Here is a 57,671-nt window from a genome sequence, read left to right as displayed (position 1 = left end):
CGTCAGACGGCTATTCCAGCCTTTTCATCTCCCTGTTGAGCCTCTTGATTATCCGTTTCTCAAGCCTGGATATGTACGACTGCGATATCCCGAGGAGGTCCGCGACCTCTTTCTGGGTGCGCTCGGTGCCATCCCTGAGACCGAACCTGAGCTCCACTATCGCCCTCTCGCGGCCGGACAACTTCGTCAGCGCTTTCCTGAGGAGCGCTCTGTTGACCTCCTCCTCCAGGTCGCGGTAGGTGACGTCGTCGTCGGTCCCCATAACGTCCGAAAGGAGGAGTTCATTCCCATCCCAATCGACATTGAGCGGCTCGTCGAACGATATCTCGTACCTCGTCTTGCTGGTCCTCCTGAGGTACATCAGGATCTCGTTCTCTATGCACTTGGAGGCGTACGTCGCGAGTTTTATCCTCTTATCGGGGTCGAACGTGCTCACCGCTTTTATCAGGCCGATCGTTCCTATCGATACCAGGTCCTCGATATTAATGCCCGTGTTCTCGAACTTCCTTGCTATATACACCACGAGCCGCAGGTTCCTCTCGATAAGGACCGCCTTGACATCCGAATCCCCGCCCCTCAACCTCCCGATCAGGAAGCTCTCCTCGTCGAGGCTCAGGGGCGGCGGTAGCGCCTCGCTCGAGCCTACGTACTGGATCGACGGCCCCAAGGCGAGTCCCAGGACCCGCAACGCCTTGACCAGGGCAAGCCGCCATGCCAGGCGTGCCCTGGCCACCGTGTTCAGCAATTCGAATCACCTCACCCGGGCTCCAAGATCCCCTCCATCATTCCGGGGTGCAGCAGCGCCTGGTACGATCCGTCAGGGGACAGCGGACCCCTGCATACCGCCACGACGGCGCCGGAGCGATCGTACCTGCGGCCACCGTGCTCTATCACCAGCGAGTCGGGTCTAAAGCCGACCATCAGGCCGCCCGCTTCCCCCAGCGCGCTGAACGGCAGCACCCTGAACCTGGACGAAAAGGCCGGCGACGGAGTCCCGGCCACCGCCGCGGCCACCGCCTCTGGGTCTCCGCTCGCCACCGCCTGACGCGCGTCCGCGGGTATGATCCCCTTGACCGCCTCGTATTCCGCTACGAGGACGGGGGCCCCGGTAATCGGATCCTCCAGGTGGTTGCCGGTGTCCAGCAACGCCGTGACGCCGGTGATCGCCCCGCATAGCCCTATCTCGACGCTCATGCAGCCGCCGCCCAGCGCGTAGCGCCTCCTGAACAGGCCCGCCACCGATCTTGCGCCCCCCGCGGCCAGCATCGCCGCGGCGCCGAGCGCCCACCACTTGACCGGATGCGCCCAGGCGCCGGGACCTGCAGTCGTAGCCCATACCGCCATGGTCGCGCCCGCAACCATGAACGAGAAACTCACGGCATAGCCGGTCAGCCTGAGGACCTGCCCCGCGCCCCGGACCTGGAACACCACGCGCACCATCACCAGGACGACCAGGACTTTCGCCCACACCGATTCCATCCACGCCGCCTGGAGCCAGACGGCGGCCAATGCGTAGGCCGCTCCGATCGCCGACGCGGACGCGATCCGCGCCGCCGGCGCCGCGGTTCCCGTGAAACGGGACGTCCCCCAAAGGATCAGCGCGTTCATGATGAAATTGACCGCGAACAGCACGTCCCCATATACGACCCTGGGCATGCGGGAAGGACCATCCCTCTTAGGAACCGCTATGCGTCCGGCCGGAATGATATGCCGCTGCAACAATTATAGGTACGACCCCCGGCCAAAACGTGTCAGCCCGTGATGGCGAAAAACATACGCCCGCGACGGAATGTCGCGGGCGTTACCTGCGGTGTCGCCTTCGCAACTCCCCCGCGGGCGTGGGGCCGGATCTATTCGTCCACGGCCTTGCGCCTCAGGAATGCCGGTATTTCGAGGTCGTCGTCCGGGAACGTCTTCAGGTCGAAGCGCGGTTCGCTCTTCTCTGCCTGATTCCGGTCGAAGCCCGTGGCGATGACTGTGACTCTGACGTCGTCCTTCATGTTCTCGTCTATGACCGCGCCGAAGATGATGTTGGCCTCGGGGTCGGCGACGGACGATATGATTTCGGCGGCCTCGTTCACCTCGAACAGGGTCAGGTCTCCGCCGCCCGTGATGTTCAGCAGCACGCCCCTCGCCCCATCGATCGACGTTTCCAGGAGCGGGCTCGACACCGCATGCCTGGCCGCCTCGACCGCGCGGTTCTCGCCGCTCGCCACGCCGATGCCCATCAAGGCTGACCCGGTATCCATCATAATCGTGCGCACGTCGGCGAAGTCCAGGTTAATAAGGCCCGGGACGGCGATCAGATCGGATATCCCCTGGACCCCCTGCCTGAGAATGTCGTCCGCAATCCTGAAAGCCTCGAGTATCGACGTGTTCTTCTCGACGACCTGGAGCAGCCTGTCGTTGGGGATGGTGATGAGCGTGTCGACACTCTGGCGAAGGCTGGATATGCCCTTGTCGGCCACGCCCATGCGGCGCCTACCCTCGAAGGTGAAGGGCTTGGTAACGACTCCCACCGTGAGCGCGCCGGCCTGCTTGGCGAGCTCAGACACCACGGGCGCCCCGCCGGTCCCCGTGCCGCCACCCATGCCAGCCGTGATGAACACCATGTCGGAGCCCTGAAGCGCCTTAGCGATCTCCTCGCGGCTTTCCTCAGCGGCCTGCCGGCCCACCTCGGGGTTGGCCCCCGCGCCGAGGCCCTTCGTGAGATTCGCCCCGATCTGGATCTTGTGCATGGCGTTAGACAGGGTGAGCGCCTGGGCGTCGGTGTTGATCGCAATGAAATCGACTCCCTTGAGCCCCGCCGCGATCATCCTGTTGACGGCGTTGTTCCCACCGCCACCCACACCGACAACCTTCAGGTTGGCGAATCGCTCCACCTCCAGGTCGAGATCAAGCACCGCGTTCCCCTCCCGCTAAAACAGATCCTTGAATGCGTTGCGTACCCGGCTGAATATCGAACCCGCCGGTTTCGTATCCCTTTTCGCCTGCAAGCGGCCCTTATCCTTGTTGGCGAACAGCACGAGCCCCACCGCTGTCGCAAAGGGGGGGCTCGATACTATGTCCTTGAGTCCTTCCACGCCCGAGGGCATCCCGAGCCTTACCGGCAGGTCCAGCGCTTCGGCGCTCAAGTCGGCGATGCCCGCCATCTGCGGCGAACCGCCTGTCAGAACCGCCCCGCCGGCGATCACGTTCGGATAGCCGGATTTCTTGATCTCCTTCTCCACCAGGCCGAATATCTCGCGCACCCTTGCCTCGATGATGGACGCCAGAACCTTCCGCGACACCTCGCGCTTGCCGGTCCCGCCCACGTTGGGTATCGAGACCATCGCGTCCGCGTCGCCGTCACCGCTCAGGACCGTCCCGTCGTCGATCTTGATCTTCTCGGCCTGCGTGACCGGGGTCCGGAGGCCGACCGCAACGTCGTTGGTAATGTGGTCGCCACCGAGAGGTATGACCCCTGCGTACCACAGGCTGCCCTGCTCGAAAATCGCCACGTCCGTGGTCCCCGCGCCCATGTCGACCACCACGACCCCGAGGTCCTTTTCGGCGGCCTGCAGCACCGCCTCGCCCGAGGCGAGCGGGGCGAGCACAACGTCTTCTACTTCGAGTCCCGCCTTGTAGATGCTCCGGAGGAGGTTCTGCACGGACGTCACGGCTCCGGTCACTATCTGCGCTTCCACCTCGAGACGAACGCCCATCATACCGACGGGGTCGCGCACCCCGTCGTAGCCGTCGACGATGAACTCCCTGGGCAGCACGTGGATGATTTCACGATCAGATGACAGGTTGAAGACGCGGGCGGCCTCGATGACACGCTGGACGTCGGCCTCGGTAATCTCCTTGTCGTCCGCCGTCACCGCGACCACCCCGCGGTTGTTGAACGACTGGATGTGCGCTCCGGAGATGGAGAGGTATACTGAACTCGCGGTGACGCCAGCCATTCGCTCGGCCCTGCCGACGGCTTCCTGGACAGATCGCGCGGTGCCCTCGATGTCGACAACCACGCCTTTCCGCATCCCGGTGCTCGGAGCGACGCCGACGCCGATGATGTTGGGAGCACCCTGTCCCACCTGAGCCACTACGGCCGCGACCTTGCCGGTGCCAACGTCCAGGCCCACAACGAAATCGCGTACCGGCAAAAGCGCCACCTCCGGAAGCGGGCTTGTCTCGCGACTACATTCAACGCCAGGGGGCGATTCCCTGCCCTACTTCTTCGCGCCGGCGTCCTGCCTGGATGGGAGGAGGTGCCACTGCTGCAGAAGGAGCCGCCGGATCGCTCCGAGGTTCTGGAACACCCTGTAGCCGAATGCGAACAGCGCGGCGTAATACAGTTCGACGCCCAGCCTGTCGCCGATGTAAGTCAGGAGCGCGGCGAGGAGGGAGTTCGCGGCGAAACCCGTGATGAACACGGTCAGGTCGTACGTCCCCTCAAGGCTCGCGCGAATCCCGCCGAAGACCGAGTCGAGCCCGGCGAGCACGGCGATCGACATGTACCGCGCGTAGAACAGCGGTATCTTGACCGGTACGTTGTATCCCAGTATGAGGCCGATTGCCAGGCTGGCGATTATAACCCACATAGAATGTCACCCTTTTTTCTTCGGCTGCGCGTATTTGAACGACGTGCTGCCCGCGTACGCGGGGATCTCCACTGTCTGCAGTTGTCTTACGGTGACCTCGATCCCCCACAGCCCAAGGTTGTCGATAATGCCGCCGCGAGTCTTGAGACCGGCCTCGAGCGTCTGGGCGTCGCCGATCGCGTGGATGACTATCGGCGGGGCAACGCGGACGCCGTTAATGGATATCGTGGGCCCCGTGCAACGCACCTCGGTGGTGGCTATCACCCTCTGGCCGTTGATCGACACCGCTTCGGCGCCGGCCGCGAACACCTCGTTGACCACGCTGAGAATGTCGTCGTCGTGTATGATATATGCGTTCGGGTCCTCGTTGGGCTTGCTCGGCCTCTTGGAGTCGTTCATGGTGACGACGATTCCGGGCCCTTGCACCGGCAATATGCCCGCCAGCATCTGGGCCGCCTGGAGTTCCGCGGTCAGGCTCGCGATCACGTTCCTGCCTTCCGCGAGCTCCCCCACTCTGGTGCGCAGCGCAGCGACCTCTTTCTGCAGCTCGTCCCTGTCCTTCTCGGCGTCGCGCAGGCGCCGCGCCACTTCCTCCTGGCGCTGGAACGCGGGGTTTGCCGTAATGGACTGCTGCACCTTGAACTGCATCGACAGCATGACCCCGAGTATCACGCAGACGAGCGCTATTGCAGCCTGGCTGTGTTTCTGTCTTACCTGCATAACCTCAGCCCTCTCAACCCGGACGGGATTTCTGTCTGGGCTTGACCACCGGTTTCTCGTACCTGAGGTCGACGTATTCGACCTCCAGACCACTCTGTTTCACATCATTGATGATACCCAGCAGGACACCGACTTTCCTCTCGATGGTCGAGTCGGCTTGTCCGAGCAATCCGCGCAGTCCACCAGTCATATACACTGTAATCTGGTTCTTCGAGTCACAGTGGACCTCGGCCACGTCCCCCACCCGCGGCCCAAAAGCCGCGGCGCACTGTATCGCCCACCGCAAGGCCTGCGAGTCGGCCTGCTGCCCGACGACCATCTTCGACACCGGATCCGCGGTCACGAGCGGGAGGCCGCCGGGCGCCTGGCGCACCTCCATCGCCCAGCCGTCTTCGTCCAGCACGACGAACGAGTTGTGGTGCGGCGTCACCGCCGCCGCCTTCCGCTCCGTCACGACGATCTCGATGGTGTCCGGAAAGCGACGCCTGCAGGTGACCGACTTGACCAGCGGAATCCCGGCCACCCTCTCCGCGGCTTCGCCGAGCGGCGCCTTCAATATGTTGACGCCCTCAGGGAGCGCCGCCGCCGCCACGATCTCCTCGGTCTTGACGCGGGCGTTGCCAAGGACTTGTACACTCTTGACCCAGAAAAACGAGGAGTTCAGAAAAACGCAGGCTGCGCCGGCCACGGCGGCTACCCACGCCATCAGCAGCACAACCCGTAGTCTACGAGACATCGGGCACCGCCTTCGCTCCAGCACATTGTAGCACTACGCGGGTGCAATGTTTAGTGGTCTTCTTTGACTCTTCTGATGTTCGCGCCGAGCCGGGTCAGATTCTCCTCGAAGCCGTCGTAACCGCGTTCAATGTGTTGGATACCCTCAATCGTCGTGACGCCCTCCGCGACGAGGCCGGCGAGCGTGAGCGACGCACCCCCACGCAGGTCGAACGCCTCCACGTGCGCACCGTAGAGCGTCTCCCTGCCCTTGATTACCGCGCTTCGCCCTTCGGTCTTTATGATGGCGCCCATCCTCTTGAGCTCCTCCGCCTGCTTGAATCTGCTCTCGAATATCGTCTCCGTTATGACGCTGGTCCCCTCGCTCACGCACATCAGCGCCATCGCCTGGGGCTGCATGTCGGTTGGGAAACCCGGATAGGGCAGCGTCTTGAAATCAACTGCCCTCGGACGCGCCGGGCCGCGCACGAACATCCTGTCCTTCTCTTCCCGGATATCGGCGCCCGTCTCGCGCAGCTTCGCCGTGATCGACTCCACGTGCTCGGGTATGCAGTTCTCTATGCAGATTTCGCCGCCCGTGATGCAGGCGGCGGCCATGAACGTGCCCGTCTCGATCCTGTCGGGAATTACGGGGTAGTCCACCCCGCTCAGGCTGTCGACCCCGTCAATTCGTATGACGTCCATCCCGGCGCCGCGGATCCGCGCGCCCATCCCGTTCAGGAAGTTCTGCAGGTCGACGATCTCGGGTTCCTTTGCGGCGTTGCGGATGACGGTCGGCCCCTTCGCCATGACGGCGGCCATCATTATGTTCTCAGTCGCCCCGACACTGGGGAAATCGAGGTGCACCTCCGCCCCCTTGAGGTTGGATACCTCGGCGTAGATGTACCCGTGCCGTTCCCGAATGATGGCGCCCAGCGCCTGGAGCCCCCTCAAGTGGAGGTCGATCGGCCTCGGCCCGATGGCGCAGCCGCCGGGGTACGAAACCCTTACCCTCCTCAGCCTGCCCAGGAGCGGCCCCATCAGGAATATGGACGAGCGCATCTCGCGCATTAAATCCTCGGGAACCTCGTGGTCGCCCAGGCCGGAGCCGTCCACGAGGAGACAAGGCCTGCCGTCCGGCGTCGTTTGCCTCGAGACCGAGGCCCCGAGCCGGCGGAGTATTCCGGACATCACCTGGACGTCTTTCAAATTGGGGGCGTCGATTATCTTGCACGGTCCGCCGCAGAGGACCGTCGCAGCCATTATCGGCAGGACGGCGTTCTTGGCGCCGCTCATCCTCACCCGTCCCGACAACCGCTGCCTTCCCTCAATAACGTAGCGCTCCATGCTCCCCGCCTCCGGCGACGACCCGGTCAGGGCGTCTTTCTACGTTGGATGAGCATGTCCATGACCCGCGGCGGCTCGGTCTCTGAGGATTGTTGCTATCCTGGGGGCCAGCGTCCAAACGTCGCCCGCCCCAACGGTGATGATCACGTCTCCGGGCATGGCCATCCCGGCTGCCACTCGGACCGCTTCATCCTTTTCCCGTATGTACGCTACTTTCTTCCCATCCCGGCGGCGGATGGAGGAGGCAATCATCTCCGACGTCACGCCATCGAGCGGCTTCTCCCCGGGGCCCGGGTAGATGTCAAGCAGTATCACCTCGTCCGCGACGTGAAACGCCGTGCCGAACTCGTCCTGCAGGAGGAACGTCCTCGAAAACCTGTGCGGCTGGAACACGCAGATGATCTTGCCCTTCGTGGCCTGCCGCACGGCCTTGAGGGTCGTGGCGATCTCCGTCGGGTGGTGTCCGTAGTCGTCCAGGATGCGGATCCCACCGGCGCAGGCGATCGTCTGCAGTCTGCGCTGCACGCCGTGGAATCCCTCCAGGGCATCACGCACCGCCTCAAGACTGAGGCCCACCTCCATTCCGACCGCGATGGCGGCCAGTGAGTTAACCACGTTGTGAATTCCGGGTATCTGCAGGGTGAGCCGGCCGGCCGGCTCCCCGCGCAGCCGGACGTCGAACGACGACGTCCACGCCTCGAGGTTGACGTTGATCGCGGTGTAATCCCACGCCCCCGTTATACCATAGGTAACGTTGCGCCCCCCGATACCCGAAGCGATGGAGCGTACCCGCGGATCGTCGAAACACAGCACCCTGAAGCCATCATCGCCCACATTGCGTATGTAGTCCCCGAACGCGGCCACAATGTTGCCTATGCTGCCGTAATAGTCGAGGTGATCGTCGTCGATGTTCGTCACGACGGCGAGGTGCGGCCTCAGCTTCAGGAACGACCCGTCGCTCTCGTCCGCCTCGGCCACCAGGTACTCGCCCCGGCCCAGCTTTGCGTTTCCGCCGAAGTCGGCCACCTCTCCCCCGACCAGGACCGTCGGGTTGAGCCCGCCCTTCTCCAGCACCATCGCTATCATGGAGGTAGTTGTCGTCTTGCCGTGGGCCCCCGCCACCGAGATTCCCTTGCGCCCCTCCATCAGCTTCGCAAGCATCTCACCGCGGTGCAGGACAGGAATTGACCTGGCCTTCGCTTCGAGCAGTTCCTCGTTATCCTCGGGGACCGCCGATGACACAACTACGACGTCGGGGCGATCCAGGTTATTGGCCCTGTGACCCAGGAACACCGACGCACCCATGCTCTCGAGCCGCCTGGTGCCCTCGGTTTCCTTCAAATCTGACCCCGACACGACGTACCCCATCTCGAGCAGGACCTTGGCTATTCCGCTCATCCCTGTTCCGCCTATGGCTATGAAATGTACGTGCGGCATTATTGCGCCTCCAAACCCGCGTTGCCCATCTTCATACTATGCCTCTACCAATACCCATGTCACAGGGACCCCGTCCGCGCCATGGACAGGAGTCCCACGGCGATTTCGCGGGCCGCGCCCGGCCTGCCGGCCGCCCTGGCCGCGCGTTTCATCGACTCGAGCCTGGTGGGGTCGGCCAGCAACCCCCGCACCGTATCCTCCACCCTGTCGACAAACCGTTCCCCTTCGAGCACGACCACCGCCCCGCCCTTACGCTCCAGTGCCCTCGCGTTCCATTCCTGGTGGTTATTGGCCACGTTGGGAGAAGGAACCAGGACGGCTGGGACACCGGCGGCGGCCAGTTCCGCCACGGTCATCCCGCCCGCGCGACAGACGGCCAGGTCCGCGCACGCCAGCGCGTTCTCGACGTTATGAATGTACGGGATAAGGATAGTATTTCCAGCTCTCCCCGGCGTAATACCGGCCCCCGCCGCCCTGGCCGCGGCACCATAATAGTCGTTCCCCGTGACGAACAGCACCTGCACGTCGTCGCCGAGCCCGCCGCGCGACAGGCGCAGTCCGGCGTCCACAATGGACCGCGCTCCACGACTCCCTCCCAGTATGAACAGCGTTTTCTTCGACGGATCGAGTTCCAGTATCTTAAGTGACGAATCCCGGCCGGCGCTGGAGATCTCCCCCCTGACCGGGTTACCCGTTACCCTTACCTTATGGCGTGGAAACTCTTTCGCGGCGTCCTCAAACCCGAGGAACACCCCCTGTACGACATGCCCCAACAAGCGATTGGTAAAACCGGCGATGGCGTTCTGCTCCTGGATCGCCCTGGGTATCCCCAGCGTCGCGGCGGCGAGTACGACCGGCCCCGAGACGTATCCACCCGTCCCAAGAACGCAGGACGGCCTGATGCCCCGCAGGAGCGCCATGGCCTCGAGCACCCCGCGACCGGCCGCCATCACCCCCGCGAGCGCCGCCACCGGGGACTTGCCGAGTATACCCCTCGCGGAAATCGCCCGGAACTCGATCCCGTTCTTCGCCGCCAGTTCCCGCTCTATCCCACGGCCTGTCCCAACGTAGGTTATGGATACCGAGGGTTCGGCCGCGCGCAGCGCTTGCGCCACTGCGAGCGCGGGGTAAACGTGGCCCCCCGTGCCACCCCCCGTCAACACGATCCTCAAGCCCATCACTCCTGGCAGTACCTCGAGATGTTGAGCAGCACACCCACACCCGCCATCGTCGGCACGAGCGACGACCCGCCGAAGCTGATGAACGGCAACGGTATTCCCGTGATCGGCATCGACGCCGTTACGACGCCGATGTTGATGACCGCCTGCAGGGTCACAATCGTGGTGACGCCCGTGGCCAGCAGGCAGCTCATGGTGTCCGGTGCGGTCATGGCCACGCGGTAGCCCCTCCACGCGAACAGGAAGAACAGCGCCAGAACGGTGGCTGCGCCGATGAATCCCAGTTCCTCGCCAAGGATCGCGAATATGAAGTCGGTATGCGCTTCAGGCAGGTAGAGCATCTTCTGACGCCCGGCGCCCAGCCCCATGCCGAACAACCCACCCGAGCCGAGCGCGTACAGCGCCTGGATGATGTGGTACCCCGAATCCGACGGGTCGGACCACGGGTCGAGGAACGCGAACAGGCGCCTGCGCCTGTATTCCTCGGCCAGCGCCGCCCACAGGAACGCGGGCACGGCCGCAACCGCAAGGCCGAACAGGTGGGCAAGCCTGGCCCCCGCCGCGAACAGGACCACGAATGTCGTCCCGGCTATGCTGAGAGCTGTGCCCAGATCGGGCTCCTTCAGGATGAGCCCGAATATCGCGCCCGTGGCGACGAGGTACGGGCAGAGCCCCATCAGGAACCGTTTGATCTTGTCTTTGTCCCGCGTCAGGTAAACCGACATGAACGTCACCCAGGTGAGTTTCATCAGCTCCGCGGGGTTGAAAACCAACTGTCCGACCCCTATCCACCGCCGCGCGCCGTGCGACACTTTCCCTATGCCCGGGATCAGCACGAGAACCAGCAGGATCATGTTCACCACGAACGCCGGCGCGATCAGCCTGCGGTAGTGCCAGTAGTCTATTCCCGAGACTACGCCCATGGCGAGGACGCCCAAGGCCGCCCAGATCAGCTGCTTCTTCAGAAAGTAGTACATGTCGCCGTAGTCCTGGAGCGCGCGCACGGAGCTCGAGCTGAACACCATCACGATCCCTATCGCAAGGAGCGTCGTGGCCGAGAACATTATGAGGAAATCCGCCGGCTTCTTCCTTCGCCTCGACAACGCCGTCTCTCCCCTAGAACCCCGTCACGAGTAATCCAACGAGCCCCACTACCCCGAAGAACAGCGACACGAGCCAGAACCGGCCCACCACGATTTCCTCGGGCCACCCCTTGAGCTCGAAGTGATGGTGCAACGGGCTCATCCTGAATATCCGCTTGCCCGTCAACCGGAACCAGGCGACCTGCAACACCACCGAAACGGTCTCCAGCACATATAGGCCGCCGATCAGGGGTAGCGACATCTCCGTCTTGCTGAGCACAGCCACCGACGCGAGCGCAGCGCCCAGGCCCATCGAGCCGGTGTCACCCATGAACACCTGCGCGGGGTGGGTATTGTACTTCAGGAATCCGATCAGCGACCCCATCACCGCCAGGCTGAACACCGCCATGCCGTCGTTGCCGCCGAGCGCGGAAACCACGGCGTACACGCCGAACGATATCGCGCACGAGCCCGCCGCCAGCCCGTCGAGGCCGTCCGTCAGGTTCACGGCGTTTGACTCCGCCACCCCAATGAACGCCACGAACGGCATGTAAAGCGGTCCGAGATCGATCATTATCGCCGTGAACGGGACCCTGACCGACGTCCCCAGGCCCGCCCACCTCTCAGCCGCCAGCCCGAGCAGCAGCCCCAGCAGGATCTGGCCGAACAGCTTATCCCTCGCCCGCATTCCAAGGGACCTGGAGAACACGACCTTCAGCAGGTCGTCTATAAACCCGATGCCCGCGAAACCGAGCGTCACCGCGAGCGCCACGAGCGGTGGGAGCGCATCCTGGGCAACCGGTCGCCACCCACCTTCGCCCAGGCCGGCCGCGGGTCCCAGCACCGCCAACACAGAGGCGGTCACCGCCGCCAGGAAGATGACTCCTCCCATGGTCGGCGTCCCCGCCTTGGCCAGGTGCGCCTTCGGGCCGTCCGCCCTGATCCTCTGTCCGAGCTTCAGCCTCCCCAGGAACGGTATCAGGACTGGGCCCAGGAGCAGCGCCAGCACCAGCGACACGGAGAAAGCGGCCAGGTACCGCAAAGTCTAACCCTCCAGGAGCCCGTTGACGACCTCTTCCATCCTGGCTCCCCTCGAACCCTTGACCAGCACGGTATCGCCCGGCTTCAGCATCGACTTGAGTATTGACACGGCGTCGCGGTTTGACGAGCACCAGCGAACGTCTTCGGGCGGCATCCCCGCCTCGAGCGCGCCCATCGCGGTATCGCCCGCGAGGCTACCCACGGCGACCAGGGCGTCGATCCCCATGGAGCGAACAGCCCTACCCGTCTCGCGATGCCCCTCAACCGTGTAGTCGCCCAGTTCAAGCATGTTCCCGAGTACCGCCACCCTGCGCCCCCCGGCCACGGTGGCCAGGACGGCCAGGGCCGCGCGGGTGGACACCGGACTGGCATTGTACGCGTCGTTGATCACCGTAACGCCGCGCGCCGACCTTATCTCCGTCCTCATGCCGGCCGGCTTGAACGCCGCCAGCCCTTCACGGACTTCGTCGAGCGACAGGTCCGCCCGCAGGCCGACGCACGCGGCCGCGAGCGCGTTGTACACATGGTGCTCGCCCGGGACCGGGATGAAGCACTCGGCGGCGCCCGCCGGAGACCTCAGCGTGAACCGGGTCCCCTCGATGGATACACTCACGTCCGTCGCGCTGACGTCGGACCCCGTGCCCATTCCGTAGAACACCCTGTCGCAATTCGCCCGCGCGCTGACCTTGCGTATCCACTCATTGTCGCCGTTAAGGACCGCGCAGCCATCGGGCGGCAATGCCTCGAGCAGCTCGGCCTTGGCGAGGGCGATGTTCTCCCTCGTGCCCAGGCGCTCGAGGTGGGTTTCGCTTATGTTGGTTATGACGCCGATGCGCGGCCGAACGATCCCGGCCAGCCACGCGATCTCTCCGCGCAGCCTCATGGCGAGCTCGAACACGGCCGCGTCGTATTCACCGGACAGGCGGAACGCGGTCAGAGGCACTCCGATCTCCGTATTCATGTTCCCCTCGGGCTTCAGCACGCTGAACCGGGTCGACAGGACCGACGCTATCATTTCCTTCGTGCTGGTCTTGCCCACGCTGCCGGTGACGCCCACGACCAGGCCGCCGAAGCGACTCCTGTGCTCCGCGGCCAGCATTCCAAGGGCCTTCAGCGCGTCCTCAACCTGGATGATCGCGTATGCGCCGCCGTGCGCGGCCGGGACCGTAACCGGCCTGCTCACCACGGCCCCCGCCGCCCCGGCGCGCAGCGCATCCCCCACGAACTCGTGCCCGTCGCGCCTTTCGCCCTTCAACGCGAAAAACAGGTCCCCCGGTAAGGCCTGCCTGCTGTCGGTGGCCACACCAGAGAACACGATGGCCGGGTCTCCCGACAGGAGCCTTCCCGCGCAAGCCCGTTCCACATCGCGGGCCGAAAACCTCATCGAGCGCCGGGTCCTCCGAGCGTCCTCACCCTCAACGCCTCCCTGGCGATCTCCCTGTCGTCGAAGTAAATGGTCCTGTCCCTGAATATCTGGTAAGTCTCATGCCCTTTCCCCGCGATCACGACGATGTCCCCGGGCCGCGCCATCCCCACGGCAAGTTCGATGGCGGCCTTCCTGTCCGGCTCGACAGCGTAACCGCCCGCGCCTTTACCGCCGCGCCTGACCCCCGGCTCGATCTCCGCTATTACGGCCGACGGGTCCTCGCTCCTCGGGTTGTCGGACGTGATCACGCAAAAGTCGGCCAGGCGCGCCGCGATCTCCCCCATTATGGGCCGCTTCTTCCTGTCGCGGTCGCCGCCGCACCCGAATACACATATCAGCCGGCCCCTGGTCACGCCCCGCGCCGCTTCGAGGATGTTGCGAAGGCCGTCCGGGGTATGGGCGTAGTCCACCGCCACCGCGAACTCCTGGCCCTCGTCGACCAGCTCGAACCGGCCCGCGACGCCGCGGTGACGCTGCAGCGCCTCCCGCGCGTCGAGTGGGTCGATCCCCTCGACCCAGGCGGCGGCGACGGCCGCCAGCGTATTGTACACGTTGAACCTGCCCGCAAGCCTCATCGCGAACCGGGCCGACCCACCGGGCCAAACGAGCGTGAACGAGTTGCCGCGGGCGGTCATCTCGATGTCGCGGGCCGCAAACTGCGCCCCGTCCTCGAGACCGTATGTAACCGTCTGCACCTTGACCAGCCCGCAAAGCCTCCGGCCGAACGGGTCGTCGGTGTTGATGACGGCTGCTTTCCTCCCCGCCTTGGGAGCGCCGGAGTACGCGCCCCCGAGCGACTCGAACAGTATAGACTTCGCCCTGAAGTACGCTTCCATGGTCGGGTGGAAGTCGAGGTGGTCCTGTGTAAGGTTCGTGAACACCGCCACGTCGAATTCTGTCCCGGCAACGCGGTGGAGTTCGAGGGCGTGCGAGGATACTTCCATCACGGCGTGGGTGGAGCCGCACGAGCGCATCCGCCTGAACAGGTCCTGGAGGTCGGTCGCCTCGGGGGTAGTCCTCTCGACAGGCAGCGATTTCCCGCAGACGATGTTCTCCACTGTGCCGACGAGGCCGGCTTCCCTCCCGGAATGCGCGAGAACCCACCTTATAAGGTGGGTCGTGGTGGTCTTTCCGTTAGTGCCGGTAACCCCGATGACCCTCATTTCCTTCGAGGGGTGGGAGTAGAACTGGCTCGCAACCATCGCCAGCGCCGCCCTGGAGTCGGGCACCAAGACAACGGGGACTCCGCGAGAATCGACGGGCCTTTCCGCGATCACCGCAGCCGCCCCGCGGGCCACGGCGTCAGCCACGAAATCGTGGCCGTCCAGTTTGAATCCCTTGATGCAGACGAATACAGAACCCGGGGTAACCGTGCGCGAGTCGTACGATACTCCGGTGACTGCGGACGCGCCGGCGTCCCCGTTTACAGATTTCTGGGGCAGAATCCCTATCAGCCCCGCAAGGGTCACCGCAAAGCCTCCTTACCTGCTAAAGCCCGAATTTAGTATATCTGCCTGTTGCAGTCAGTTTCAATACGCCTAATAGCCTATACAAGTCCCCGCATGGACCGCCGATCTACTCGGGCGCGCGGAACGAGACCTTCACCGCCTGGTTCTGCGGCGCCGCGCTGCCGGGGGCGGGGTCCTGCGAGACCGCGAACCCGCTGCCCTCCACCTCGATCTTCAACCCAAATTTGCCAAGGGTCGCCGTGGCTTCCTTTATGGTCTTGCCCACGACGCTCGGCACGTAGACGTAACCCGGCTGCGCGGGGTCTATCGCGGGGCGTGCCTTGACGCGGACTGTGCTGTTTGGGGGCACCTCGGTCCCCGCGGCAGGCTCCTGCTCCTCCACGATGTTCCCCGAGCCCTCCACTCTCAGGCTAAGCCCCGCCGCGGAAACAGCCTCGCGCGCGTCCTCCAGCGGCAGGTTCGCCACGTTTGGGACCCACGCCGCCGCAGCCACCGGCTTCTTCGAGGCGTTTGAGGCGGCCTGCCTGGGCTTCGGGGGCACCTCCAGGTAACGCAGTATATCCCCGATCATCCCGCCGAAGACCGGCGCGGCGATGAGCCCCCCGTAATACTCCCCCACTGGTTCATCGATCGTAATGAGTGCTATTACTCTGGGCTTCTCCACAGGACCGAAGCCGACAAACGACGAGATGTACTTGCCCTCCGCGATCCTGCCTCCGATGACCTTGTTCGCGGTCCCCGTCTTGCCGGCCAGCCTGTACCCGTCTATCCTCGCCTGGCGGCCGGTGCCCTTCTCGACTACCTGCTCCAGCGCCTGTTTCATCTCCTGGGCGGTCTTGACCGAGATCACGCGCCTCTCCACGACGGGGTCGAGGGACTGCGCGATCCCCCCGCTGGACGACCTTATCTCCCTGACGAGATGCGGCTGCATGAGCACCCCGTCGTTCGCGATGGCCGCCATGGCAGTGATGAGCTGGATCGGCGTCACCGTCAGCGTCTGCCCGAACGACATGACCGCCAGGTCCACCGGCTTTATTTCCTGCGGCTTTATGGTAAGACCTACTCCCTCACCCGGGAGGTCTACACCCGTGGGCTCCGTCAGTCCGAACGCCTCCAGGTACGAGTAAAAACGCTGGGCGCCCACACGGAGCCCCAGTGTAACGAACCCCGGGTTGCACGAATTCTGAACCACCTCGAGGAACGACTGGCTCCCGTGCCCCTCTGTCAGCCAGCACGTGATCGTGTGGCCCGGCACCTTGATGCTGCCACCGCAGTAGAAGCGGTCGTGGAGTGATGTGACCCCTTCTTCGAGCGCCGCGGACGCGGTCACCGGCTTGAATGTGGAGCCCGGCGGGTATGTATCGCTGATTGCGGGGTTGCGACGGTTCTTGTCGGGGAAGTCCCCGTAACGGTTGGGGTCGTAGTCCGGCCTCGCCGCCATGGCGAGTATCTCCCCTGTAGCGGGGTCCATAACCACTACCGTGCCGCCCTTGGCCTGCGTCCTGGCCATCGCCCGCTCGAGCTCCCGCTCGGCGATGAACTGGATGACCTCGTCAATAGTGAGGATCAGGCTGTGTCCCTCGACAGGCGGGTCGTAACGGTGGGTGGCCTGGGGCAACTCCCTTCCGAGGCCGTCCATCTCTATGATTATCCTCCCCGGCGTCCCGCGCAGCTGGGAGTCGTACGTCACCTCCAGGCCTTCGAGTCCCTGGTTGTCTATCCCCGATATCCCAAGCACGTGGCTTGCGAGGTTGGCCTTCGGGTAGTATCGCTTGCTCTCGGGGGTCAGGTCGACGCCCTTGAGCCTCGCCTCCCTGATACGCTTTGCCTGTTCCGGCTCGATCTTGCGCCTGATCCACTCGAACGAAGAAACCCTGGTCAGCCTCCCGTATACTTCCTCGTACGGCATGTTCAAGATGTCCGCCAGAGTCCTGGCCGACTTCTCGGGCTCTTTCACCTGGGCGGGAAACGCGTAGACCGATTCGACGGAAACGGAAACCGCCAGCTCGCGCCCGCGGCGGTCCAGGATGGCGCCCCGCTTGGCGGCAACGGGGATGTCCCTCATCCTCACCTCGAGCGCCTTCTTCTTGAGCTCCTCTCCCCACAGGAACTGGATGTACGCGACCCTGCCGACCAGCAGCGCAAGCAGCACCGAAGAAAAAACGAAGAGCACAACCACCCTTTTCCTGAGACTCACGCCCGCGGACGCCAGCACCTCAGGATTACCTCCCCGGTAGGCGGTCCTGCTCAAGGACCATTCGATTTGTGATCATCCGCTCGTTACCTGGCCGGCCGGGCCTGGGCAGTCCTGGCCCCCGACGCTATCCGGGTGAATACGTCCAGCCAGGAGGCGGCCTGCGTCACTTCGGCGTCCTCCCCGGACCGCACCGCCATCGCCGCCTGCCAGCCCTGGTCGACGCCCGCCACGCGGATCTCCTCCGGCGGCGCCATGCCGAGTTTGTTGCGCGCGATCTCCTCAATGCGTGACGGCGACTGTATCCTTGCGAGCTCGGCCTCGAGGAATGCGTTCTCGTTCTGAAGTGTCGCGAGTTGCTTCTTCAGGTGGACTATCCTGTATCCCGATTGCACCGCGCGCGCCGCCCGCGACGTTAGCCCGAGCCCCACCGAGATTATCACCAGGGCGACCACCAGGCAGGCCACGGGCGCCCGTACCACCGGCGCCTTTCGCCGCGCCTGCGCGGCCGCATTGGCCCTGATTTCGATGGACGATGATTGCTCAAACCCGAATCTGTCAAGAACCATAATATTCGTCCCCCTGGGGCCCTAGAACCCTTCGATCTCCACCGCCCGAAGCCTGGCGCTCCGGGACCTCGGGTTTCGCTCGATTTCTTCCCTGCCCGGCATGGCGGGCTTTCTCGTCAGGAGCCGCACCCTCTCGCGGGACATGGATGCAAAAGTCCGTTTGACAATCCTGTCTTCAAGCGAATGGAACGATATCGCGCACACCCGCCCGCCCCGCCTGGTCACACCCACCGCATCTCTCAGGGCCTTCTCGATCACCTCGAGCTCCCTGTTCGTCGCTATCCGCAGGGCCTGAAACGTACGCCTGGCGGGGTGCCCTCCCTTCCGTCTCGCCGCGGCCGGTATCGCCGCCTTGATCACGTCAACGAGTTCCGCGGTGGTACTGATGGGCCTTATCTTCCGCTTCTGCGCTATGAACTGCGCTATCCTGAAAGCCCAGCGCTCTTCGCCGTATTCCCTGATTATCCGCGCCAGTTCGCCGGGTTCCATCTCGTTGACCAGGTCGGCCGCCGTCGTCTCCTGGTCCGGGTCCATCCTCATATCCAGCGGCGCGTCCACGTTGTACGTGAATCCGCGCCCGGGCAGGTCCAGCTGCGCCGACGAAACCCCGAAGTCGAACAGCATGCCGTCTACCGTGTCCCTGCCCGCCCCCCGCACTATCTCGACCAGCCGCTCGAAATTCGACCTCACCGGTATGAAGCGGTTCCCGAATTCTCTCAAGCGTTCCTGCGCCATCGCGATCGCCGAAGGGTCCCGGTCGATCCCTATCACTACCCCGTCCGGGCCACTCATTCGCAGGATTTCGTAGCTGTGGCCGCCGTGACCCACCGTACAGTCAACGTACACGCCGCCCGCGCGGGGCCCGAGCAAGTCCATGGTTTCCTGAAGCAACACCGGCACGTGGGGCGTGCTCCGCCCGGCGTCCCCCGCACCGGTGTCCCTCTCAACCATCAGATTCCGACCAGATTCTCTGCCAGCTCTTCATAATTCGAGCCGGCTTTCTCAACGTAAGCATCCCATTCGGTCTGGCTCCAGACCTCTATCCTGTTGGAAACGCCGATGATGACGACGTCCTTCTCGATTTTCGCGTAGTCCCTGAGCCCCCCGGGGATGACGAAACGACCTTGCCGGTCGATCTCGCACTCGGACGCGCCCGCAAGGAACAGCCTGGTGAACGCCCTGGCCTCTCCCCTGGTGAACGGGAGGCTCTTGAGCTTCTCCTCTAAGCTGGCCCATTCGGCGAGAGGGTATACGAAGAGGCAGTTGTCGAGCCCACGTGTGGCCACAAACCTGTCGCCGAGCCCGTCGCGGAACCTGGCTGGCATGATGAGCCGCCCCTTCTCGTCCATGGTGTGGCGGAACTCACCCATGAACAACGGCCTCTCCCCCCTTTCCCTCGCTATCCCCTACCTGATCTATCGTGGAATCCTCCACTTTCATCCACTAGAAACCACTTTGTGCCCAATTGGTTCTACCTTTCTCCCCAAAATCCTCCTGGCACAGAAAAAATCCTCCAGAAAATGCGCCGCTTGCTGCGCCCAAGATGCGGGGCCCTTGCCGGCTGCCCGGCCAAAACGGCCCTCCCAAAAGGTCATACACTGGGGGAACGGTTGCGAACCATCTCATAGCAACCTTGCCGTGCTGGGTTTGATGAGTCGTGTCAACAATGTAACGCCGGATGTGGTGGGAGGGGGGCCCGCAATGTATGCACGATGAAGCCCCGCTTCGCGGGGCTTCGGGGTTCATATAGAAGGCGTCGCGTTACGAGACAGTCTTCCAGTCGATCAGGTCCTGGAGGCGCCTCAGCGACCATATCACGGTGTCGTCCCTCGGAATGACGTCGTCGTACCTGACGAGTTCGCCTTTCCTGACGGTCCGCTTCAGCACCGCGCCCCTGGCCAGACCGAGAGGCAGCGCCCCTTCGGCCCTCGCCGCTTCCGCGGTATCGACCGAGCCGTACACAGTGTAGCCGCCGATCCCGTCGATCTCCTCTCCGGGGGCCAGGTCCTTCTTCGCCACTGTCATGCATTCCGCCACGAGACCGGAAGACGGCGCTATCGTGGCCTCGCGGAGCAGCACGGCTTTCGCTATGGATATCGGCGTCTCTATGTTTGCGAGGTGGAACGGCCGGTAGAACAGGTAGTTCGGGCCGCTCCCCATCTTCAGGTACCCCAGGTCCTGCCTGACCTTTTCGTTCTCGATCGAGGCAATCACGAAAACCCCGGGGGCGACGTTCCCCACGGTATAGTCCACCACGCCGAACCTGTTCAGCGCCCCGCCCCTCGGCTTGAGCTCGAACACCTCCAGCAGCCTGTCCAGGTCCGCGTTGGGGCCGTGCATCGAACGTACGTCGGGGACCAGCCCCGTTGCGTTGGCTACCGCAGCCATCTCCACCATCGTCTTGGTGCCGTCCACGAACGCCGCGAGCATCTTCGCGTTCATGGCTCTAGCCCCTGCCTCATCCGCGCAGGTCGAGGGGTTGGCCGAGCGGTCGAGCGGGTTGTTCTTTCCCTTCCCGGCGACGAGCACGCTGAAACCGAGCGCCTTGAAGTGGTTGTACAGGTCCATTATGACCCCGGGCTCATCGCCGCTGGCCACCGTGTACACCACGCCTGCGGCGCGCGCCAGTCTATTCAGTACCGGCCCCACCGTCACGTCCGTCTCCACCGTCAGCAGGACCACGTGCTTCCGCGCGGTGATGGCCTCGAGGGCCACTTCGGCCCCGCTGTTGGGGTCTCCGGTGCAGTCCACGACGACGTCGAGGTTTGGGCATCCCGCCACCAGTGTCCCGCGCCTGGTCGCCACACGCTTGCCGCTGGATAGCGCCCGGGACGCCTCCTCGAGGTCGTCCGTCACGACCACGTCGCCGGGGGTCACCCCGGCCATGAGCAGAGAGTCCCGGGCGCGCTCCGCCACAATATCCGCAACGACGGCGGAGCGCATCCCCGGCATGGTCTCGAGCTGGACCACCAGGCCCGCTCCCATCTGGCCCGCGCCGATCACTCCTACCACGATGGGTGACCGCTTACTCTCGAGTTCCAGTAGCCTCTGATACATCCTCCGCTGACACCCCCCGGGGACCCACCGGTCCGCCGCTGTAACAAGAATGCCTTACAGTGATCAAATCGCCCGGGTTCAGGACGGGCAGGCTCCGCGGGACCACGTTGACCTGGCCCGGGAGCTCCACCCGGACCGAATCGCTGAACTTCAGTACCAGGTGGCCCAGTTCCCTGAAGTTCTTCAGCGCCACATCCCCGACAGCGACAACCGTGTATTCCTGGCCTGCGATGCCGAGCACGTCGCCCGGTTCCAGTCCCCCGTCATACCCCGGGTGACCGTGGAGAACCGAAATATCCCAGAGCTCGGTCGGAGCGCACGAGGCGAAGAGGACCACGAGATCCCCTCGCTCGAACAGATCGCCGACCAGCGGCCCCACCCGCTCGATCCTGCTTTCGTACAGAGAGACCACCGCCCCTGAAACCGGCGGGCCGTCACGCCCCCGGCCGGAATGAGGTGTGGACTACCCGGTGACCGTGATGTTGTTCTCCTTGGTTCCCGACACGAAGTACTCTGCCGTGATGAAGTTGGCCAGCGGTCCCGATGGTGACGTCGCATATATGTCGATCGTGGGGATCTTTTTCATCGGATACACGCCCACGCGAGCCGTCCCACCGCAATCGATGACCACACAGAGCACCTCGCTTTCCTTCGGCGGCTTACGGAAGCCGTCGACCGCCTCGCCCCCGCACATCTCGGCGATCTTCGTGGCGAGCGGGTGTATCCCGCCGCCCGTGACCGAGGATATCTTGTCCTTGCCGGGCTTAGGGGTCAGGACCAGCGGGCCTCCCCAGCCGCCGGGGCCCTTCTCGACCTTTATCGTCCTGTACGCCACACCCATCCCTCCTGGTCAGCAGCTAACCACCCGGGCGACCGGGGTCGGAACCACCCCCGCCCGCCCGGGCCGGCCGCCGTGTCTCTAATACATGCCTATGCTGAACAGATAAGCCAGGACCACGGATATCGGCCCCGTCACGAAGCGGGTGACCAGGATCGCCGGCACACCGATTTCAATGGTCTCGGGTTTGGCCTCGCCGAGCGCCAGGCCGACGGGTATGAAGTCGCAACCAACCTGCGGGTTGATGGCGAACATGGCGGGAAGCGCGAGCTGTACGGGAACGTTGCCCCTCCCGATCTCGACCCCGATCAGCGTCCCGATCACCTGGGCTATGACGGCACCCGGGCCGAGAAGCGGCGACAGAATCGGGAACCCGACGATGAGCGACAGCACTATGAGTCCCACGAGGCTCCCGGCCAGCGGCCTGAGCACCTGGGCCAGCGCGTTACCTATGCCGGTGGCCAGGATGATGCCGATCAGCGTCGCCACGAACGCCATGAACGGCAGGACGTTCTTGATCAGCTGGTCGATGGTGTCGCGTCCGGCCTGGAAGAACAGGCCGACGAATCGCCCGGCCCCGCGGCCGATCTTCTCAAGTAATCCCGTTACCCAGTTCACCGCAGGCACCCCCTATTCCAGCGTCACGCCGCGCTGGCGTGCGAAGTAAGCCGTGAGCGATTCCGTCATCAGGCCGCGCATCAGGATAACGATGACACCGACGATGAAGTACCTGATAGCAATTGGACCGAGAGACAGTCCCTTGTCCTGGAGACCCTTGGCGATGCCGAGGTAGACGAACAACTCCGCAGGGTTGGCGTGCGGGAACAGGCCCACGATCGGGTGTACGAATGAGACGGCAGCGTCGTAGAAGGCGGGTTTGTGCTTCTCGTTGAGGAAGCGGCCGAACGTGTACGCCATCGGGTTGGTGAGGAAGAACACTGCGAGAACCGGAAACAGCGTGTACCTGAGCAGGCGGTTACCGGTGAGGCGCCTGGCGAACGCCTCGACCTTCTCCTGCCCTATCGCCCTCGTGACGAAGTAGACCGCCGTCATCAGGGCGATCAGCGTCGGGACTATACCCGACAGGAGACTTATGTAGACCTCTCCTCCCTTCTTGAACACACCAATGAATGCCTCTGCGCCGTGAGCTAGGGCTCCCACTCCTACCTCCTCCTTTGTCTGGATTTGCCCTCGACTACAATTCAGGCCCGCCGGCCTGAACACGAGTCTCAAGTCTCTCCGCGCCGCCTCGAGCGCCTGTGGAGTCATCGCTTGCATGCTGGTGACTCATCGCCCTGAGGAGATTCCTGGCGGCCTCACGGAACGCGCGAGCCGATACACCTGCGGGGAGCTCGACGCCGTCGTCCGCGAGCAGCGTGACGTCTATGCCGGTGAGGCCGGGGACCGGCGTGAACCGCGCGAAAACCGACACACCCCTCATCTGTCGCGCCGCGACTATGCGGCCATCGCGACCGGCGGCGACCACCGCGACCGCCCCGGGGCTGAACCTCCCCTTGACCAGCGCGCAGCCGGTCGCTCCCATGCCGCGGAGTTCGCGGACAACCGCGAGGTAGTGCCGCGCCTGAATGAGGGTGAGCGCGTACTGCACGGCCCACAGTACGGCGAATACCAGAACACCCGGGAACCAGTTGGTCAACCAGGACACCTACCCACCGTACGGCCCGGTGCCGGTGGCTCAAACCTGGGGGCCGCACGGCCTGAACATTTATGTATACATGTGCATACTAGTATATGACTGTGTTATTCTCGCCTCGCCCTCGAAATTCCTTCTTTCCAGACCAGCGGTGCGAAAAGAGAGTCCGGCCGGCGGACCTGAACGCGGTCGCTGGACTGATGTGTGTTTGGGTAGCCTGGTACGGAGAAGTGTTACAGGGAAGAATGCCGGAGGTCTGGCTGAAAGTCCGCGCGTCGAGACCGATGGCGGGGCCCGGTCGTGGCGGCCGTCATCGCGGCGTCCCGTACCAACCCGATCAGCCCGGGTTCCGCGCGGGCACGAAGAGGAACCTGTCGCCCCTGTATATAGCCTTGCTGTACTTCACGGGTCTATCCGTGTCGTCGTAGGTTATCCCCTGCACCACGAACACAGGACTCCCTTCCCTGATCCTGAGCAGTTCGGCCTCTATGGGCCTCGCAAGGGAGATCGATAGCTCATCGCTGGACTTCAGTCTCGATGACCCCGCAAGGTCGGCAATTATCTTGAGGATCGAGTCGCGGGTAACGTCCATGTTCATGATCGCGGCATACCGGGGGTACGGCAGATAATCCCAGTTCAGTGCGACGGGATCGTCCCCGATGAACCTCACGCGGCCGATCTCGATCACGTTGGACTCGGAGTTCAGACCTAACCTCGAGCGGATGCCGGCCTCGGGCTCAACGACCCGGCGTTCTACCATTTGCGCCCTGGTCTCGTAGCCGGCCGCGGACAGGTTGGCGCTAAAACTGAATATTGTGGAAGCCCCGTGGACTATCTTGGGCTCCGCCACGAACGTCCCCTTCCCCGCCCGGCGGACTATTACCCCGTCCATCTCGAGCCTGTCGAGGGCCTTCCGGACTGTCATCCGGCTGATCCCGTGAGCGGTGGCGAGCTCGGCTTCGGAAGGGACCCTATCGCCGGGCCGGAGGCGCTTCGAGTCGATAAGCTCGCGGATGTGCTCCTCCAGCTGGAGGTATATGGGGACCTTATCCATCGGTTTGATGACCAAAGCGCATCCCTCACGGAATCGAGTGTGCCGGAGATGGCTGGCGCTCACCGATTCTCTTCAACGGCGAGGACGCAATTCCTTCACCTGTATATACCGGTGTTATTCGAGGCAGGGGAAGACGAATCGTTCCAGCGCGCAGGCGACCCCGTCACTATCGCAGTCCTCGCACACGACGTGAGCGGCCTGCCGGGCGGCGTCGCTCGCGTTGCCCATCGCCACCGCCAGGCCGGCGTTCTCGAACATGCTCACGTCGTTCTGGCTGTCGCCAAACGCCACGACTTCCTCGCGCACCACTCCGTAGGCCGCCGCCACCCAGGCGAGGGCCGCGCCCTTGGACGCGCGGGGATTCATGAACTCCAGCAGGCTGGGGCCGGTCCGGGCCACGGCCAGGGGTCCCTCGAACAGGGACCTGAGCTCGTTCTCGAGGGCTGTGCCCTCGCAGAGGACGAGCATCACCTTTAACAGACGGTCAATATAGGGCGTGACGCGGGCGACCTCGGGGATGGGATCCCCGATCCTCTCGAAGGCGGCCGACTCCTCCCTACCCTCCCACGGGGAATACGGGGTCTCCAGGGTATGGGCGGCGTACCATACGCGGTGCGCCTCCAACCAGCCGGTCAGGTCCGCGGCCGGCCCCGGGCGCATGTACTGCACGTTGAAATGGGCCGCCCTGTCGTAGTCCACGACGGCAGCCCCGTTGAAAGTGATATGGTATCCGCCGGCACCAAGCCGGCGTACCCAGCGGGCGGCGATGTACGATGCCCGGCCCGTGACTACGACTACCTTCACACCGCGCTCCTGCAGGCGCTTGATGGCGAGCAAGTTGCGTTCACTTATCTCGTGCCTCGAGTTCAGCAGCGTTCCATCGAGGTCGACGGCGACGAGCCGGTGTCGCGCGGGCCTGGGTCCGGTCACGACCCTTTCGCGAGCGAGCCGAGATATTCCCTGACCTCCGCGGTCTCGCTCATCTGCAGCACCCTGTCCGCGATCTCGCGCGCCTTCTTCATAGTCAGACCCCGCACGTTTTCCTTGACCTTTGGAACGAGCGGCATACTGGCGCTCAACTCGGTAAGCCCCAGCCCGACCAGGAGGCCGGTGGCCAGCGGGTCACCCGCGAGTTCACCGCACATTCCCGCCCATATCCCGTTTGCCTTCGCGCCGTCCGCCACCATGCCGATCAGCCGGATTACGGAAGGATGGAGCGCGTCATACAGGTGGGCTATCTTCTCGTTAGTCCTGTCCACCGCCATGGTGTACTGAGTGAGGTCGTTCGTGCCTATGCTGAAGAAGTCGACCTCGCGGCCGAGCGATCGCGCCATCACCGCCGCCGACGGGATCTCCACCATGATGCCGACCTCGACTTTCGGGTCGTACTTGATACCCTCGCGGTCAAGTTCCCCCAGGACCTCGGCGACCACGGCTTTGGCCTTGCGGACCTCCTCGACGGTGGCCACCATGGGGAACATGATCTTCGCCTTGCCGTGTACGCTGGCGCGGTAAATCGCGCGGAGCTGCGTCTTGAACAGGTCGGGGCGGTCGAGGCACATGCGAAGCGCCCTCCAACCCAGGAACGGGTTGAGTTCCTGCTTGAGGCCGAGGTACGGTATGTCCTTGTCCCCACCTATGTCGAGGGTCCTGATCACCACGGGCCTCCCCTTCATCCCCGACAGGACCTCGGCGTACGCCTTGAACTGTTCCTCCTCAGTGGGGAGCGAGTCCCGCTTCATGAAAAGGAACTCCGTCCGGAACAGCCCGACCCCTTCCGCGCCGTTCTCGATCGCGACGGGTACGTCACCGGGGAAGCCGATGTTGGCGCTGACCTCGATAGAGACCCCGTCCTGCGTCCTTGCGGGCAGGGATTTCGTCCCGGCCAGGCGCTGCTTCTCCTGCTTCTGCGCCTCAATGGCCCGCCTGTACACCTCCATCTCCTCGCCGGACGGGTCGAGGTGGACAGTCCCCGCGTCACCGTCGATCGCCACGGTGACGCCGGTTCTCGCCACCGTCGAAACTGGGGCGGCGCCGACCACGGCGGGTATCCCTTTCGCCCGCGCGAGTATGGCGGTGTGGCAGGTAGTGCTGCCCTTGTCTATCGCCATCCCGAGCACCATGTTGTCACGGAGAGCCGCCGTTTCCGAAGGCGTCAGGTCCTGCGCGATTACTATCGACGGCCGGTCGAGCGCGGGGCCGGCCTGCGCCGCGCCCAGCAGGTTCTTCACGAGTCTCCGGCCGATGTCTCGGACGTCCGCAGCCCGTTCCTTGATGTAGGCGTCGTCGACCTGCTCGAGAGTCCTGGCGTACTGCTCCGCCGCCTCCTGGACCGCCCACTCGAGGCCGGCCCTCTGGTCGCGGACCGTGGATTCGATCAATCCGGTGAGGCCGGGGTCCTCCAGCATCAGGAGCTGCGCAGACAGGATCTCGGCCGCTTCCTTCGTGCCGGCGCCGGCCTTGACCGTCTCGATCTGCCTGGCCGACTCCGACACCGCCGCCGGCAATCGCGAGAGTTCGCGCTCGACGTCCTCAGCGGCTATGGCCCTCTTCTCGACCTTGAGTTCCTCGGTCCGTAGAACGAACGCGGGTCCGATCGCTACTCCGGGGGATGCTGCTACTCCTTTGATCAACTCAGCACACCTCTCGCAATGAACGTTATTCCATCTCCGTGGTTACCATCTCCACGAGGGCCTTGACGGCCCGCTCCTCGTCATCGCCGTGCGCTTCGATTGTGAGTTCGCAGTCCTTGCCCGCGCCGAGCGTGAGGATCTCGAGGATACTCTTCGCATTGGCCTTTCTCCCGTTTGCGGAGACGGTGATATTGGATTTGAACGTGTTCGCCAGCCTCACGAAGACTGACGCGGGCCGCGCGTGCAGACCCGTTTCGTGAATTATCTTCGCCGTGGCGATCGCCACCGGCGTCACCCCCCTGCACCTTGCGTAATGACAGGAAAACGCCGACAAGCATCATACTAGCCTGAGCCGCCGGCCTGTTCGCCAGTGTATGTTCTACCCTAACGTCATAATTCCTGTCTGTGAGCAAATGTTCCGGGGTCTGTCTTCTGACAACCGCTTGTGACGAGAAAACGGGGGTAGGAAACCCACCCCCGTCTGGAAGGGTACCAGTCGAATCTTACAGCCGGACCTCTGCCAGCGCCATCTCCCCGCTGTCGGGCGCCAGTTCCCTCGACAGGGTGCTGTTCCCGCACGCGGGACAGGTCACCTGCAGGCTACGGTCCTCCGGTTCTGGAATAACCTGGGATCCCTGGGTTCCACAACCCCGACAAAGGTAAACCACCGTCTTGCGGGCCGGGTCCAACCGGTTCGCCTCCTCGGTTACCTAGTGTCGATCCGCCCTAACAAATAGTATTCTCTGCGACCGGTGGCTTTCCTCCAGGCGAGAAAGGGCCCGTCCATCGATCCGGACGAGCCCGCTGGAGCTGTCTGTCACTTGTCGCTGACGCCGCTTATCCAAGCCAGCCGCGTACGCGCATCGCCTGGGCGACCCTGTTCACCGCGTTCATGTACGCGGCATCCCTCATGGAGACGCCCTTCTTCTTGTGCAGCGCGTGGATCGCCTCGAAGGACTCGACCATCATGCGCTCGAGCCTGGCGTTGACCTCTTCCTCGGTCCAGTAGAAGTTCATCAGGTTCTGGACCCACTCAAAGTACGACACGGTAACGCCGCCTGCGCTCGCGAGGATGTCCGGTATCACCATGATACCCTTCTTGAACAGGACCTCGTCGGCCTCGGGGGTGGTTGGGCCGTTGGCAGCCTCACCGATGATCTTGGCCTTCACGCCGTTCACGTTCTTGCTGGTGATCTGGTTCTCCAGGGCCGCCGGAATAAGTATGTCGCATTCCAGGTTCAGGAGGTCGTCGTTCGACATGTCTTTCGTGCCCGGGAATCCCTTGACCGACCCTGTCTTCGACTTGTACTCGGCCAAGGCCACGGCATCGAGGCCGTTCGGGTTGTACGCGGCGCCCTTGGAGTCGTTGGCCGCGATAACCTTCGCGCCGAGGGCCTGGATCAGCTCACCCGCGTACGCTCCCGCGTTGCCGTAACCCTGGATGACCACCGTCGCGCCCTTCATGTTGATACCGAGCTTCTTGGCGGCCTCCCTGATCACGAAAACGCAGCCGCGCGCCGTCGCGGTGCCGCGACCGGCCGAACCGCCGATTATCAGGGGCTTGCCCGTGAGCACGCCGAAAGCGTTGTATCCCCTGAGCTTCGAGAACTCGTCAGTCATCCACGCCATGATCTGCGGGTTGGTGTATACGTCAGGAGCGGGGATGTCCTTCTCCGGCCCCACGATAGGCGAGATCGCGGTGATGAACTCCCTGCTCATGCGCTCGATTTCGCCCTGCGACATGTTCTTGACGTCGCACCTGATGCCGCCCTTGCCGCCGCCGTAGGGGAGTCCGACTGTCGCGCATTTGAACGTCATCCACATCGAGAGCGCCCTGACCTCGTCGGCGTGGGTGTCCGGGTGGAACCTGAGCCCACCCTTTGAGGGGCCGAGCGCATCGGTATGCTGGGACCTCCAGCCGGTGAACACCTTGATCGAGCCGTCGTCCATCTTGACAGGGAACGATACCTCGAGGAACCTCTTGGGCTGCTTCAGGATCTCGTACACCGCCGGTTCCAGGCCGAGCGCCTTGCAGGCGTCCGCAACCTGCTTCTGCGCAATCTCAAACGGATTCAGAGTCTTCTCAGCCATTTCCTCCAAACACTCCTCTCTCTCGTTCCGACAAGCATCGTAAACCCACATGGCCGCCTCGCTAATTCGAATCACCCGACAGGCTCCTCGCGACCACCTCCATGCCGGCCTTCAAGGCCTTCAGGTTCACTTCCGTTGTCCCAGCCGGTACGCGGCGCGAGACGGCATTTTCGATCGCAGCGTCCGACACGATTCCGGTTGCCCTGACCAGCGCACCAATGGCGACGATGTTCGCCGCGATGTCACGCCCCGTGACTTCCCTGGCTATCGCCGATATCGGCAGGCCGAGCGTCCTGACCCCTCTCGCGGGATCGGGCGTGACGTGCGACGAATCCACGATGAGGACGCCGTTCTCTTTCAGGTCCTTCGCGTACTTGTCGTAAGCGAGCTGGCTCATCAGCAGCATGACGTCGGGGTGGTTGACCTTCGGGTAATCTATCTCACCCTCGGACACTATGACCTCCGCCTTGGAGGCCCCGCCCCTGGACTCCGGCCCGTAGGACTGGGTTTGCACGGCGTTCAGCCCGTCGTGCACCGCGGCGGCCTCGGCCAGAATGATACCCGCCAGGATCAACCCCTGCCCACCTTCGCCGGCGAGCCTGATCTCGGCGTGTTTCATCTCCCGGCCCCCCTTCCCTGCGCCCTGTCCACTATCATCTGGTAGTGCCCCGTGTACTCCGGTTCATCCGCGACGTACATCTCCCCGATGACCACCTTATCGCGGAGGTCCTCCCTCGTCATCTGCTTCGCCTTCTGGACGGGAACCGCGTTGTCCTTGAACCAGTTCATCATCTCGATCGCGCCCCCGAGCTTGTTACGCCTGCCGTAATACGTGGGGCACTGCGACAGGACGTCCACGAACGCGAACCCCTTGTGCTCGAGCGCACGGGCGATCAGGTTGATGGTCTGGGGCACGTGGTACGTCGTGCTGCGGGCGACGTACGTCGCGCCGGCTCCCTTCAGCAGCTCGCAGAGATCGAACGCCTGGTCCACGTTGCCGTAGGGCGCCGTCGTGGCGATCCTGCCGGTGGGCGTCATTGGCGAGTACTGCCCGCTGGTCATCCCATAGATCGAGTTGTCGAAGCATATCGTCGTTATGCCGATGTTCCTCCGGGCGGCGTGGATCAGGTGGTTGCCGCCGATGGCGGCGGCGTCTCCGTCGCCTGTGATCACGATGACGTTGAGCGATGGATTCGCCACCTTCACGCCGGTGGCGAACGCGAGTGCGCGGCCGTGCGTTGTATGCAGGGTGTCGAAGTCCATGTACCCGGGGGCGCGCGACGAGCAGCCTATCCCGGACACAACGACGGTCCTGTCCTTCTCCAGCCCCACCCTGTCGATGGCGCGTATCAGCGCGCCCATCACGATGCCGTGGCCGCAGCCCGCGCACCAGATGTGGGGCATCTTGCTCTTCCTCAGGTAATCCTGAACCCGTGCCACGCCGCTACACCCCTTTTATCGCCTGGAATATCTCGTCCGGAGTGAATAGCTCCCCGCCAACGAGCGTCAGCGAATGCACCGGCGCGCGGCACCTGATGGCCCTCTCCACCTCACCGGCGATCTGCCCGAGGTTCATCTCCGGGACGAGCACCGCGCGGGCGGAGTGCGTAAGTTCGGCCACCTCGCCGGCGGGGAACGGCCAGAGCGTGATCAACCTGACCATGCCCACCTTCAGACCCGCCTCGCGAGCCATCCGTACCGCTCTCCACGCGGGCCTCGCAGTGCTACCGTAAGCCAGCACGATCACGTCGGCGCCGGAGGTCTCCCTCGCCTCAACCATGGCAAGCTCCTTGCGGCGCTTCTCAACCTTGCCGCAGACCCTCCGCAGGAGCCGTTCCGCCACCGTGGGGTCGTTGGTTGGGAACCCGCTCCTGTCGTGGAACAGGCCTGTGACGTGGAACCTGTACCCATCGCCGAACGCAGCCATAGGCGGGATGTCGCCGTCACCCGGGTCGTACGGGAGGTAGCCCGCGCCCGGCGGTGCTTCCGGCCTGCGCCTATCCACGAGGCGTACGGAACCCGGTTCGGGGAGCACGACCTTCTCTCTCATGTGCGCGACGACCTCATCCATCAGCAGGATGACGGGCGTCCTGAGTTCCTCGGCCACGTTGAAGCACTTTATGGTGAGCGAGTATGTCTCGCTGACCGACCAGGGAGTAAACGCCACCGCGGGGTGGTCGCCGTGAGTACCCCAGCGCGCCTGCATGATGTCTCCTTGAGCGGGCGAGGTCGGCATGCCGGTGCTTGGGCCGACTCGCTGGACGTTGACTACCACGCACGGCACTTCAGCCACCGCGGCGTAGCCGATGTTCTCCTGCTTGAGGGAGAAACCGGGGCCGCTCGTGGCGGTCATCGACTTGAGCCCCGCCAGCGAGGCGCCTATCACAGCCCCCATGCTGGCGATCTCGTCTTCCATCTGCAGAAATTTGCGGCCGAGCCGCGGGAGCCTCTCCGCCAGGAGTTCGGCTATCTCCGTGGACGGAGTGATCGGGTAACCGGCGAAGAACCCGAGCCCTGCGGCGATTGCGCCCTCGACGCACGCCTCATTGCCCTGCATCAGCCGTATGTTCGGTCCCACGCTCACTCCCGTCACCTCCATTCGCGGCGCCCTCAGCCGCCTCGTCGAGCGAGATCGCGAAGTCGGGGCACCTGAGCTCGCACAGCCTGCACCTGGAGCATTCTTCCGGCTTGGCCACGTAAACCTTGCCCTCGCCGTCAAGCGCCAGGGCCTTCCTGGGGCAGAACGCCACGCAGATTCCACATCCCTTGCACCATTTGCGGTTGATTGTTGGTCCCAACTGCATCACTCCACTGCCTCGGGTTTGCGTTTGGCCTCAAGGATAACGGACTTGAGCATGCTGACCGAACCCGCGTCCGGCCTGTACACGAACTCGATTATGTCGGTCCCGCGGGGCAGCAGGGGCTGCACTTCCTTCTTACGCCCGGGGGAAACAACTACGGCGTCGGCGTCTTTCAAGGCTTTCACAAGAGTCGAACGGTCTTTCGTGGTGACGGGTGTAATCACGAGGTCACCGATGCCCGCCAGATCGATCGATTTCTTCACGCGGTCGGCGAAGGTCTCGGAAATACAGACGAGCACGACTCGTTTCCCCTTTCCAAGGCGGGCGATCTTGACTATGGTGTCCATCTGCGGGTCGAGCGCGATGCCGAGCACCTCACCGGCGCGGTCGCCGACGAGCGCCTGCACCTCGCCGAGGTGGAAGAAAGTCGTCACGATCACGTCCGCGCCCGCGAGCACGTCCCTCGCGGCGCCCTGATTCGACCTGACGTGATCGAGGAGGATGGGGATGATCGAGACCCCCGCGCCGAGTTCGAGCTGGCGCGAGAAGAAGTCGAGTTGCTCGCGGTTGCACTCGACGAAAGCCACCTTGACCTTCCTGAACAGCTCCTTCTTCTCCCGCGCGCGGGATTCTGAGATCTGGAGGAACTCGTCTATGCTAAAGCCAAGGGAGAGGGTCTCTTCAAGGCACGCGTCTATCGCCCTGACGAGCCTCTCCCTGCTTCCATCCCTTTGAAGGAGCTTATCGCTTTCAGATACGAACGTCCCCCTGCCCTGGCGGGACGTTATGACACCCTCCGATTCCAGTTCCCAGTACGCAGCGCTCACCGTGTTTCTGCTTATGCCGAGTTCTCGCGCGAGCTGCCGCTCCGTGGGTAGGCGCATACCCTTCTGCCATATCCCCAGGCGGATCTTCTGTTCTATCTGGCGTTTCACCTGGAGGTAGAACGGGGCGCTGTCGGTCCTGTCGATTTGAATGCGTCCACTCGGCTCCATGTCGGCCCCCCGGGGCGTCGAGTAACCAACTGCAATGGCCCTATGGACTGGTCCACTGATTAATGGATCCTTTCCAGAGCACCCATGTAATTCTATACCCACTCGCATATTCCTTCAAGGGCCATCCTGTTATGCAGACAATAAGTCGCGCCCGAGCCGACCGGCCCGGGCGCGAGGGGGTTGAATCTATGCGCCTATTCGGTAACGACGAACCCCACGCCGCTCTTCTGCAGTTCGACCTCGACATTCTGGGCTATCCTGACGAGTAGCGTGTTGTCCTTCACCTTCGTTATCACGGCGTGGATGCCCCCCGCCGTGACTATCTTATCGCCCTCCTTGAGGGTTGAAAGCATGTCCCGGCGTTTCTTCTGCTCACGCTGCTGCGGTCTTATCAGGAAAAAGTACATCAAGGCAAAAAAGAATACGAGCGGGAGAAGGCCCCCCAGTTGCTGTTGCATCATTTTCCCTCCCTGACCATGGTGTTCCATAGGTTCGACGTCGCCGCCGCAAAACCTCTTATTACTGCAGCTCGCCGTCCCCCGCAGCCGTCGCCGTTCGAGCGTCGCCGAACAGGTCCACGACCTCCCTCCGGAGGTCGTCCAACCCGCCGTTGGCCACGGCTTTCCTTATCCTTTCCATCAGCCTGAAAAGGTATCTAAGGTTGTGGATCGTGGCGAGGGTCAGGCCGAGGATCTCCCCCGCCTTGAACAGGTGGCGGACGTACGCCCTCGAGAAATGCCTGCAGGCGTAGCAATCGCACCCCTCATCGATCGGGCGGGCGTCGCGGGCGTAAGCGGCGTTCTTGATCTGCAGCCGCCCTTCACTACTAAGCAGCGCGGCGTGCCTGGCGAGGCGCGTCGGGAGGACCGAGTCCATCATGTCGATGCCCAGTAAGACCGCCTGCACCAGATCATCGGGTGAGCCTACACCCATCAGGTACCTCGGGCGACCCACCGGCAGCAGCGGCTCCACCTCACCCACCATCTCGTAGGTGGCCTCCTTGGGCTCGCCCACGCTGAGTCCCCCGATGGCATACCCGTCGAAACCGGTCGCGACGATCTGGGTCGCGCTCCTCCCCCGGAGTCCGCGGTCGGTTCCGCCCTGCACAATACCGAACAACGCCTGGGCGGGGTTGGCGTGCGCCGACTTGCACCGCTCCGCCCACCTCGCCGTGCGTTCCACTGAGGCCTCGAGTTCACCGTGCGTTGCGGGGTAAGGTGGGCACTCGTCGAACGCCATGGCAATGTCCGAGCCGAGCGCGTTCTGTATCTGCGTGGCCTTTTCCGGCGAGAAGAAATGCTCGGAGCCGTCGAGGTGGGACCTGAACACCACACCGTCGTCGGACACCTTGCGCAGCGCCGACAGGCTGAGAACCTGGAAGCCGCCGCTGTCCGTCAGGGCCGGCCTGGGCCAGGACATGAACCGGTGGATGCCGCCGAGTTCCTGGACGACCTCGTGTCCGGGCCTCAGGTAGAGGTGGTACGTGTTCGACAGCACGATCTCCGCACCCGCCTCCTCCACCTGAGATGGAGTAACGCATTTGACCGTGGCCTGCGTACCCACTGGCATGAACACGGGGGTGCGCACGACCCCGTGCGGGGTGTCGAGCCACCCCAGTCTTGCCCTCGAGCGAGTATCGGTTCTCTCCACGGTGAATGAGAAACCGGCAGCCATTCACCCACTCCTCCGGCGCCTGGCGGGGGCGCTCAGATTACCAGCATCGCGTCGCCAAATGAGTAAAACCTGTACCGCCGGCGGACCGCCTCGGCGTAGGCGTGGAGCACGCTTTGAGTGCCCGCGAACGCGCTGACGAGCATGAGCAACGTGGACTTCGGCAGGTGGAAGTTCGTGACCAGCGCCGATACCACCTTGAACTCGTACCCGGGATAAATGAACGCGCTCGTCCAGCCGTCCCGGGCGTTCACGCGTCCCTCGCCCGGGGCGACGCTCTCCAGCGTGCGAACCACGGTAGTCCCGACCGCGATAACCCTGCCGCCCTGCGCTACAGTACCGTTTATCAGCGCCGCCGCCGGAGCGGGGACGCTGTAGTGTTCGGCGTGCATCCGGTGTTCCTCGACTTCATCCACCTGCACCGGCCTGAACGTGCCGAGCCCGACGTGTAACGTCACGTAGGCGACTCGCACCCCCATCCCCTCGACATCCTCGAGGAGCGACGGGGTGAAATGCAGACCTGCGGTCGGCGCCGCGACCGACCCGTCCTCCCGAGCGTACACGGTCTGGTAGCGTCCCGCGTCATGGACGGGCCTGTGAATGTAGGGCGGGAGCGGGACCGTCCCGACACGCTCGATCGCTTCGCGTACCCTACCGCCGGGAGTGAACAGTTTGACCAGGCGCCCGCCGAACTCCGTACGGTCAACCACCTCTGCCTGCAGGTCGCCATCCCCGAAAACGACCCTCGTCCCCAGGCCGAGCCTCTTGCCGGGCCGGACCCGCGCCTCCCACACGTCGTCCCCGGTGTCGCGCAGCAGGAACACCTCGACCAACCCACCGGTAGGCTTTCGCCCCATCAGGCGGGCGCGGATCACCTTCGTGTCATTGAGCACGAGGCAATCCCCTTTGCGCAGGTAGCGGAGGATATCGCGGAAGTTGCGGTGCTCCATTACGCCAGAATCCCTGTGTAACACGAGGAGGCGGGACGCGTCCCTCGGCTCGACGGGTTCCTGGGCTATCAGCTCGCGGGGCAGGGAATAATCGAAATCGGAAACCCTCACCGGGCGTACTCCTCCAGCCTGGTGTTCAAGTAGTAATGTTCTAGGATGTCGGGGTACTTATACCCTCGTTCGGCGAGCGTCCGCGCGCCCCACTGCGACATCCCGACCCCGTGCCCCCAGCCCCTTCCGTTGAACACGTATAGTCGCGGTATGGTGCGATAGCACAGCACGGAAACCTCCGGTGCGCGATAAGCCGGGGAGACCATCGAGACCTGACCCGAGGCCGAAAGGGCGTACAGGGCCTGCCCGGAATCGTAACGGACCACGGCAGGCTCGATCCCGGGATCCTGCTCCGAGACGCTGAACCAGGTACTCTTGAGGCCGAGCGCCCTGCGGAACTCTATTCCACGGACCACGGCGCTCCCCTTCGAGCCCATAACGGACACCTTGCTCCACCGGCCCGATACCCCTTGCTCCAGGCACCTCAACCCCCGGAACGCGCCCACGTCGATCCCCGCGCCGGAGAGAAGCCTCTCGATCTCCCCGGCCGTGGCCCTGAACTCCCAGGAGCGGTGGGGGGAACTGTCGTCGGGATCCGGGACGCCTTTGAGGTACGGGGACGCCGCCGACCACACGAATTCACTGTTCTCCGTGTGGCCCGATGACGACGAGTGAAACACAGCCCGGGCGGGCTCGCCAGCGCTCGTCAGCACGATGCCTCTTGTGGACTGCACCGCGGCGGCGGCCGCGGCGTTTTCACGCGATAATCCCCCGTATACTTGTCCGTCGGTGGTGGCGGTGAGATCGTACGGGGCACCCTTTGCGATCGCCGCCCGGGCGCAGGAAAGGGCGAACGAGCGACAGGCCACGGCCTGCGCCTTGAGCGCCTCCTCCGGCCAATCGGCGGGCATTTCGGAACCTACGACCCCGTACAGGTATTCTTCGAGAGGAACCACGTTGACCGCGAGCAGCGCGGCTGCGCCACCCGTTCCGGGCGAGCCCCCGGCCGCCGGCGCAGGACACACGCGGATCAGGCCTCTGAAACCCGCCGTACCCAGCGTGACGCACGCGGGCCCATTGTTCGGGGCATCGGGGACCAATTCGAGCACGGGGGAGAATACGGTCCTGCCGCCGATCCTGGCGGAAACGCCTGTCCCCTGCGGCTCGAAGACAGCGGTCGTACCCGGAGAAAGGCTCATAAGGGGGGCCCCGCCCCCGTCCACAATCCGCCCACCGGATGGGACGGTGGCCGTCACCGCCTGACCCGATGCTACCAGAACCCTGATTACACCCCCCGGTGGCGGTAGTGGCGCAGCAGCCGCGGGCCGGTGGCCCCCCACCCCAGGCACGCTACCAACAAGAAGAAGCGCGGCCAACGCCGCGCATCTCAGTTGGACAAACGCCCACCACAGCAGGCTATCAATTGCCCGGCTTCTCTTCCTCCATAAGTTCTTCGAGCAGTTGCTGGATCTCGGGTTCACGGGCTTCCTTCCAGTCCTTGATCCCTCGCAGCAGTTCCTCGCGCGTGACCGCGCTCTCTCTCACGCGACCGGTCCTCCCCGGATCGGGGCGGATGTCACGCTTCGAAGCGGGTTTCGATTCCGGTTCCTTCTTGTCCTGCTTGCCGTCTTCCTTGCCTTCGGGTTTCGAGGGTTTCCGCCCGTCATTGTCGCCCGGACGGCGCTCGTCGCGTTTCTCCGCGGCCTCCTTGATCTGCTTGCGCACTTCCTCCCCGAATTCCTCGAGCAGCCGCCCCCAGTCCTTTTCCTGCTTGGCCCCTTTTATGAGCTCGAGCAGGCGGCTCTGCGATTTCGCCCCCTGTTCGGGCTGCGCTGGCTGGGGCGCGCCGGGCTTCACCGGCTCTGGCTTCACAGGCTGTGGCTTGCTGCCCGCCTCGTGCCCCTTGCCGGGACCCTGCGATGGTGGTTCTGGCGGCCGTTCGCCGTCCGGATGCCCCACTTGTGGCTGCTCGGCCGGAACCTGGTGATCGGGTTGCCGCCCTCCTGGCTGCGGTGAGGCCGGCGACTGGCCGGGCTGGTGCTTGCCCGGCGCCTGCTGCTCGCCACCCGGACTGTGTCCTCCACCCGGCTGCTGCTCCGGGGTTGTGCCCTCCGCATCCTGACGTTCACCGGGCGGCTGCGCCTGCTGGCCCTTCCTGGAGTCCCCGGCGGACGGTTTCTTCGTGAACAGGTCCGGCCCGATGTCGATCCCATTCTCCTGGGCCTTCAACAACACGGCGAGACGCCCGGGCGACACGTTTATCTGCCTCGCCTTCTCCCGGACCTCGGGCGCTGCCTGGATTACCTCCACTGTTCCCTTTACCTGCTTCGATTCGAGGTGTTTGGACACCGCCTGGCTGGCCTTTTCGACGCGCCGGGCGATCTCGGGCTTTACCTCGGGGCCCCTGGCCGGAGTGACCGTTATGAGTACCGTCTGTTCGTCTCCCGGCCTGACGTAACCGTGCGCCTCGGCGGCCGTCGCTATCTCCTGCACCGCAGTCTCCAGGTCCATCCGCGTGAGGTCGATTCCGGAAAGCATCTCGCGCCCCTCGTCATCGATACCCTCTACCGAAACGACCCTGTTGAACCTGTTAATCCCGAGTTCTACCGCGGGGTTGATGTCCACGTCAACGTAGGCGACCGCGATACGATCGGCCCTCACCGCCTCGACGACTATCGAAGCCATGATCCCTAGAATGAGTGCGGCGGCGATGGCCACGGAACTGAACCGGCGACGGCCTGCCCAGGACGTCGCTACGCGCAAGACGCCCCCCGCCTCCCGCCCCTCACGGGCGGGGAACACGCTCTCGTCGCCGATACAGGCCGGCGACGTGAGCGTGATCTCCTCGAATCGCCCGTCCGGCGTCAGGACTATTCCCCTTTTTCCGCGAACCTCCATGAGAAGCCCGCGATTTTTCACTTTTCCATCTCCCCTTCACCCCGCCCCCCGTTCGCCGGGTCGAGGTACCCCCTCAGCGAGGCGAACTCGCCCATGTATACGAGGGCAACCGCGACTATGTACTTCCTCTGTCTCTCGAGCGTCTTCCGGCTTAGCCCGACCCTCCCCTCGAGGTCTCTAAGCGGGAGCTCCCTTCTCGTCGCAAGGTGTGCGCGCAGCGCGGGGTCGCCTGCCACCACCCTGGCCACCTGGATAGCGCGCTGCCTGGCGTCGTCGTGCCTCGGGGTCAGCATCACGAGTTCCGAGAGCGAGATCCCATACTCCCCCAGGAGGTTCCTGTAACGGATTATCTCGTCACGTCGCTCGATGTTCTCCTGAGCCCGTTCGTATTCAGCGGTGGCCTCCGCGGCCTCGACGACGTTCCGGACGTTCCCCTCGGCGTCCTCCTCGTCGAAACTGGATAACGGCACCTCTCTCCCCAGCCGCTGCCTCCTGCGGAGATCGTCGATGAGCCTCCGCTTCATTACCGTCTGGGCGAACGCGGGAAAAGGAGCCCCCCCGGCCGGGTCGAAGCAATCCACGGCCTCGTTGAATGCCTCCAGAGCGACCTGCGCCTCCTCATCGTGTCCCAGCCTCAGGAACCTCCCGCAAAACTGGGATGCTACTTTGAGGACGAACGGCACGTACGCCTGGAGCAGTGCGTCCCGCGACCTTGAGTCTCCTCTTCTAGCCCTTTCCAATAACTCGAGGTGCTGGGGATTCGGGCCGACGCCCAACCGCGCCACCTCGCTCCTTCTAAGAAATTCGAAATGAACGGGAAGATTGTTGGGGTAAACGGTCTAGCGGCGTGAGAAGACCCAGCCGATGAGGGAGAGCACGACGCTTATCACTATGCTGGTGACTATCGGGAAGTAGAAGGTGAAGTTGCCGCGCCTTATCACTACGTCCCCGGGAAGTCGCCCGAGACTGAACAGCCTGCCGCCAAGCATGATGAAAAGCCCGAACGCGGCCAGCACCAGGCCGACGAATACCAGCATACGACCGATTTGCTCGAACGGCATATCGCCCAACCCCTTCTGGCGCCGCCGGTCTAGGACCGCCGGCGGTAGCGCTCCGCTTCACTGAATACACAGCCGCAGTAGCCCTGGCGGTAGAGCCCCTTCTCCCTGGCCATCCTTACCGTCTCGGGCCAGCCGCTCCTGAAGTCCTCGTAGTGGAACTCCACGCCGTGCCGCCGCGACGCCTCCGTCCCCGCTTCCCGGACTGACTCGTGAGCCTGGTACGGGCTGACGAGCAGGGTCGTCGAGAATGCGTCGAAGCCCCGCAGGGCGGCTTCGCGGGCGACCTCGTCGAGTCTGATACCGTAGCAGGTCCTGCACCGCCGCTCTTTGTCCGGCGCCGCGAGCGCGAGCCCGAGGTACGCGTGGAGATCGTAAGAGTCGTTCACTATGAGTTCGAACTCCTCGCCGGCGGCGAACTCCATCAGCGCCTGGAGTCTCCTCTCGAACTCCCTGTACGGGTGGATGTTGGGGTTGAAGAAGAACCCCGTGACATCGCGACCCAGGCGGCGGAGGTGTGACACCGGGTAGCAGGAGCACGGACCGCAACAGTTGTGCAGCAGTATTCTCACTGGTATTACCGCCTACCAGAACTTCTGCTGACTGGAGTCGGCCTGCGGAGGCCTGAGGCCCAGATGGTCGTACGCGCCCGCCGTCACCATCCTGCCCCTCGGCGTGCGCTGGATGAACCCGATCTGGAGGAGGTATGGCTCGTACACGTCCTCTATGGTCTCCGGTTCCTCGCTTATCGACGCGGCCACCGTTTCCAGCCCGACGGGCCCGCCCGCGTACCTGGTGATGATCGACCGGAGCATCTCGCGGTCCACCCTGTCGAGGCCCACCTCGTCTACTTCGAGGAGCCTCAGCCCCTCGCGGGCGGTGTCACCGTCTATTACACCGCGCCCCCGCACCTGGGCGAAATCACGCAACCTCCTGAGCAGCCGGTTCGCCACCCGGGGGGTTCCCCTCGAGCGCAAGGCTATCTCCCTCAGCCCCTCGCGGTCAACTGCCACCCCAAGGATTCCCGCGGAGCGATCCAGTATGCACTCCAGTTCCGCCGGTTCGTAGAACTCGAGCCTCAGTGTGATGCCGAACCTGTCCCTCAATGGCGACGCCAGAAGCCCCGCCCTCGTCGTCGCGCCGATGAGGGTGAACCTGGGCAGCTTGACCCTGTATGTGCGGGCGCTCGGCCCCTTACCCGCCACCCAGTCGTACAGGAAATCCTCCATGGCCGGATACAACGCTTCTTCGGCGGTGTGGTTCAGCCGGTGGATCTCGTCGATGAACAGCACGCCGCGGTCGTCAAGGTTCGTCAGGATCGCCACCATGTCGCCGGGCCGCTCGATGGCGGGGCCCGACGTGGTCCTGATCGCGGATCCCATCTCGTTGGAGATGATGTGAGCCAGCGTGGTCTTGCCGAGACCCGGTGGTCCGTAGAGGAGCACGTGGTCGAGAGGTTCCTCCCTCCCCCTCGCCGCTTCTATGTATATCTTGAGACGCTCCTTGATACGCCCCTGTCCGACGTAGTCGGCGAGCCGTCTCGGCCTCAGACTCGATTCGACCTCGCGGTCCTCTTCCTTCGGGCTCGGCGAGACGAGCCTTTCCTCCATCACCGGCGTGGTTTACCTCCCTGCGTTCTCCCCGCTTGACGTCTCAGGCTAGACCCTGGCGAGATTCTTCAGACCCCTGTGTATCAGTTCCTCGACGCCGGGGTCGCCCTTCACCTCCTCGCTGGCAAGGCGGACCGCCTCGGACGCCTCGGCCCTGCTGTAGCCGAGCGCGATCAGCGCCTCCTCCGCCTGGCCGACCGGATCTTGCCTGAGCGGGGCGCCCCTCGGCCTCGGACCTTCTCTCTTCCTGACGCCGATCCTGTCCTTGAGTTCGAGTATCAGTCTCTGGGCGGTCTTGCGGCCGATGCCGGGGATGAGCATGAGCGCCTCCTCGTCCTCGAACAGCACCGCCTTGTAGAAATCGGGTGGGGATATGCTCGCGATTATAGTGAGGCCGACCTTCGGCCCGACCCCCGAGACGCTGAGCAGGATATCGAACAGGCGGAGTTCCTCCACCGACGAAAAGCCGTACAATGAGAGAGCGTCCTCGCGCACGTGGAGGTGGGTGAAGATCCGCGCTTCCGACCCCTGCGGGGGCAACGCGGACAGGGTCGACGGGGCGACGAAGCAGGTGAACCCGACGCCGCCGACGTCCAGCACGACGTAGTCGGGGCCCTTCTCCTCTATGACCCCCTTGAGGAACCTTATCATGCCCTCACCACCACGGAAGCGCCGGCGCCCATCCTGGCAGCGGTCTCCATAATGTGGACTCCAGCTATTGCGGACGCCAGCGCGTCCGCGACGTCGTCAGGGCTGGGCGTCTCCCTCAGGCCGAGGAGGGTCCGGACCATGGCCTGCACCTGCTGCTTGTCGGCTTTGCCGTAGCCGGTGACGGCCTGCTTGACCTGCATCGGGGTGAACTCGCACACCACGGCGCTGCAGGATGCCGCCGCGACGAGAACCGCTCCCCTGGCCTCGCCGACCGCCATAGCTGTCGTGATGTTCCTGCAAAAGAACAGCTTCTCGACGGCGATCGCGTCCGGCGAATGCGTCTCGATGAGCCGGAGCACGCCGTCGTGGATGGCCTTGAGCCTTTCCCTGGCCGGCCGCCCCGCAGTCGTCAGGAGACAGCCGAAATCCAGGGCTTCGATCCGGTCGCGTCCCGACCGGACCACGCCGTATCCCGTTATCGCGGTGCCGGGATCGATTCCGAGTACGATCAAAGAAAACCCCTCCAGCCTGCCTGGTGTTTTTCGACAGGTCAGGAAGGGATTCCTTCAGTCGAGCAGGCCCTCCAGTAGGCGGGAGACGGCGGTGTCGCCGAGCACCACCTCGCCCCTCTCGAGCCTCCTGAGATCGCCGGTGTGCAGCCGCCCCACGGGCAGGTCACGCCGCACCTCCTTGAGGTTCGCGGCGTGAGCGCTGCGACCGTAATAGACCACCACGTAGCCGTCTTTCACGGTCAGCAAGCGGTATGGGGCGTCCTCGGGGCACAGGCCGTCGGTCTCGATCATGACCTCGGCTATACCCCCGGGAAGCAACGTCAGTGTGGCCCCCGGGTGGTCGTTCAAGATCTCCGATACCTGGCGGCCGGAAACGGGACGATGGGGGCCGCTCACGGTGTGCCCGCAGCCCCTGTATCGCGCTTTCATAATAACGCTCGTCACGGCGAGTTGCTCGGTTACCTGGACGGCGAGTTCGGGTTCCGGCCGCGCGCCACGCCTGGCGGACCACCGGTATCCGGCAAGAAGCGAGCACCCCAACGCGACGCAGACAGCCGCAACGAAAAGGCGCCTTCCCGCCACCGGAGACACGTTTCACCACCCCTGTACCCCATGGGCCGTTGCCGCATGGGCTGTTCCCAGTAATGTGCGCCGCTGGAAGGCATTTCATACGGAGCCGGGGCGGGGCAAATCGAAAGCCGGCCCGCCCGGCGGGCGCCGGGTGGCCGGCTAACGGCTTAACGGCCGGTGCACAGGCCGGCCGCGTTCAGTCGGTGTATTCCTCCATTTCACTCTGCGGGATATCGAAGTTCGCGTGTACCTTCTGGACGTCGTCCTGGTCCTCGAGGGCGTCCACGAGCCGGAGCATCCTGGCCGCCTCCTCTCCGGTAAGAGTCACCGTCGACGACGGGGCCATCGTGATCTCGGCGACCGCGACCTTGACGCCGTGCCTCTTCAAGGCCTCCTTCACCGAGTCGACTGCGCCGGGGTCCGGCTCCGTGAACACCTCGAACATGTCTTCCTCGGCCTTGAAGTCCGTGGCGCCCGCGTCGAGCGCCGCCAGCATGAGGTCGTCCTCCGAGAGGCGGCAGTCTGCGCGGTCTACAGTGATGTACCCTACCTTCTTGAACATCCAGGAAACGGATCCGGACTCCCCCAGGTTACCGCCGTGCTTGGAAAACAGGTACCTGATGTCACTCGCCGCACGGTTGCGGTTATCCGTGGTGACTTCGACCATCATCGCCACGCCGCCTGGACCGTAGCCCTCGTACACGAGCTCCTCGTACTGGACCCCTTCAAGCTCGCCGGTGCCGCGCTTGATTGCGCGGCTGATGTTCTCCATCGGGAGGTTGACCTCCCTGGCCTTGATGATGGCGGTCTTAAGGCGGATGTTGGCGTCGGGGTTACCGCCCCCGTGCCTCGCCGCCATGATGATCTCCTTCGTGACCTTTGAGAACATCCTGCCTTTCTGGGCGTCTGTCTTGGCCTTCTTGTGCTTGATGTTGGCCCATTTCGAGTGACCGGACACGTCAATCCCTCCAGACTGCGCAAGCCATCACCGGTCGCCGGGGACCGGCAGCGGGTTCCGCTTGTGGGCGCTGCGCTGCTGCATCAGGCGAATGCGCGCCACCGTTTCGGGGTCTCCCTTCCCCGTGAGAAGGTAGGTGTCAATGTCCCTGTAAGTGAGACCCATTTCACCCTCGTCCGTCTGGCCGGGCCAGAGCCCAGCCGTCGGCGGCTTCTCGATGATCCTTGCGGGCACCCCGAGATGAGCGGCCAGATCCCGGACCTGGCTCTTGACCAGCCCACCGAGCGGGAGGATGTCGACGCCGCCGTCGCCGTACTTGGTGAAGTACCCCACCTCGAGCTCGCTGCGGTTGCCCGTGCCTACGACCAGGTAATTGAGCTTGTTAGCGTGGTAGTACAGGGTGGCCATGCGCAGCCTCGGCCTGACGTTAGCGACGCACAGGTCTCGTTTTTCCGACCCGCTTTCGCCGACCGCCCTCATCAGCTCGTCGAACGCGTCGTCCAGCACGACAACCTTCCGTTCAACCCCGAAATGGTCGAGGACGAGCATGGCGTCGTCGATGTCTTCTTTGTGGCTGTGGCACGGCATGACCAGGCCCAGTACTTTCGGGCCCACCGCCCTCTTGCACAACGCGAGGACCGTAGCGGAATCCACGCCCCCGCTTACACCGACCACCGTGCCGGCGGACCCCGCGCCATTCACCTGAGCCGCTATCCAACCGGTCAGGAAGTCACAGAGATCCTCGACGTCCATTCCGTTCACTCCTTGTATCCTTTGAGTATGAGACTCTTCTCTTGCTCTGTATTAGCAGAATCTGGTTTGCGATTTGGGGTGCCCTCTGGGACAATCCCGGTAGAACCGGTGTGGGGCAGTTCTGAGTCACTCTGCCACCAGAAGGCTTTCGAGAGACTGCTCCCCGGGCCCGGAGCGCGCATCTTACGCGCGGGTTGCGCCTCCCGGCGGGGACGCCCCCTTTAGCAAGGGGCCCCTGCACTGTCCCACCAGGATGAGCGCTCATGGGCAAGGTTGCCGTTACTCCGGGCGCCCGAGGGCACCCCAAAACCTGTTCTCAACACAACCCCCGAAAGGAGGTGAACCCCCTGTCCAGAACGCTCTTCGTCGGGATCGACCTCGGCTCCGAAGATAACGTCGTCTGCGTCATGGATCCCGCCGGCGACGACCTCGCCCGTTTCACCGTCTCCAACGACCTCCCGGGAACCGAACGCCTCGTCGAGAAAACCCTCGACCTCGTTCGGGCCACCGGCTCGGACACCGCCAGCATCGGCATGGAGGCCACGAACCTCTACTGGTGGCATCTACACCAGGCTCTCTACGATGACCCGGGCCTCAAGGCCATCGAAGCAACCGTCACCGTCATAAACCCCAAGGTCATCGACGGCTTCAAGCGACTCTATCCCGACATGGCCAAAACCGATAAAATCGACGCCAGGGTAATCGCAGACTGTCTCCGTTTCGGGCGCGTAAAGCCCAGTCCACCACCGGACCTCCGCTTCGCGCCTTTGCAGCGCCTTACCCGCTATCGCTACCACCTCGTCCACACCTTGACCAACGAGAAGAACCGCGCCCTCAGCCTCATCTTCCTCAAGTTCTCTACCTATGCCAAGGGCTGCCCCTTCTCCAACGTCTTCGGTAAGGCCTCCCAGGCTGTCCTCGAAAACCTCACGCCTGACGAGATCGTCCAGCGCCCCTTGCCGGAACTCGTATATCTCATCGCCCAAAACGGCAACAACCGCCTCAAGGATGTCGACCATATGGCCCAGATCCTCAAGAACATCAGCCAGAGAGCCTATCGCCTCCATCCCAAGATGCGCGACGCGGTGGATACCGCCCTGGCCATGTCCCTGGAGACCGTTCGCTTCCTCGAAGCCCAGGAGTGTAAACTCAACATCGTCATCGCCCGGGACCTTCAGGCTATACCACAGACCCTCGACACCGTCCCAGGTATAGGCCCCGTCTACACCGCGGGCACGATCGCCGAAGTCGGCGACGTCCACCGCTTTCCAGATGACGATGCCCTTGCCAAGTTCGCCGGCCTTACATGGCGCAACCACCAGTCCAGTAAGTTCGCCGCCCAGGACCTGCCCCTGACCCGCTCGGGCAACTTCTACCTCCGTTACTACCTGGTCCAAGCCGCTAACTCCGTCAGAGTGCAGGAACCGGAGTTCGCTGCCTTCTACCAGCGCAAGTACAACGAGGCCAGCCATCACCACCACAAGCGGGCCCTCGTCCTGACAGCGCGAAAACTGGTCCGCCTGGTCTTTGCCTTGCTAAGCAAAGGCCAAGTTTACCGCGAAAGGAGGCTCCGCTCCTCTTAGGGGTTGTCAAGGTACAAATCGTCTTCTTCTACCTGGAACCAGATTCTGCCAGTTCCGGGACGCTATCTTATTGCCCATCGTCCCACCACTGCTTATGCAATCCCTAATGATCACCCATTTTCTGCCATTGACATTTCACCGCGGGTCTCTCGGTACAAAGGCCAATCCACGCGAGGGATTGAACTTTACCGCGGGAAGATTCATCACGACACAAGCGTTTCCTTCTTCGGGTCCGCGCTACACCCGATTCGGGGCGGCGAGGCGCCCGCAACGCAGCCCCGGGGACGGGCGCTGCGCACGCCGGCGGCGCTACTGGATCTGAACATGGGTGACAGGAACCTTCCCCGGGAGGATCAGCGCGGTAAGTGGGTTCGTGGTCTTGACGACCACGGTCGAGGATGACAGCGGGGCCATTATCCTCAGGTGGACTTCGGCGTTAAGGTAGGTGCAGTGTTTAACCTGGTTGATGCCGGCAGACTCGAACCTGTCGGAGACCTGGGTGAACACCCTGCCCATCGGCAGTATGCGAACCTTGATCCTCGGGCCGGAGGCGGCGAACACGCGGCTCCCGAGGACCTGTCCGAGCGGGATCTCGAGCACCTCGTCGGACAGCCCCTTGATCGCCGCCTGCACCGATTGGAGGACGGTAGTCTCGATCCAGTTGATCGCCATGGTGTTTATCCTGATGAGGGCGATATCTCCCGCCTGGTTCTTCTCGATCGACACGAGCTGCTCGGTCTTGACCTCGTCGACGATACACTGGGTGATCACCTGGTTAATCAGGTCGGTCGCCACGACGGTAGCCTTGGTCTCGGCCATGGCGATGAGGGTCGGTTCTATCGACCTCTCGAATTGCCACGCCGCGAGCGCGAAAATGACCGCCACCACCAGCGGGAAAGTCAAAGCGGGGGCGGCGCGTCGGCGCCTCCGGAAGCGAATCACCGGTACCAGCCCCCGCTTCTCGTTCTTCAGTTGAATTATATGAGCGCAGCCCGAGGGTTGAAACGACGGCGTGCCGCTTTACCTGAATACCACGCGCGCGAAACGCCTCTTCCCGACTTTCAGCACAGTGCCGTCGATGGCGGGGATCACCGCACCCTCCGCCACGCGCTCGTCACCCGCGTAGACCCCGCCCTGCTGCACGAGCCTCCTCGCCTCGCTCGCCGAGGGTGCGAGCCCCGCGAGGAATACCAGCCTCGCCGCGGATATGGTCCCACACGAAATCTCGGACGCGGGCACCACGACCTCCTCGATCTCGTCGGGCCGCATCTTCTGCTGGAACACCCTGACGAAGTTGGACTCCGCCTCGACAGCCGCCTCGGGTCCGTGGTAAAGCGCGACTATCTCGCGCCCAAGGCGCATCTTGGCGTCGCGCGGGTGAACGCTGCCGTCTCGCAGTCCTGCGTCGATCCGCCGGACCTCGGCGATCGGCGTCTCAGTGACGAGTTCGAGGTAGGGCACGATGAGTTCATCCGGGATCGACATGGTCTTCCCGTACATCTCGGGAGCGGGCTCATTGATGCCGATGTAATTGCCCAGACTCTTGGACATCTTCTGGACCCCGTCGAGCCCCACGAGCAGCGGCATGGTGAGGATAACCTGCGGTTCCAACCCGTATTCGCGCTGGATGTCCCGCCCCACGAGGAGGTTGAACGTCTGGTCGGTCCCGCCCAGTTCCACGTCCGCTTCCAGCGCCACGGAATCGTACGCCTGAGCCAGCGGGTAGAGGAGCTCGTGGACACCGATCGGTTTCTCTTCCTTGAACCTCTTGTGAAAATCGTCCCGTTCGAGCATGCGGGCGACGGTGTACTTCGCACCGAGGCGGATAACATCGGCAAAGCTCATCTTCCCGTGCCATCTCGAGTTGAACTCGATGCGTGTCACGGCGGGATCGAGGATCTTGAACATCTGGCTTTCGTATGTGCGCGCGTTCGCGAGCACCTCTTCCTCGCTCAGCTGTTTCCTGGTTTCGGATTTCCCCGACGGGTCACCTATCCGGCCAGTGAAATCGCCGATGAGGAATATCACCTCGTGGCCGAGGTCCTGGAATTGCTTGAGCTTCCTGATGCACACGGTGTGGCCGAGGTGTATGTCGGGCGCGCTCGGGTCGGCGCCGTACTTTATCTTCAGCGGCCTGTTCTCCTTGATCGACCGCGCGAGCTTTTCCTCGAGTTCCTTCTCGGAGACTATCTCAGCCGCGCCCCTCCGGATGGCGTCCATCTGCTCGTCCACCGGCAGCCAGCGGTGTGCTCTGGCGTTGGTTGCGGTCCTGTCGTCCAATCGTGTCATCCCCCGCCTGTGTCGATTCCAAATGATTATAGCACGCGCGGCGCGGGCCGGACAAACGGAACACCCGCCGGACCGGCATCGTCGGAGGAGTAGGGCTTCTCGCCGGCAAACCCCGCCGGCCGGAGTCCGGCCTCCGGCATGCGCCTTTAATCGCGACGGTGCGCTCGAACAACTATGATATAATACCTAACGAACTTGACCGTGGGAGAGGACCGATGGCGAAGAAGACCCCGAGGAAGAGAGTCAGCGCCCTGAGAGTATTCCTCACCGTGATGCTGTTCGTGGTGATCGTGGCCGGCACGGCGGGGTTCGTTCACGTTTCCAGAGTGCTGAAAGACCTGCCTGCCATAAGCCGGCTCGAGCCCAGGCCCAGCGCCACGTCGTTCATTTACGACGCGAACGGCAAGGTGTTCGCGCCGCTTCACGCTGAGGAGAACCGCATCCCTATCAGCATAAAACGGGTCCCCGAGCACGTCCGGCAGGCGTTCATTGCGATCGAGGACGCCAACTTCTACGATCACCACGGTATCGACATCAGGGGCTTCACCCGGGCGGCCATCAACACCCTCACCGGCAAGCAGTTGCAGGGTGGGAGCACGATAACGCAGCAGCTCGTGAAGAACGCGTTCCTCACGCCGATCCGGAGTCTCGACCGGAAGATCCAGGAGGCCTTCCTGTCCATCGAGCTCGAGCGAAGGTATACCAAGGACGAGATCCTGGGGATGTACCTGAATCAGATACTATTCGGAAACGGAACGTACGGAATCCAGGCGGCTTCGCAGCTGTATTTCGGCAAGAACGTGGAGGACCTGACGGTGGCGGAGGCGGCATTGCTCGCCGGAATGGTACAGTCACCGTCCAACTATGACCCGTATACCAAGCCGCAGGCATCGCGAGCGCGCCAGGCCACGGTACTGCAGGCGATGGCAAAGCATGGCTTCATCTCGCAGGAGGAGGCCGACAAGGCCGCCGCGCAGCCGCTCATATTCAAGCCATTGAAGAAGAACGTCGTCGAGACCGGCGGTTTCTTCGCCGACTACGTACTCCAGCAGCTACTCTCGAGATACACTCCCGAGATGGTGTACGAATCCGGGCTCCAGGTCTACACGACGGTCGACCCCAACATCCAGAAGGCAGCCGAAAAGGCGATCGCCAAGGTGCTCGACCCCGTCTTCCCCATAAAGCAGGAAGGCGAGTACCCCGAGGCCGCGGCGATAGTGATGGACCCGAAAACCGGTTACATCAAGGCGATAGTCGGTGGACGGAAGCACGACAGGTGGCTGCAGCACAACCGGGCGGTTCAGTCGAAGCGCCAGCCTGGCTCGGCGTTCAAACCCATAATGGTGTACACCGCCGCGATAGACAGGGGGGCGTTCACGCCGGCGAGCGTCATCGACGACGCCCCCGTCAAGTGGCCGCAGACCAGCGGCGAGGACTGGATCCCGGAGAACTACGACCGCAAGTTTCTCGGCCTGATGACGCTGCGCGAGGCGCTGGAGCGCTCGCGAAACGTCGTGGCCGTCAAGGTGCTGGACAGGATAGGCGTCAAGACGGGCGCCGACTACGCGGAGAACCTGGGGATAACCACCCTGGTCAGGGTGATGCGGCAGGGCAAGAACGATCTGAACCTGTCGGCGGGCCTCGGCGGCGTGACGGATGGGGTGACGCCCCTCGACATGACGGTGGCGTTCGGTGTGTTCGCCAGCGGTGGGATGAAGCAGGAGCCCATCTCCATTCTCAAGGTCGTTGACAGGAACGGGAACGTGCTCGAGGAGCACAGGCCGAAGGGAACGCGCGTGCTGAAACCCCAGACAGCCTGGCTCATGACTGACATGTTGAAAGGCACGATCGGCGTGCCCTGGGGTACTGGCACGAGGGCCAACATCGGCCGGCCCGCCGCCGGTAAGACGGGCACGACGAGCGACTGGAAAGACGCCTGGTTCTGCGGATACACGCCGGACCTCGTGGGCGTCGTGTGGATGGGCTTCGACAAGGACAAGACCATGGAGAAATGGAAGGTGACGGGTGGCACGTACCCGGCCGCCATCTGGAAAGATCTCATGGTGGAGGCCCACAGGACGATACCGTCCAAGGACTTCCCGGTGCCGAAGGACATCGTCCAGGCGACCATCTGTACGAAGTCGGGCAAGCTTCCGTCGCCGGCGTGCCCCGCGGAAACGTTGAGGTCCGAGGTGTTCATCAAGGGCACGGAGCCCCCCGACATCTGCGACATCCACGTACTGGTCGAGGTGTGCGCGGATAATCCGGCCGAGCTCGCGGGGCCATTCTGCCCCAACAGGGTGACGAAGTCCTTCATCCGGCGGGTGGAGCCGTACCTGGCGCTCGAGGACGGCCGCAAGCCCGCGGACGCGGAACAGGAAGTACCGCAGAAGATCTGTGCGCTGCACAACCCGGTGTGGCAATAGGGATGATGGCGGCTGCAATGCCTGGTCGAAACTGCGACCGGTGTGTGCCCGCCTCAGTCCTGGCGCAGCCTGTGGAAGACAGAACCGCCGCTCGCCGTGGCGCTCGCCGCGGCGGGCGGTTTCAGTCTCTCAGCGAAAGATTCGAGGGTGTCGGACCGCCGCATGCGGAGCCGCGGCAGTGCGAACAGCCCCTGGGACCCCTCGAGCCACCGGTTGGCCGTGGTAAACGCGGCGAGATACCCCGCGCGCTGCAGGGCCCGGACGGTCTTCCTGTCGTAGCGGCCGGCCGGATAGCAGAAGAAGCGCACCTCCCTCGAAAGCCTGCGCTCGATCTCCTCCCTCGCGCCCAGCGTTTCCAGCGTCAGGCGCGGGCCAGCGGCGACGAGCCTCATGTCGGGATGGGAGAACGAGTGGCTTTCTATCTCCATCCCGCCCGCGGCCATCTCAGCGAGCTGCTCCCACGACGCGTATCCGTCCTTGCCCACGAAGCCGGGCATTACGAAGAAAACCCCCCTCATCCCGTTCTCTTTCATGACGGGGTACACGAACTCATAGTGGCTGAGGTACCCGTCGTCAAAGGTGAGCACAACGGGCTTCTGAGGCAGAGCGGCCTTGCCTTTCAGCGCGGCGTAGAGGTCGCCTAACGCCACCGCATGGTAACCGCTGGCCTTGAGATACTGGATTTGCGCCTTGAATTGCTCCTTCTTCAAGAAGAGGTCGTGGGTTGAATCGCCGAACTCATGGTACATCAGTACAGGGACGCGCACCGGCCGGTGGAGACCCTGCGGCCTTCCGGAGAGCGAGGCGGCAGGTTGCGGGGCGGCTACGGCGACACCCGGCGCGACCGCCGGAATCATTGCCGGAAGCGCCAGGAGTAGGATGAAAACTCGGGCGGCGCGCACGCGCGCGGCGAACGCGGCCGGTTTCCGTTGAAACGCTCGAATCTCCTTACACATCGACTTATGGAGCACCCCCCACCCAACAGAATCACATTTCGCCCCTCGCCACGGTTTTCCTCGCGGGAGTGACCGCTATCCGCGCCGCTACATACGATGCAGGGTGACGTGACTCCGGGAGGAGAGCCTGTTGAACCCTGCCAGTCTGCTACTCTTGGCCGCCGCATGTAACCTTGACAATATCGTGGTTGGCATCGCCTACGGTTCCAGACAGATCCGCGTCCCGTTCAGTTCCAACCTGTTCATCGCGGTGATCACCGCCTCCGGCACGCTCCTTTCACTGCTGTCGGGCAGGGTCGTGTTTGCCCTCGTGAGGCCGTCGTTCGCGCACGCGCTGGGCTCGGTCGCCATCATGCTCGTCGGCGCGTGGATCGTCTTGCAGGAGGCCGCCCGGTGGCTTCAGGACGGCGACACCCTGGGGCCCGTCAGGTTGCTCCACGTGGAGAAGATTGAGCCCATGAACAGGCTCATCTGCGTCCTCGAAAACCCCGTCATCGGCGCCATGTCGGTGTCCGGGGTCCTCACCCGCAAAGAAGGCGCCCTGCTCGGCCTGGCGCTGACACTCAACAACCTGCCGACCGGCCTGGCGGCCGGCCTGGCCGGGACCAACCCCATCGTGCTGGCGGCGACACTCGTCGTGTTCAGCATGCTTACGCTATCCCTCGGGATGTACCTGGGCCGCAGGTTCGCCTCGGTTTGGCTCCGCGACGCCGCCGGTCCCCTGGCCGGGGTACTATTGCTGACGACCGGAATCTTCGAGCTGTTCATCTGAGCGACACGCTGAGTGACACGCCGGCCTGGAGCGGGGGCGCCGTCGCGAGCGTCACTCCACCGGGACCACCGTCTTGATCGTCTCCGACACGGGCACTATCGTCGCGGATACAACTGCCACGAATAGCCACTCCGCGGCAGCCAGTTGCTCGACCCCGAACACGGGGGCAAGCGGGCCCGCCATCACGAACAGCTGGGCGAGGGCGGAAACCGCCAGCGCCAGGACCATTGGAATGCTACTGAACGGGCCTGATTCGAATACGGACCGGCGCTCCGACCGGCAGTTGTTGGCGTGGAACAGCTGCATGAACACCAGCACGCCGAAGCACATTGACCTGGCGTGCGCGATTGAACCCCCGCTGTACAGGTCAAACGCATATGTGCCGAGGCTCAGGGCGCCTATCCACAGACCCTCCGCCAGCAGCCTCACAACCATGCCCAGGGTGAATATGCCCTGGCCGGGATCAGGCGGCCGCGCGTTGAGGGTGTCCTGCTCGGGCTTTTCCATACCCAGCGCAATCGCCGGAGCGGCGTCGGTCACGAGGTTTACCCACAGGATCTGGGCGGCGACGAGGGGCCTCCCCATCCCGGCTAACACCGCGCCGACCACGGTAATCAGTTCCCCTGAGTTGCACGACAGGAGGTACCGGATGCACTTGCGGACGTTGGCGTATATCGTGCGGCCCTCCTCGATCGCCGTGACGATGGTCGCGAAGTTGTCGTCGGTAAGGACCATGTCCGAGGCCTCTCGGGCGACGTCTGTCCCCTTGACCCCCATTGCGATCCCGATATCGGCCCACTTCAGCGCGGGAGCGTCGTTGACCCCGTCCCCCGTCATGGCGACGATGTGCCCGTCCTGCTTGAGCGCCTGGACGATCCGCGACTTGTGTTCGGGGGAAACCTCGGCGTAGACCCTGGCGTCCCTGGCTACCTTGAGGAGGGCGGTGTCGCTCAAACGGCCCACGTCGGAACCGAGAACGGCCTTCTCTCCCTCGGCGCAGATGCCGATCGATCTCGCCACCGCCATCGCCGTCGGCACCAGGTCACCGGTGATCATGACGGGAGTAATGCCCGCGGCCCTGCATTTCGCCACAGCGGGGCCAGCCTCGGGCCGCGGCGGGTCTATCATTCCGAAGTAGCCGACGAGCATCAGGCCGTCCTCGACTGCCCCGGACCTCCAGCCCTCGCCGTCCCATTCCCTGGTGGCGAGCGCCAGAACCCGGAGCGCCCGGGATGCCATCGACCTGACCGTGGATTCCAGTTGCCGGCGGATGACGGGGTCGATCCTGACTCGCGAGTCCTGGAGCATCACGCTCGTACACCTGCCGAGCACCACGTCCGGGGAACCCTTGGTGAAGGAGACGTAGCGCGGGGCCCCGTTCTGCATTTCCGGCGTCCTGTGAATCGTGGTCATCATCTTGCGGGTGGAGTCGAAAGGGATCTCGAAGACCCGCCGATACACGCTCTCGCATTCGGCGCGACGCAGACCGGCCTTGGCCGCCGCGACCACCAGGGCACCCTCCGTGGGGTCGCCGATGACTCTCCATCCTCTTTTCTCCTTCTGGAGGAGAGCGTCGCTACAGAGAAGCCCTCCCAATAGCATCGTGCGCAGGGGTTCGTGGGCGGGGGTTGGGGCGTCGCCGCTGTGCCGGCCCAGGGGCTGGAATTGCCCTTCGGGAGCATACCCGCTCCCGCTTACCGCGAACCGCTCTCCACCACAAAACATCTCGGTGACGCTCATCTCGTTCATGGTGAGCGTCCCGGTTTTGTCGGAGCAGATAACTGTCACCGACCCCAGCGTTTCCACCGACGCCAGGTTGCGGACGATCGCGTTCCTGGCGCTCATTCGCCGCGTCCCGAGGGCGAGCACGACCGTCACCACCGCGGGCAGACCTTCTGGTACGGCGGCCACACCCAGGCTCACCGACGTCAGGAACATCTCGAGCAGGGGCTCCCTCCTGAGCAGGCCGGCGGCAAGTGTCGCCCCCACGAGCAACAGGCACGCCGCGGCCAGGGCCTCCCCCACGGCGTTCAACTTCTTCTTCAGCGGCGGGTCCTCGTTGGGCGAGCGCGCGATGGTCCGCGCCAGGCGGCCCACGCGGGTCCGCATACCCGTCGCCGTCACGACCCCGGTGGCCCTGCCGTACGCTACAGTGGTCCCCGCGAACAGGTGGTGATTTCCCGCGCGGGCGTCCTTCTCGACCGGTACGGATTCGCCCGTCAGAATTGACTCGTCGACCCTGAGGTTGGCGGACTCGATTGCATCCATGTCAGCAGGGACCCTGTCTCCGGCCTCGACGGCGACGATGTCGCCGGGCACCAGCTCCCTCGACGGGATCACCCTCCACCCGCCCCGCCTTCTGACCCTGGCGGTCGGCGCGGCCAGTTCGTCAAGGGCTTCCAGCGCCCGCTGCGCCTGGTACTGCTGAACTACGCCTATCACGGAGTTCACCGCGACAATTGCCAGGATAACGGAGGCATCGAGCAATTCGCCCGCCAGGACGGACACCAGGGTGGCACCTATGAGGAACAGCACCAGGATGTCCCCGACCTGCTCCAGGAACATCCGCGGGATACCCGGGCCGGGGGGCTTCTCGATCTCATTCGGCCCGAATCTCTCGAGCCGCCTGCGGGCTTCGCGATCCGTCAGACCACCGGCCCCGGAAAGACCGGCCTGTAGCGGCGCCGTCGACGTGTTCACGGGGCACCGGTTTCTCCTTTCGTGAGGCGGCGTATGCGGAGGCGACCCATACCACGTTTAACCCGGACCTGTGGAACGCGGGTGGGCGACCGAGATAATTCGTATTGGCTGGCGGGTCCCGTTATTCTACCGTCTGAGATCCTCCCACTCGTCGCAAGGATGACCGGCGGGCAAAGCCCCTTCCGCGGCCTTCGATCTCTTGGACCTGACCCCCAGGGCGCCTTCACTGTCACCACTCCCGGTAAACGAGGTTCAGCCTCGCAGAACCAGGTCTGGCCGTCTTGCTGCCAGGTATTGTTCTCCGCGCAGAACGTGGTATCCAGAGTGCCCGAATGAAACGGGGAGGGCACATTTGCCTGGCGCCTCCCCGTCCAGCCCCTCGGAGCCTACTTCAGCGAAGCCACGCTTACCCCGTCACCGCCCTCCCCCTGCGCGCCGAAACGAAAAGACGCCACGTGGGGATGGTGCCGGAGAAACTCCCGCACGGCGCTCCTCAACGCTCCGGTGCCCTTGCCGTGAATTATCCTCACCTGCGGGACCCCGCCGAGGAGCGCGTCATCGAGATACTTGTCTACCGCCATGAGCGCCTCGTCAACCGTCATCCCGCGGAGGTCTATCTCCGGGGACACCTCCCTGGCCTTGTCGCTCATTACCCGCACGATTCCATCGGCGCTGCGCTGAGCGGGGAGCGTTTCCCCGGGCGCGGCGCCGGGCTCCGCGCCGGGCGCCGCAACCAGGTCGTGGACATTTACCTGAATCTTTAAGATACCGATCTGTACCAGCACGTCCCCAGATGGTCCCGGTTTGTCCAGAACACGGCCAACCTGTCCGATGCTCCTGACAAACACGCTGTCTCCCGGCTTGACCGAATCGAGTGACGGACCGTCGTACGGCGCGGTGGTCCCGGTACCCGGCGCGCCGTCGAGGGCGTCATCGAGGCCGCCCGGGGCCCTGGCCTCCTGGGCAGCCTCCCTCAGCGCGTCGCGCGCCTGCTGCACGAGCGCCTCTCTCTCGCGGGAGGAGATCCGCTCCGCCTCCTTCAACCGGTCCATAGCCTCGCGAGCGCGCGCCTTGGCCTTCTGCACCACGGCGAGCGCGTCGGCCTGGGCCTTCTGTAGTATGGCGTTCTCCCGCGTTCGCAGGTCCTGCAGCCTGCGCGAGTACTCTTCTTTGAGCTTCACGACCGCGCGCCTCGCCGCCTCCGCCGCGCGCTGGTCCTCCTCGGCCGCCCGCTTGACGCGCTCGATCTCGGCGATCATGTCCTCCACCCGGAGGCCCTCGCGCCCGACGAAACCGCGGGCCTTGTCGATGATCGACCCGTCCAAGCCGAGCCTCGCGGCTATCTCGAACGCGTTGCTGCGTCCCGGCAGACCGATCGTCAACCTGTACGTCGGCCTCAGCGTCTCCACGTCGAACTCGACCGAGGCGTTCTCGACCCTGTCCCGGGTGAACGCGAACGACTTCAGTTCACTGTAGTGTGTGGTGGCGATAGTCCTCGCCCCGGCCGAGTGAAGGTGCTCGAGGATGGCCATAGCAAGGGCCGAGCCCTCAGCCGGGTCGGTACCCGCCCCAAGCTCGTCGAGGAGAACCAGGCTCCCCTCCCCCGCCTTGCGGATGATCTCCACGATGTGCGACATGTGCGAACTGAACGTGCTCAGGCTCTGCTCGATCGACTGCTCGTCGCCCACGTCGCAGAAAACCCCGTTGAACAGCGATATCACCGACCCGTAACCGGCCGGCAGGTGGAGCCCCGCATGAGCCATGAGGGTCAGCAGCCCCACCGTCTTGAGGGTAACCGTCTTGCCGCCGGTGTTCGGCCCCGTGATCACCAGGGTGTCGAAAGACCTGCCCAGATGGACGTCCACCGGCACGACATCCCCGTGCAGGAGCGGGTGTCTTGCCCGCTTGAGGTCGATCACCCACCCCGACCCGAGCACCGGCTCGGAGGCCTCCATGTCGATGCTCAGGCGGCCTTTCGCGAAGGCGAAGTCTATCCACGCCGCCGCTTCGATCGTCTCGAGCAGTTCGTCCGCGCGCTCGGAGACCCTCGCCGACAGGTCGCGCAGGATCCGCTCGATCTCGTCCCGCTCGGCCATCTCCAGCCGGCGTATGTCGTTGTTCATCTCCACGACGGCCATGGGCTCGACGAACAGCGTCGCGCCGCTGGCGGACTGGTCGTGGACCACGCCGGGGACGAGCGCCTTGTGCTCCTGCCTCACGGGGATCACGTACCGCCCCGCGCGGAGGGTCACTATGGGCTCCTGCAGGAGCCGCACCATATCGGGTGACCTGGTCATTGAATCGAGCCTCTCGCGCACCTTCGCCGCGAGGTTCCGCATCTGCGAGCGTATGCGCTTGAGTTCGGGCGAGGCGTCGTCCC

Annotated in this window: 57 protein-coding genes (1 of these 57 only partly in view); 3 read left to right on the top strand and 54 right to left on the bottom strand. The window is 64.0% G+C overall.

The window, feature by feature from the left end; genetic code table 11:
* Nucleotides 1-10: 10 nt before the first annotated feature.
* The 49 genes from sigE to nadE form a co-directional block, all read right to left on the bottom strand.
* Nucleotides 11-733, bottom strand: a complete 723-nt coding sequence (sigE, locus tag HPY55_13470; protein NPV71629.1) for an RNA polymerase sporulation sigma factor SigE — start codon at nt 731-733, stop codon at nt 11-13.
* A gap of 23 nt (nt 734-756) precedes the next feature.
* Nucleotides 757-1,656 (bottom strand): sigma-E processing peptidase SpoIIGA, encoded by a 900-nt coding sequence (locus HPY55_13465; protein NPV71628.1) that lies wholly within the window; start codon nt 1,654-1,656, stop codon nt 757-759.
* A gap of 194 nt (nt 1,657-1,850) precedes the next feature.
* Nucleotides 1,851-2,903, bottom strand: coding sequence for a cell division protein FtsZ (ftsZ, locus tag HPY55_13460; protein NPV71627.1), 1,053 nt, complete (start codon nt 2,901-2,903; stop codon nt 1,851-1,853).
* Nucleotides 2,904-2,918: 15 nt separating this feature from the next.
* Nucleotides 2,919-4,145: a cell division protein FtsA gene (ftsA, locus tag HPY55_13455; GenBank protein NPV71626.1), complete on the bottom strand. Its 1,227-nt coding sequence runs from the start codon at nt 4,143-4,145 to the stop codon at nt 2,919-2,921.
* 66 nt (nt 4,146-4,211) lie between these two features.
* A complete protein-coding gene (locus tag HPY55_13450; protein NPV71625.1) occupies nt 4,212-4,583 on the bottom strand; it encodes a small basic family protein in 372 nt (123 codons plus the stop codon).
* 6 nt (nt 4,584-4,589) lie between these two features.
* A complete protein-coding gene (locus HPY55_13445) occupies nt 4,590-5,303 on the bottom strand; it encodes a DUF881 domain-containing protein (GenBank protein NPV71624.1) in 714 nt (237 codons plus the stop codon).
* A gap of 13 nt (nt 5,304-5,316) precedes the next feature.
* The gene (locus HPY55_13440; GenBank protein ID NPV71623.1) at nt 5,317-6,039 is read right to left on the bottom strand and encodes an FtsQ-type POTRA domain-containing protein; all 723 of its coding nucleotides are present in this window, start codon (nt 6,037-6,039) and stop codon (nt 5,317-5,319) included.
* A 50-nt stretch (nt 6,040-6,089) separates the two neighbouring features.
* A complete protein-coding gene (gene murA, locus HPY55_13435) occupies nt 6,090-7,364 on the bottom strand; it encodes a UDP-N-acetylglucosamine 1-carboxyvinyltransferase (protein NPV71622.1) in 1,275 nt (424 codons plus the stop codon).
* Nucleotides 7,365-7,403: 39 nt separating this feature from the next.
* Nucleotides 7,404-8,801, bottom strand: coding sequence for a UDP-N-acetylmuramate--L-alanine ligase (locus HPY55_13430; protein ID NPV71621.1), 1,398 nt, complete (start codon nt 8,799-8,801; stop codon nt 7,404-7,406).
* Nucleotides 8,802-8,860: 59 nt separating this feature from the next.
* Complete coding sequence (gene murG / locus HPY55_13425) at nt 8,861-9,973, bottom strand: undecaprenyldiphospho-muramoylpentapeptide beta-N-acetylglucosaminyltransferase (protein ID NPV71620.1); 1,113 nt, start codon at nt 9,971-9,973, stop codon at nt 8,861-8,863.
* Between the two features lie 5 nt (nt 9,974-9,978).
* Nucleotides 9,979-11,043, bottom strand: a complete 1,065-nt coding sequence (gene ftsW, locus HPY55_13420; GenBank protein NPV71619.1) for a putative lipid II flippase FtsW — start codon at nt 11,041-11,043, stop codon at nt 9,979-9,981.
* Nucleotides 11,044-11,095: 52 nt separating this feature from the next.
* Nucleotides 11,096-12,103 (bottom strand): phospho-N-acetylmuramoyl-pentapeptide-transferase, encoded by a 1,008-nt coding sequence (locus tag HPY55_13415; protein NPV71618.1) that lies wholly within the window; start codon nt 12,101-12,103, stop codon nt 11,096-11,098.
* Nucleotides 12,104-12,106: 3 nt separating this feature from the next.
* Nucleotides 12,107-13,486 carry a UDP-N-acetylmuramoyl-tripeptide--D-alanyl-D-alanine ligase gene (locus HPY55_13410; protein NPV71617.1) on the bottom strand — a complete coding sequence of 460 codons (1,380 nt, stop codon included), beginning with the start codon at nt 13,484-13,486 and terminating at the stop codon, nt 12,107-12,109.
* The gene (locus HPY55_13405; GenBank protein NPV71616.1) at nt 13,483-14,997 is read right to left on the bottom strand and encodes a UDP-N-acetylmuramoyl-L-alanyl-D-glutamate--2,6-diaminopimelate ligase; all 1,515 of its coding nucleotides are present in this window, start codon (nt 14,995-14,997) and stop codon (nt 13,483-13,485) included. The genes HPY55_13410 and HPY55_13405 overlap by 4 nt, the downstream gene beginning before the upstream one ends.
* A gap of 106 nt (nt 14,998-15,103) precedes the next feature.
* On the bottom strand, nt 15,104-17,209 hold the full coding sequence (locus tag HPY55_13400; GenBank protein ID NPV71615.1) for a stage V sporulation protein D: 2,106 nt from the start codon (nt 17,207-17,209) through the stop codon (nt 15,104-15,106).
* Between the two features lie 68 nt (nt 17,210-17,277).
* Entirely contained in the window at nt 17,278-17,760 is a 483-nt protein-coding gene (locus tag HPY55_13395) for a septum formation initiator family protein (protein NPV71614.1), read from the bottom strand.
* 21 nt (nt 17,761-17,781) lie between these two features.
* Nucleotides 17,782-18,711, bottom strand: a complete 930-nt coding sequence (gene rsmH / locus HPY55_13390; protein ID NPV71613.1) for a 16S rRNA (cytosine(1402)-N(4))-methyltransferase RsmH — start codon at nt 18,709-18,711, stop codon at nt 17,782-17,784.
* Nucleotides 18,711-19,136 carry a division/cell wall cluster transcriptional repressor MraZ gene (mraZ, locus tag HPY55_13385; protein ID NPV71612.1) on the bottom strand — a complete coding sequence of 142 codons (426 nt, stop codon included), beginning with the start codon at nt 19,134-19,136 and terminating at the stop codon, nt 18,711-18,713. The genes rsmH and mraZ overlap by 1 nt, the downstream gene beginning before the upstream one ends.
* A 385-nt stretch (nt 19,137-19,521) precedes the next feature.
* Complete coding sequence (locus tag HPY55_13380; GenBank protein ID NPV71611.1) at nt 19,522-20,817, bottom strand: NAD(P)-dependent oxidoreductase; 1,296 nt, start codon at nt 20,815-20,817, stop codon at nt 19,522-19,524.
* Nucleotides 20,786-21,229, bottom strand: coding sequence for a PTS glucitol/sorbitol transporter subunit IIA (locus tag HPY55_13375; GenBank protein ID NPV71610.1), 444 nt, complete (start codon nt 21,227-21,229; stop codon nt 20,786-20,788). Before HPY55_13375 ends, HPY55_13380 begins: the two co-directional genes overlap by 32 nt.
* 51 nt (nt 21,230-21,280) lie before the next feature.
* Entirely contained in the window at nt 21,281-21,658 is a 378-nt protein-coding gene (locus HPY55_13370; GenBank protein NPV71609.1) for a PTS sorbitol transporter, read from the bottom strand.
* A 78-nt stretch (nt 21,659-21,736) separates the two neighbouring features.
* Nucleotides 21,737-22,273: a PTS glucitol/sorbitol transporter subunit IIB gene (locus HPY55_13365; protein ID NPV71608.1), complete on the bottom strand. Its 537-nt coding sequence runs from the start codon at nt 22,271-22,273 to the stop codon at nt 21,737-21,739.
* Nucleotides 22,274-22,285: 12 nt separating this feature from the next.
* Nucleotides 22,286-22,816 (bottom strand): PTS sorbitol transporter subunit IIC, encoded by a 531-nt coding sequence (locus tag HPY55_13360; GenBank protein ID NPV71607.1) that lies wholly within the window; start codon nt 22,814-22,816, stop codon nt 22,286-22,288.
* A 34-nt stretch (nt 22,817-22,850) separates the two neighbouring features.
* The gene (locus HPY55_13355) at nt 22,851-23,312 is read right to left on the bottom strand and encodes a hypothetical protein (GenBank protein NPV71606.1); all 462 of its coding nucleotides are present in this window, start codon (nt 23,310-23,312) and stop codon (nt 22,851-22,853) included.
* A gap of 334 nt (nt 23,313-23,646) precedes the next feature.
* Nucleotides 23,647-24,378: a GntR family transcriptional regulator gene (locus tag HPY55_13350; protein NPV71605.1), complete on the bottom strand. Its 732-nt coding sequence runs from the start codon at nt 24,376-24,378 to the stop codon at nt 23,647-23,649.
* Between the two features lie 99 nt (nt 24,379-24,477).
* A complete protein-coding gene (locus HPY55_13345) occupies nt 24,478-25,293 on the bottom strand; it encodes an HAD family phosphatase (GenBank protein NPV71604.1) in 816 nt (271 codons plus the stop codon).
* Nucleotides 25,290-26,996 (bottom strand): phosphoenolpyruvate--protein phosphotransferase, encoded by a 1,707-nt coding sequence (ptsP, locus tag HPY55_13340; GenBank protein NPV71603.1) that lies wholly within the window; start codon nt 26,994-26,996, stop codon nt 25,290-25,292. The genes HPY55_13345 and ptsP overlap by 4 nt, the downstream gene beginning before the upstream one ends.
* Before the next feature lie 25 nt (nt 26,997-27,021).
* Nucleotides 27,022-27,282: an HPr family phosphocarrier protein gene (locus HPY55_13335; protein NPV71602.1), complete on the bottom strand. Its 261-nt coding sequence runs from the start codon at nt 27,280-27,282 to the stop codon at nt 27,022-27,024.
* 217 nt (nt 27,283-27,499) lie between these two features.
* Entirely contained in the window at nt 27,500-27,685 is a 186-nt protein-coding gene (locus HPY55_13330) for a hypothetical protein (protein NPV71601.1), read from the bottom strand.
* A 148-nt stretch (nt 27,686-27,833) separates the two neighbouring features.
* Nucleotides 27,834-29,087, bottom strand: coding sequence for a Glu/Leu/Phe/Val dehydrogenase (locus tag HPY55_13325; protein ID NPV71600.1), 1,254 nt, complete (start codon nt 29,085-29,087; stop codon nt 27,834-27,836).
* 61 nt (nt 29,088-29,148) lie between these two features.
* Nucleotides 29,149-29,706 (bottom strand): 2-oxoacid:ferredoxin oxidoreductase subunit gamma, encoded by a 558-nt coding sequence (locus HPY55_13320; GenBank protein ID NPV71599.1) that lies wholly within the window; start codon nt 29,704-29,706, stop codon nt 29,149-29,151.
* Nucleotides 29,703-30,527 carry a 2-oxoacid:ferredoxin oxidoreductase subunit beta gene (locus HPY55_13315; GenBank protein NPV71598.1) on the bottom strand — a complete coding sequence of 275 codons (825 nt, stop codon included), beginning with the start codon at nt 30,525-30,527 and terminating at the stop codon, nt 29,703-29,705. The genes HPY55_13320 and HPY55_13315 overlap by 4 nt, the downstream gene beginning before the upstream one ends.
* 4 nt (nt 30,528-30,531) lie before the next feature.
* A complete protein-coding gene (locus tag HPY55_13310) occupies nt 30,532-31,686 on the bottom strand; it encodes a 2-oxoacid:acceptor oxidoreductase subunit alpha (GenBank protein ID NPV71597.1) in 1,155 nt (384 codons plus the stop codon).
* Nucleotides 31,631-31,891: a 4Fe-4S binding protein gene (locus HPY55_13305; GenBank protein ID NPV71596.1), complete on the bottom strand. Its 261-nt coding sequence runs from the start codon at nt 31,889-31,891 to the stop codon at nt 31,631-31,633. The genes HPY55_13310 and HPY55_13305 overlap by 56 nt, the downstream gene beginning before the upstream one ends.
* Complete coding sequence (locus tag HPY55_13300) at nt 31,891-32,883, bottom strand: GntR family transcriptional regulator (GenBank protein NPV71595.1); 993 nt, start codon at nt 32,881-32,883, stop codon at nt 31,891-31,893. Before HPY55_13300 ends, HPY55_13305 begins: the two co-directional genes overlap by 1 nt.
* A 194-nt stretch (nt 32,884-33,077) precedes the next feature.
* Entirely contained in the window at nt 33,078-33,341 is a 264-nt protein-coding gene (gene yajC / locus HPY55_13295; protein ID NPV71594.1) for a preprotein translocase subunit YajC, read from the bottom strand.
* Between the two features lie 61 nt (nt 33,342-33,402).
* Nucleotides 33,403-34,557 carry a tRNA guanosine(34) transglycosylase Tgt gene (tgt, locus tag HPY55_13290; GenBank protein ID NPV71593.1) on the bottom strand — a complete coding sequence of 385 codons (1,155 nt, stop codon included), beginning with the start codon at nt 34,555-34,557 and terminating at the stop codon, nt 33,403-33,405.
* Nucleotides 34,558-34,589: 32 nt separating this feature from the next.
* Nucleotides 34,590-35,615, bottom strand: coding sequence for a tRNA preQ1(34) S-adenosylmethionine ribosyltransferase-isomerase QueA (gene queA / locus HPY55_13285; GenBank protein ID NPV71592.1), 1,026 nt, complete (start codon nt 35,613-35,615; stop codon nt 34,590-34,592).
* Complete coding sequence (locus HPY55_13280) at nt 35,612-36,754, bottom strand: SpoIID/LytB domain-containing protein (GenBank protein NPV71591.1); 1,143 nt, start codon at nt 36,752-36,754, stop codon at nt 35,612-35,614. Before HPY55_13280 ends, queA begins: the two co-directional genes overlap by 4 nt.
* Nucleotides 36,755-36,974: 220 nt before the next feature.
* A complete protein-coding gene (locus HPY55_13275) occupies nt 36,975-38,474 on the bottom strand; it encodes an anti-sigma factor domain-containing protein (protein NPV71590.1) in 1,500 nt (499 codons plus the stop codon).
* Entirely contained in the window at nt 38,471-39,238 is a 768-nt protein-coding gene (sigI, locus tag HPY55_13270; GenBank protein NPV71589.1) for an RNA polymerase sigma-I factor, read from the bottom strand. The genes HPY55_13275 and sigI overlap by 4 nt, the downstream gene beginning before the upstream one ends.
* Before the next feature lie 54 nt (nt 39,239-39,292).
* Entirely contained in the window at nt 39,293-39,514 is a 222-nt protein-coding gene (locus tag HPY55_13265) for a DUF2905 domain-containing protein (GenBank protein NPV71588.1), read from the bottom strand.
* A gap of 29 nt (nt 39,515-39,543) precedes the next feature.
* Entirely contained in the window at nt 39,544-40,083 is a 540-nt protein-coding gene (locus HPY55_13260; protein ID NPV71587.1) for an epoxyqueuosine reductase QueH, read from the bottom strand.
* 12 nt (nt 40,084-40,095) lie between these two features.
* Nucleotides 40,096-41,121, bottom strand: coding sequence for a Holliday junction branch migration DNA helicase RuvB (gene ruvB / locus HPY55_13255; GenBank protein ID NPV71586.1), 1,026 nt, complete (start codon nt 41,119-41,121; stop codon nt 40,096-40,098).
* 48 nt (nt 41,122-41,169) lie between these two features.
* On the bottom strand, nt 41,170-41,772 hold the full coding sequence (ruvA, locus tag HPY55_13250; GenBank protein ID NPV71585.1) for a Holliday junction branch migration protein RuvA: 603 nt from the start codon (nt 41,770-41,772) through the stop codon (nt 41,170-41,172).
* On the bottom strand, nt 41,769-42,284 hold the full coding sequence (gene ruvC / locus HPY55_13245) for a crossover junction endodeoxyribonuclease RuvC (protein NPV71584.1): 516 nt from the start codon (nt 42,282-42,284) through the stop codon (nt 41,769-41,771). The genes ruvA and ruvC overlap by 4 nt, the downstream gene beginning before the upstream one ends.
* A 54-nt stretch (nt 42,285-42,338) precedes the next feature.
* Entirely contained in the window at nt 42,339-42,875 is a 537-nt protein-coding gene (locus HPY55_13240) for a hypothetical protein (protein ID NPV71583.1), read from the bottom strand.
* Nucleotides 42,876-43,050: 175 nt separating this feature from the next.
* Entirely contained in the window at nt 43,051-43,812 is a 762-nt protein-coding gene (locus HPY55_13235; protein ID NPV71582.1) for a YebC/PmpR family DNA-binding transcriptional regulator, read from the bottom strand.
* A gap of 27 nt (nt 43,813-43,839) precedes the next feature.
* Entirely contained in the window at nt 43,840-44,565 is a 726-nt protein-coding gene (gene nadE, locus HPY55_13230; protein NPV71581.1) for an NAD(+) synthase, read from the bottom strand.
* 347 nt (nt 44,566-44,912) lie between these two features.
* Here nadE and HPY55_13225 point away from each other — a divergent pair, with 347 nt between their 5' ends.
* Complete coding sequence (locus HPY55_13225; GenBank protein ID NPV71580.1) at nt 44,913-46,148, top strand: IS110 family transposase; 1,236 nt, start codon at nt 44,913-44,915, stop codon at nt 46,146-46,148.
* Nucleotides 46,149-46,457: 309 nt separating this feature from the next.
* Here the strand turns inward: HPY55_13225 and yunB are convergent, their stop codons facing one another.
* Both yunB and HPY55_13215 read right to left on the bottom strand, forming a co-directional pair.
* Nucleotides 46,458-47,090: a sporulation protein YunB gene (yunB, locus tag HPY55_13220; protein NPV71579.1), complete on the bottom strand. Its 633-nt coding sequence runs from the start codon at nt 47,088-47,090 to the stop codon at nt 46,458-46,460.
* A gap of 78 nt (nt 47,091-47,168) precedes the next feature.
* On the bottom strand, nt 47,169-48,437 hold the full coding sequence (locus tag HPY55_13215) for a tyrosine--tRNA ligase (protein NPV71578.1): 1,269 nt from the start codon (nt 48,435-48,437) through the stop codon (nt 47,169-47,171).
* A 215-nt stretch (nt 48,438-48,652) separates the two neighbouring features.
* On the opposite strand from HPY55_13215, the gene HPY55_13210 reads away from it, so the two are divergent.
* Nucleotides 48,653-50,863, top strand: coding sequence for a penicillin-binding protein 1A (locus tag HPY55_13210; protein ID NPV71577.1), 2,211 nt, complete (start codon nt 48,653-48,655; stop codon nt 50,861-50,863).
* A 53-nt stretch (nt 50,864-50,916) separates the two neighbouring features.
* Here the strand turns inward: HPY55_13210 and HPY55_13205 are convergent, their stop codons facing one another.
* Nucleotides 50,917-51,819: a polysaccharide deacetylase family protein gene (locus HPY55_13205; protein ID NPV71576.1), complete on the bottom strand. Its 903-nt coding sequence runs from the start codon at nt 51,817-51,819 to the stop codon at nt 50,917-50,919.
* Between the two features lie 130 nt (nt 51,820-51,949).
* On the opposite strand from HPY55_13205, the gene HPY55_13200 reads away from it, so the two are divergent.
* The gene (locus HPY55_13200) at nt 51,950-52,591 is read left to right on the top strand and encodes a hypothetical protein (GenBank protein ID NPV71575.1); all 642 of its coding nucleotides are present in this window, start codon (nt 51,950-51,952) and stop codon (nt 52,589-52,591) included.
* A 51-nt stretch (nt 52,592-52,642) separates the two neighbouring features.
* On the opposite strand, the gene HPY55_13195 is transcribed toward HPY55_13200, so the two are convergent.
* A complete protein-coding gene (locus HPY55_13195; protein ID NPV71574.1) occupies nt 52,643-55,291 on the bottom strand; it encodes a cation-translocating P-type ATPase in 2,649 nt (882 codons plus the stop codon).
* A gap of 386 nt (nt 55,292-55,677) precedes the next feature.
* A protein-coding gene (locus HPY55_13190) for an endonuclease MutS2 (protein NPV71573.1) crosses the window boundary here: on the bottom strand, nt 55,678-57,671 show its 3' portion. It continues 379 nt past the right edge of the window; only the last 1,994 of its 2,373 coding nucleotides appear in the window; its start codon lies off the right edge, out of view; it ends in the stop codon at nt 55,678-55,680.

Source organism: Bacillota bacterium (genome assembly GCA_013178305.1).
GTDB lineage: Bacteria > Bacillota > Sulfobacillia > JABLXB01 > JABLXB01 > JABLXB01.
The sequence above is the reverse complement of the archived record's forward strand: the minus strand, read 5'-3'. Positions and strand labels throughout refer to the sequence as shown.

Bases quoted from the DNA above. Each gene is read 5' to 3' on its own strand.
- HPY55_13465 (NPV71628.1), bottom strand. From the start codon at position 1,656: ATGCCCAGGGTCGTATATGGGGACGTGCTGTTCGCGGTCAATTTCATC.
- HPY55_13450 (NPV71625.1), bottom strand. From the start codon at position 4,583: ATGTGGGTTATAATCGCCAGCCTGGCAATCGGCCTCATACTGGGATAC.
- HPY55_13445 (NPV71624.1), bottom strand. From the start codon at position 5,303: ATGCAGGTAAGACAGAAACACAGCCAGGCTGCAATAGCGCTCGTCTGC.
- HPY55_13440 (NPV71623.1), bottom strand. From the start codon at position 6,039: ATGTCTCGTAGACTACGGGTTGTGCTGCTGATGGCGTGGGTAGCCGCC.
- murA (NPV71622.1), bottom strand. From the start codon at position 7,364: ATGGAGCGCTACGTTATTGAGGGAAGGCAGCGGTTGTCGGGACGGGTG.
- HPY55_13430 (NPV71621.1), bottom strand. From the start codon at position 8,801: ATGCCGCACGTACATTTCATAGCCATAGGCGGAACAGGGATGAGCGGA.
- ftsW (NPV71619.1), bottom strand. From the start codon at position 11,043: ATGTTCTCGGCCACGACGCTCCTTGCGATAGGGATCGTGATGGTGTTC.
- HPY55_13410 (NPV71617.1), bottom strand. From the start codon at position 13,486: ATGAGGTTTTCGGCCCGCGATGTGGAACGGGCTTGCGCGGGAAGGCTC.
- HPY55_13395 (NPV71614.1), bottom strand. From the start codon at position 17,760: ATGGTTCTTGACAGATTCGGGTTTGAGCAATCATCGTCCATCGAAATC.
- rsmH (NPV71613.1), bottom strand. From the start codon at position 18,711: ATGGTTGAGAGGGACACCGGTGCGGGGGACGCCGGGCGGAGCACGCCC.
- HPY55_13380 (NPV71611.1), bottom strand. From the start codon at position 20,817: ATGTATCAGAGGCTACTGGAACTCGAGAGTAAGCGGTCACCCATCGTG.
- HPY55_13370 (NPV71609.1), bottom strand. From the start codon at position 21,658: ATGGGTGTGGCGTACAGGACGATAAAGGTCGAGAAGGGCCCCGGCGGC.
- HPY55_13325 (NPV71600.1), bottom strand. From the start codon at position 29,087: ATGGCTGAGAAGACTCTGAATCCGTTTGAGATTGCGCAGAAGCAGGTT.
- HPY55_13320 (NPV71599.1), bottom strand. From the start codon at position 29,706: ATGAAACACGCCGAGATCAGGCTCGCCGGCGAAGGTGGGCAGGGGTTG.
- HPY55_13310 (NPV71597.1), bottom strand. From the start codon at position 31,686: ATGGAGGTGACGGGAGTGAGCGTGGGACCGAACATACGGCTGATGCAG.
- HPY55_13305 (NPV71596.1), bottom strand. From the start codon at position 31,891: ATGCAGTTGGGACCAACAATCAACCGCAAATGGTGCAAGGGATGTGGA.
- HPY55_13300 (NPV71595.1), bottom strand. From the start codon at position 32,883: ATGGAGCCGAGTGGACGCATTCAAATCGACAGGACCGACAGCGCCCCG.
- yajC (NPV71594.1), bottom strand. From the start codon at position 33,341: ATGCAACAGCAACTGGGGGGCCTTCTCCCGCTCGTATTCTTTTTTGCC.
- tgt (NPV71593.1), bottom strand. From the start codon at position 34,557: ATGGCTGCCGGTTTCTCATTCACCGTGGAGAGAACCGATACTCGCTCG.
- HPY55_13280 (NPV71591.1), bottom strand. From the start codon at position 36,754: ATGAGCCTTTCTCCGGGTACGACCGCTGTCTTCGAGCCGCAGGGGACA.
- HPY55_13265 (NPV71588.1), bottom strand. From the start codon at position 39,514: ATGCCGTTCGAGCAAATCGGTCGTATGCTGGTATTCGTCGGCCTGGTG.
- ruvB (NPV71586.1), bottom strand. From the start codon at position 41,121: ATGGAGGAAAGGCTCGTCTCGCCGAGCCCGAAGGAAGAGGACCGCGAG.
- ruvA (NPV71585.1), bottom strand. From the start codon at position 41,772: ATGATAAGGTTCCTCAAGGGGGTCATAGAGGAGAAGGGCCCCGACTAC.
- nadE (NPV71581.1), bottom strand. From the start codon at position 44,565: ATGGACGTCGAGGATCTCTGTGACTTCCTGACCGGTTGGATAGCGGCT.
- HPY55_13215 (NPV71578.1), bottom strand. From the start codon at position 48,437: ATGACACGATTGGACGACAGGACCGCAACCAACGCCAGAGCACACCGC.
- HPY55_13210 (NPV71577.1), top strand. From the start codon at position 48,653: ATGGCGAAGAAGACCCCGAGGAAGAGAGTCAGCGCCCTGAGAGTATTC.
- HPY55_13205 (NPV71576.1), bottom strand. From the start codon at position 51,819: ATGTGTAAGGAGATTCGAGCGTTTCAACGGAAACCGGCCGCGTTCGCC.